General features: G+C 39.2%; 51 protein-coding genes, 1 tRNA gene and 1 pseudogene (2 of these 53 cut by a window edge). 19 read left to right on the top strand and 34 right to left on the bottom strand.

The genetic code is table 11. The features are described 5' to 3' along the window. The 3 genes from JM79_RS11445 to JM79_RS11435 form a co-directional block, all read right to left on the bottom strand. Positions 1-25 carry the start of a tetratricopeptide repeat protein gene (locus JM79_RS11445; protein WP_141878274.1) on the bottom strand. 1,373 nt of this gene lie to the left of the window's left edge, so the window shows 25 of its 1,398 coding nt (coding positions 1-25); it begins with the start codon at positions 23-25; the stop codon falls past the left edge of the window. Positions 26-113: 88 nt separating this feature from the next. Beyond that, positions 114-1,313 (bottom strand): aspartate aminotransferase family protein, encoded by a 1,200-nt coding sequence (locus tag JM79_RS11440; RefSeq protein ID WP_141878273.1) that lies wholly within the window; start codon positions 1,311-1,313, stop codon positions 114-116. Further along, positions 1,310-3,049: an OstA-like protein gene (locus JM79_RS11435; protein WP_185739533.1), complete on the bottom strand. Its 1,740-nt coding sequence runs from the start codon at positions 3,047-3,049 to the stop codon at positions 1,310-1,312. Before JM79_RS11435 ends, JM79_RS11440 begins: the two co-directional genes overlap by 4 nt. Before the next feature lie 279 nt (positions 3,050-3,328). Here JM79_RS11435 and JM79_RS11430 point away from each other — a divergent pair, with 279 nt between their 5' ends. Both JM79_RS11430 and JM79_RS11425 read left to right on the top strand, forming a co-directional pair. After that, on the top strand, positions 3,329-4,144 hold the full coding sequence (locus JM79_RS11430) for a ferritin-like domain-containing protein (protein ID WP_141878272.1): 816 nt from the start codon (positions 3,329-3,331) through the stop codon (positions 4,142-4,144). A gap of 26 nt (positions 4,145-4,170) precedes the next feature. Then, positions 4,171-5,043, top strand: coding sequence for a ferritin-like domain-containing protein (locus JM79_RS11425; protein WP_141878271.1), 873 nt, complete (start codon positions 4,171-4,173; stop codon positions 5,041-5,043). A 343-nt stretch (positions 5,044-5,386) separates the two neighbouring features. Here JM79_RS11425 and JM79_RS11420 read toward each other — a convergent pair whose 3' ends face one another. From JM79_RS11420 to JM79_RS11385, 8 genes are all read right to left on the bottom strand, one after another. After that, a complete protein-coding gene (locus tag JM79_RS11420; protein WP_141878270.1) occupies positions 5,387-6,661 on the bottom strand; it encodes an adenylosuccinate synthase in 1,275 nt (424 codons plus the stop codon). Positions 6,662-6,673: 12 nt separating this feature from the next. Continuing rightward, the gene (locus JM79_RS11415; RefSeq protein WP_141878269.1) at positions 6,674-7,129 is read right to left on the bottom strand and encodes a transcriptional repressor; all 456 of its coding nucleotides are present in this window, start codon (positions 7,127-7,129) and stop codon (positions 6,674-6,676) included. A 23-nt stretch (positions 7,130-7,152) separates the two neighbouring features. After that, positions 7,153-9,363, bottom strand: coding sequence for a RelA/SpoT family protein (locus JM79_RS11410; RefSeq protein WP_141878268.1), 2,211 nt, complete (start codon positions 9,361-9,363; stop codon positions 7,153-7,155). A 35-nt stretch (positions 9,364-9,398) separates the two neighbouring features. Further along, entirely contained in the window at positions 9,399-10,637 is a 1,239-nt protein-coding gene (locus tag JM79_RS11405) for a M48 family metallopeptidase (protein ID WP_141878267.1), read from the bottom strand. Between the two features lie 10 nt (positions 10,638-10,647). After that, a complete protein-coding gene (locus JM79_RS11400; RefSeq protein ID WP_141878266.1) occupies positions 10,648-11,460 on the bottom strand; it encodes an RNA methyltransferase in 813 nt (270 codons plus the stop codon). A 123-nt stretch (positions 11,461-11,583) separates the two neighbouring features. Then, on the bottom strand, positions 11,584-12,885 hold the full coding sequence (locus JM79_RS11395) for an amidohydrolase family protein (protein ID WP_141878265.1): 1,302 nt from the start codon (positions 12,883-12,885) through the stop codon (positions 11,584-11,586). Between the two features lie 10 nt (positions 12,886-12,895). After that, the gene (locus JM79_RS11390) at positions 12,896-15,874 is read right to left on the bottom strand and encodes an amidohydrolase family protein (RefSeq protein ID WP_141878264.1); all 2,979 of its coding nucleotides are present in this window, start codon (positions 15,872-15,874) and stop codon (positions 12,896-12,898) included. 84 nt (positions 15,875-15,958) lie between these two features. Next, positions 15,959-17,032: a DUF3810 domain-containing protein gene (locus JM79_RS11385; protein ID WP_141878263.1), complete on the bottom strand. Its 1,074-nt coding sequence runs from the start codon at positions 17,030-17,032 to the stop codon at positions 15,959-15,961. A gap of 136 nt (positions 17,033-17,168) precedes the next feature. Here JM79_RS11385 and JM79_RS11380 point away from each other — a divergent pair, with 136 nt between their 5' ends. After that, positions 17,169-18,629: an aminoacyl-histidine dipeptidase gene (locus tag JM79_RS11380; protein ID WP_141878262.1), complete on the top strand. Its 1,461-nt coding sequence runs from the start codon at positions 17,169-17,171 to the stop codon at positions 18,627-18,629. A 68-nt stretch (positions 18,630-18,697) separates the two neighbouring features. On the opposite strand, the gene JM79_RS11375 is transcribed toward JM79_RS11380, so the two are convergent. The 3 genes from JM79_RS11375 to JM79_RS11365 are packed head-to-tail and all read right to left on the bottom strand — an operon-like array spanning position 18,698 to position 21,416. Then, positions 18,698-19,831, bottom strand: coding sequence for a peptidylprolyl isomerase (locus tag JM79_RS11375; RefSeq protein WP_141878261.1), 1,134 nt, complete (start codon positions 19,829-19,831; stop codon positions 18,698-18,700). Next, positions 19,831-20,403, bottom strand: a complete 573-nt coding sequence (gldI, locus tag JM79_RS11370) for a gliding motility-associated peptidyl-prolyl isomerase GldI (protein WP_141878260.1) — start codon at positions 20,401-20,403, stop codon at positions 19,831-19,833. Before gldI ends, JM79_RS11375 begins: the two co-directional genes overlap by 1 nt. Further along, positions 20,400-21,416: a bifunctional oligoribonuclease/PAP phosphatase NrnA gene (locus JM79_RS11365; RefSeq protein ID WP_141878259.1), complete on the bottom strand. Its 1,017-nt coding sequence runs from the start codon at positions 21,414-21,416 to the stop codon at positions 20,400-20,402. The genes gldI and JM79_RS11365 overlap by 4 nt, the downstream gene beginning before the upstream one ends. A gap of 77 nt (positions 21,417-21,493) precedes the next feature. Between JM79_RS11365 and JM79_RS11360 the strand changes: the two genes are divergently transcribed. Together JM79_RS11360 and JM79_RS11355 are read left to right on the top strand one after the other, a co-directional pair. Next, positions 21,494-22,510 carry an alkaline phosphatase D family protein gene (locus JM79_RS11360; RefSeq protein WP_141878258.1) on the top strand — a complete coding sequence of 339 codons (1,017 nt, stop codon included), beginning with the start codon at positions 21,494-21,496 and terminating at the stop codon, positions 22,508-22,510. Between the two features lie 75 nt (positions 22,511-22,585). Continuing rightward, positions 22,586-23,005 carry a nucleoside-diphosphate kinase gene (locus JM79_RS11355; RefSeq protein WP_141878257.1) on the top strand — a complete coding sequence of 140 codons (420 nt, stop codon included), beginning with the start codon at positions 22,586-22,588 and terminating at the stop codon, positions 23,003-23,005. A gap of 66 nt (positions 23,006-23,071) precedes the next feature. Here JM79_RS11355 and JM79_RS11350 read toward each other — a convergent pair whose 3' ends face one another. The 4 genes from JM79_RS11350 to recF are packed head-to-tail and all read right to left on the bottom strand — an operon-like array spanning position 23,072 to position 25,102. Then, the gene (locus tag JM79_RS11350) at positions 23,072-23,296 is read right to left on the bottom strand and encodes a hypothetical protein (RefSeq protein WP_141878256.1); all 225 of its coding nucleotides are present in this window, start codon (positions 23,294-23,296) and stop codon (positions 23,072-23,074) included. Positions 23,297-23,305: 9 nt separating this feature from the next. Beyond that, entirely contained in the window at positions 23,306-23,608 is a 303-nt protein-coding gene (locus JM79_RS11345) for a DUF721 domain-containing protein (protein WP_141878255.1), read from the bottom strand. After that, positions 23,586-24,026, bottom strand: a complete 441-nt coding sequence (locus JM79_RS11340; protein WP_141878254.1) for a lipocalin family protein — start codon at positions 24,024-24,026, stop codon at positions 23,586-23,588. The genes JM79_RS11345 and JM79_RS11340 overlap by 23 nt, the downstream gene beginning before the upstream one ends. Continuing rightward, positions 24,023-25,102, bottom strand: coding sequence for a DNA replication and repair protein RecF (gene recF / locus JM79_RS11335; protein ID WP_141878253.1), 1,080 nt, complete (start codon positions 25,100-25,102; stop codon positions 24,023-24,025). The genes JM79_RS11340 and recF overlap by 4 nt, the downstream gene beginning before the upstream one ends. A gap of 147 nt (positions 25,103-25,249) precedes the next feature. Here recF and JM79_RS11330 point away from each other — a divergent pair, with 147 nt between their 5' ends. From JM79_RS11330 to JM79_RS11300, 7 genes are all read left to right on the top strand, one after another. Next, positions 25,250-26,023, top strand: a complete 774-nt coding sequence (locus tag JM79_RS11330) for a tetratricopeptide repeat protein (protein WP_141878252.1) — start codon at positions 25,250-25,252, stop codon at positions 26,021-26,023. A gap of 3 nt (positions 26,024-26,026) precedes the next feature. Continuing rightward, positions 26,027-26,533, top strand: coding sequence for a 6,7-dimethyl-8-ribityllumazine synthase (gene ribH, locus JM79_RS11325; protein WP_141878251.1), 507 nt, complete (start codon positions 26,027-26,029; stop codon positions 26,531-26,533). A gap of 106 nt (positions 26,534-26,639) precedes the next feature. After that, the gene (locus JM79_RS16240; protein WP_260443423.1) at positions 26,640-26,933 is read left to right on the top strand and encodes a hypothetical protein; all 294 of its coding nucleotides are present in this window, start codon (positions 26,640-26,642) and stop codon (positions 26,931-26,933) included. Then, positions 26,934-28,787 carry a DNA mismatch repair endonuclease MutL gene (gene mutL / locus JM79_RS11315; protein WP_141878250.1) on the top strand — a complete coding sequence of 618 codons (1,854 nt, stop codon included), beginning with the start codon at positions 26,934-26,936 and terminating at the stop codon, positions 28,785-28,787. It abuts the gene before it with no gap. Continuing rightward, positions 28,787-29,530 carry a rhomboid family intramembrane serine protease gene (locus tag JM79_RS11310; protein WP_141878249.1) on the top strand — a complete coding sequence of 248 codons (744 nt, stop codon included), beginning with the start codon at positions 28,787-28,789 and terminating at the stop codon, positions 29,528-29,530. The genes mutL and JM79_RS11310 overlap by 1 nt, the downstream gene beginning before the upstream one ends. After that, on the top strand, positions 29,530-30,438 hold the full coding sequence (locus JM79_RS11305) for a rhomboid family intramembrane serine protease (protein WP_141878248.1): 909 nt from the start codon (positions 29,530-29,532) through the stop codon (positions 30,436-30,438). Before JM79_RS11310 ends, JM79_RS11305 begins: the two co-directional genes overlap by 1 nt. Continuing rightward, positions 30,439-31,467, top strand: a complete 1,029-nt coding sequence (locus JM79_RS11300; RefSeq protein ID WP_141878247.1) for an endonuclease/exonuclease/phosphatase family protein — start codon at positions 30,439-30,441, stop codon at positions 31,465-31,467. Here the strand turns inward: JM79_RS11300 and JM79_RS11295 are convergent. The 14 genes and pseudogenes from JM79_RS11295 to JM79_RS11230 form a co-directional block, all read right to left on the bottom strand. Further along, positions 31,462-32,097 carry a WbqC family protein gene (locus JM79_RS11295; protein WP_141878246.1) on the bottom strand — a complete coding sequence of 212 codons (636 nt, stop codon included), beginning with the start codon at positions 32,095-32,097 and terminating at the stop codon, positions 31,462-31,464. The genes JM79_RS11300 and JM79_RS11295 overlap by 6 nt on opposite strands. A gap of 2 nt (positions 32,098-32,099) precedes the next feature. Continuing rightward, entirely contained in the window at positions 32,100-33,662 is a 1,563-nt protein-coding gene (gene lepB / locus JM79_RS11290; protein WP_141878245.1) for a signal peptidase I, read from the bottom strand. Between the two features lie 49 nt (positions 33,663-33,711). Then, positions 33,712-34,425 (bottom strand): 4-hydroxy-tetrahydrodipicolinate reductase, encoded by a 714-nt coding sequence (gene dapB / locus JM79_RS11285; protein ID WP_141878244.1) that lies wholly within the window; start codon positions 34,423-34,425, stop codon positions 33,712-33,714. Further along, on the bottom strand, positions 34,426-35,019 hold the full coding sequence (locus tag JM79_RS11280; RefSeq protein ID WP_141878243.1) for a DUF5683 domain-containing protein: 594 nt from the start codon (positions 35,017-35,019) through the stop codon (positions 34,426-34,428). Continuing rightward, on the bottom strand, positions 35,009-35,914 hold the full coding sequence (locus tag JM79_RS11275; protein WP_141878242.1) for a ParB/RepB/Spo0J family partition protein: 906 nt from the start codon (positions 35,912-35,914) through the stop codon (positions 35,009-35,011). The genes JM79_RS11280 and JM79_RS11275 overlap by 11 nt, the downstream gene beginning before the upstream one ends. Before the next feature lie 2 nt (positions 35,915-35,916). Continuing rightward, positions 35,917-36,681 carry an AAA family ATPase gene (locus tag JM79_RS11270; RefSeq protein ID WP_141878241.1) on the bottom strand — a complete coding sequence of 255 codons (765 nt, stop codon included), beginning with the start codon at positions 36,679-36,681 and terminating at the stop codon, positions 35,917-35,919. Positions 36,682-36,830: 149 nt separating this feature from the next. Then, positions 36,831-39,662, bottom strand: a complete 2,832-nt coding sequence (locus tag JM79_RS11265) for an insulinase family protein (RefSeq protein ID WP_141878240.1) — start codon at positions 39,660-39,662, stop codon at positions 36,831-36,833. 153 nt (positions 39,663-39,815) lie between these two features. Further along, on the bottom strand, positions 39,816-40,697 hold the full coding sequence (locus JM79_RS11260; protein ID WP_141878239.1) for an SDR family oxidoreductase: 882 nt from the start codon (positions 40,695-40,697) through the stop codon (positions 39,816-39,818). Positions 40,698-40,716: 19 nt separating this feature from the next. Beyond that, positions 40,717-42,846 (bottom strand): methylmalonyl-CoA mutase, encoded by a 2,130-nt coding sequence (scpA, locus tag JM79_RS11255; protein WP_141878238.1) that lies wholly within the window; start codon positions 42,844-42,846, stop codon positions 40,717-40,719. 5 nt (positions 42,847-42,851) lie between these two features. Then, complete coding sequence (locus tag JM79_RS11250) at positions 42,852-44,252, bottom strand: methylmalonyl-CoA mutase subunit beta (protein WP_141878237.1); 1,401 nt, start codon at positions 44,250-44,252, stop codon at positions 42,852-42,854. 25 nt (positions 44,253-44,277) lie between these two features. After that, on the bottom strand, positions 44,278-44,592 hold the full coding sequence (locus tag JM79_RS11245) for a septum formation initiator family protein (protein ID WP_141878236.1): 315 nt from the start codon (positions 44,590-44,592) through the stop codon (positions 44,278-44,280). 19 nt (positions 44,593-44,611) lie between these two features. Further along, positions 44,612-45,232 (bottom strand): annotated as a pseudogene (udk, locus tag JM79_RS11240) (uridine kinase); the annotation flags it as partial. Between the two features lie 108 nt (positions 45,233-45,340). Further along, on the bottom strand, positions 45,341-45,808 hold the full coding sequence (locus JM79_RS11235) for a cytochrome c (RefSeq protein WP_141878234.1): 468 nt from the start codon (positions 45,806-45,808) through the stop codon (positions 45,341-45,343). Positions 45,809-45,812: 4 nt separating this feature from the next. Next, on the bottom strand, positions 45,813-47,003 hold the full coding sequence (locus tag JM79_RS11230) for a PQQ-dependent sugar dehydrogenase (RefSeq protein WP_141878233.1): 1,191 nt from the start codon (positions 47,001-47,003) through the stop codon (positions 45,813-45,815). A gap of 119 nt (positions 47,004-47,122) precedes the next feature. Between JM79_RS11230 and JM79_RS11225 the strand changes: the two genes are divergently transcribed. The 3 genes from JM79_RS11225 to JM79_RS11215 all read left to right on the top strand — a co-directional run bounded on the left by JM79_RS11225 (position 47,123) and on the right by JM79_RS11215 (position 50,306). Continuing rightward, positions 47,123-47,197: transfer RNA gene (locus JM79_RS11225), tRNA-Pro, on the top strand. Positions 47,198-47,474: 277 nt separating this feature from the next. Continuing rightward, the gene (locus JM79_RS11220; protein ID WP_279343813.1) at positions 47,475-48,293 is read left to right on the top strand and encodes an alpha/beta hydrolase; all 819 of its coding nucleotides are present in this window, start codon (positions 47,475-47,477) and stop codon (positions 48,291-48,293) included. After that, entirely contained in the window at positions 48,294-50,306 is a 2,013-nt protein-coding gene (locus JM79_RS11215; protein WP_141878231.1) for a PAS domain-containing hybrid sensor histidine kinase/response regulator, read from the top strand. Positions 50,307-50,331: 25 nt separating this feature from the next. Here JM79_RS11215 and JM79_RS11210 read toward each other — a convergent pair whose 3' ends face one another. Continuing rightward, positions 50,332-51,432 carry a mechanosensitive ion channel family protein gene (locus JM79_RS11210; RefSeq protein ID WP_141878230.1) on the bottom strand — a complete coding sequence of 367 codons (1,101 nt, stop codon included), beginning with the start codon at positions 51,430-51,432 and terminating at the stop codon, positions 50,332-50,334. 175 nt (positions 51,433-51,607) lie between these two features. Between JM79_RS11210 and JM79_RS11205 the strand changes: the two genes are divergently transcribed. Next, positions 51,608-51,808 carry a type IX secretion system membrane protein PorP/SprF gene (locus JM79_RS11205; protein ID WP_260443485.1) on the top strand — a complete coding sequence of 67 codons (201 nt, stop codon included), beginning with the start codon at positions 51,608-51,610 and terminating at the stop codon, positions 51,806-51,808. Positions 51,809-51,889: 81 nt separating this feature from the next. Here the strand turns inward: JM79_RS11205 and JM79_RS11200 are convergent, their stop codons facing one another. After that, complete coding sequence (locus JM79_RS11200; protein WP_141878228.1) at positions 51,890-53,077, bottom strand: response regulator; 1,188 nt, start codon at positions 53,075-53,077, stop codon at positions 51,890-51,892. Between the two features lie 174 nt (positions 53,078-53,251). Between JM79_RS11200 and JM79_RS11195 the strand changes: the two genes are divergently transcribed. The 3 genes in view from JM79_RS11195 to JM79_RS11185 are tightly spaced (each overlapping or abutting the next) and all read left to right on the top strand, a layout consistent with a single transcriptional unit that may run on beyond the window. Continuing rightward, positions 53,252-56,338 (top strand): hypothetical protein, encoded by a 3,087-nt coding sequence (locus JM79_RS11195; RefSeq protein WP_141878227.1) that lies wholly within the window; start codon positions 53,252-53,254, stop codon positions 56,336-56,338. After that, positions 56,338-57,507 (top strand): invasin domain 3-containing protein, encoded by a 1,170-nt coding sequence (locus tag JM79_RS11190; protein WP_141878226.1) that lies wholly within the window; start codon positions 56,338-56,340, stop codon positions 57,505-57,507. Before JM79_RS11195 ends, JM79_RS11190 begins: the two co-directional genes overlap by 1 nt. Beyond that, on the top strand, positions 57,508-57,671 hold the start of the coding sequence (locus tag JM79_RS11185; protein WP_141878225.1) for a cellulase family glycosylhydrolase. Its footprint extends 1,384 nt past the window's final position; 164 of the gene's 1,548 nt are visible here — the first part of the coding sequence; its start codon is at positions 57,508-57,510; its stop codon lies beyond the right edge, outside the window.

The following is a 57,671-nucleotide window of genomic DNA, read 5'->3' as shown; positions in this document are numbered from 1 at the left end:
CTTCTTCGTTATGGCTCAATTGCATAAGAGAGTGATTATGGGATTTCTACTGTTATTAAAGTTAAAAAGGAATAAGGGCAATAGGTACGCCCGCTTGCATTGTTGTTAACAAATTAATTAACAGCTTCAATATTACTATTTAACTCTTCCAGTATGTCAACAATAATGCCACATCCTTTCAAAATTTCTTCAGAAGATATTGTCAGGGGCGGAGTGATCCTTACGGCTCGCTTTTCGAACAATAACCAGAATAAGATCAATTGTTCATCTTTAGCTCTAAGCACCAGCTGGTCTGCAATTTCGGCAGACTTTAATATAATTGCCAGCATTAAGCCTTTTCCTCTAACTTCTTCAATAAGCGGATGTTGTAAATGTTTTCTGAAGAACTTTTCTTTTTGTAGTGTTTCAGAAATAAGGTTTGTGCTAAGAAGCTCTTTTAAAGTAGCAAGTGCTGCTGAAGCAATTAAAGGATTGCCACCAAATGTTGTGATATGTCCAAGTTTTGGATTGTCCATAAGTAGATCCATGACCTCTTCTGAAGCTGTAAAAGCTCCAATTGGTAATCCGCCACCCATTCCTTTTCCCATTACCAGGATATCAGGAACAAGTCCGAAATTCTCGAAACCAAATAATTTACCGGTCCTTCCAAAACCAGGTTGTATCTCATCCAGAATAAGTAATGCGCCTACTTCTTCACAACGTTTTTTTACTTTGAGTAGATAATCATCTACCGGCTGAATAAAACCAGCACCACCCTGGATTGTCTCCAGAATTACGCACGCTGTATGTTCGTTGATATTTGATAGATCTTCCGTGGAGTTGAATTCTATAAATGAAACATCTCCTATTAAAGGTTTGAAAACCTTTACCCTTTCTTCAAAATCCATCAGACTTAAGGAGCCCATCGTATTACCATGATAGGCGTGCCTTGCAGCAATGATCCCTGTTCTTCCAGTAGCCCTTCTGGCCAGTTTCAGTGCACCTTCGATCGCCTCAGTTCCGCTATTTACGAGATAGGTTTTAGATAGCGAACCAGGTAAGTTCTCAGCAAGCAATTTACTAAGCTCTACTGCAGGAGCCTGTGCATATTCGCCATAAACCATTACATGCAGATACTTTTCAGCCTGCTCCTTGATAGCATTTACCACTGCAGGATGCGAGTGACCAAGAGTACAGGCAGATACGCCAGCAACGAAATCAAGGTATTCTTTGCTATCACTTGTCTTTATATAACTACCGGTAGCACTTTCTACTTCTAATGCCAGTGGGTGAGGAGTGGTTTGAGCCTGAAACTTTAAAAAATCTTCCTTCATTCCTGGTTGCCAGTTAGAGTGTCCTTAACAGGTTTTGCAATTGGTTCAATAGCGTCCTTAAGTGAATCCTGAACCTTTTCGTTTTTATACTTCAGAGAATCTTTAGCTCTATTCTTTAGAATTTCTGGTTTAAGTCTGGAATTTTGATCTAGTAGGAGGTCGTCTTCTTCGCGTTCTTCAAAAAATTCCTCAGGAGCTTCAGGCATTTCGATACCTTTGATCTTGGTAAGTTCTGGTACAGGTTTTCCTTCAAACAATCCTTCTTTCGAAATAATTCTTTCATCACCGCGCCAGTTAAAACCAGCTAAGGTTCTTTGGTTTTGAGGAACTTCATCTTCTGGAGGCATTTTACCCTGAACAGCATTTAAATAATCTATGAATTCGATCTGCTGATCCTGAAACAGAATGCGTATATAACTGGCAAGAGTTTTATTAATCGAAATAAGGGCGCCCTCATCGTTTCTTAAATAATTGAGAGTTTCAGTGTTCTTATCAATAATAACTTCCCTTAGTTCATTATCTTCAAAATAGCCGGTAAGAATCTTTCCTTTTAATTGGTTGTATCCTTCTATAGTATCCTTCTGAATCAAAAAAGCATTGTCAAATACCAGTAGGCTATCCAGTTGTTCAGATTCAGCATTAGATTGCAGGTGTATACTATCACCACTCATTTGATTGAGTCCGGACCATAAAACAGGTTTTTTATCACCAAAACGACCAAGATTGATCAATTTCGAAAGTCCGCTTTGTTGATCTGAATATATAGAATCACTACGCCCGCTCATTGGATTTTCACCGGTTTGATCTTCTTTCAAAATCCGAACGTCATAAAAACCACGAATAATTCTATGTTCTGGTTTCCCAGTGATCATAATGGTATCACTATGAATGAACAAGGTGTCTCGTTCCTGTAAGCTCGCGGCAAGAGCTCTTTTGGTTATAAAAACAGAATCTTTATCTCTATAAACTTCAGCATAATGACCGGTCACTTTGCTTTGATTTATAGTGTCAATGACCTGTATATTATTTGTGGCTGAAGCAAAACTGGTTTCACGATCAAAATACAGACTGTCACCCTTGAGGACTCGATTTTCATAATCTATCCTGGAGTTTTTAACGAAATAACCATTATCTGCTCTGGTATCGTAAAATCCGCGTTCGCAGTAAACCGTACTGGTTTCACTTTTGATCGTTGAAGGTCCATATAAATAAGCGTAACCACTTTCAGAATAAAAATCAAGTTGTTCAGAGTTTATAGTATATTCCGGGTTAGTGACTACTACTTCATCAACAAAACTGTATTTGTTTTGTTCCATGTAATAGCGGCCAATCCTACTGGTAAGTACACTCGCAGTATCCCGAACCTTACCACCACTTCTGTAATATGCTTCCTGTTTTAGTCTGTCGAAGAACAAACTGTCGGTTTCAAGGGTGGTTTGAGGTCTTTTCATTAATACTTTTCCGCTGGCAAAGGCAAATTCGGTATCACCATTATATTCGGCATAGTTGCTGGTCATACTTACACTGTCACCTTGCTGCATTCTAATATTACCATAAGCCTTGAAGAAATTGGCTTCTTTATAAAAAACAGCATTATCGCACCAGACTTCGATTCCATCGTGATCAAAATAAACCTGGTTGTCAATTTTACTTAAAATTAAGGCGCCTGGATATCTGGCTTCGTTTTTTAAAGTTCTATCAGATTCGTAGTTAATTTCCTGACTATTTTGTGCCATTCCTACCTGAATGAAAATCACACAAAGAAGTACGCTAAAGAAGTGTCGCAATTCAATATTTTTTTCAAAAGTACTTAAAATTAAAATGTCCTTGATTTTATACATAAACGTGATGTGCGAAAATCTGGTATGCCAATTAATCATAATAAAACTCCCTAAAAGGATCAATAATCCTTAATGAAATCAAAAAATTTTGGCATTTAAGATAATCTTAACGATTGGATTAAAACTGAATTGGCTTTCCCTTCGTAAGTTTCCATAGAAACTAAAATTTTAATCATGAAAAAACCCTTAGTGAAGGTAGATGTAGTTGATGCATCACCGAAAAATTCGAACAAGAATTCGCGTAGGAAGTTCATTAAATTAGGTGGTCTAGGTATAGCCGGTTCCAGCTTTTTACTGTACGGATGTAGCGATGATGATATGTTTAACCCAGGCGGAGATGTTGGAGGACCAGATCCAGTTGATCCAGTAGATCCAGAACCTGTTGATCCACCAGTAGACGCTGTATTTGATCTAGGAAGCGGAGATTTGGGTATTCTTAATTACGCATATGCTTTAGAGCAATTGGAAGCTGCATTTTATACTGCTGTAAGAGGTGGTGACTATTATGCAGGCGCTCCACAAGAAGAAAAAGATCTAATGGATGATCTTTACAACCATGAAGTTATACACAGAGAATTTTTTAGAACAGCTATAGCCGCAGCAACCGTTGATACTCCGGAGGCAATGTTGCCGGATTTGGAATTTGATTTAAGTTCTGTTGATTTGTCTAGTAGAGATCAGGTACTAGCAACTGCAATGGCACTTGAGGATACTGGAGTTGGAGCATACAATGGTGCTGGAGATCGTATTGCTGATCCTGCTTACCTATTATTAGCTGGTAAAATTGTATCAGTAGAGGCTAGACACGCGTCTGCTATTAGATCATTAATTAATCCAGACTCTGCAGATTTCGCAGGTGATGACGTTATTACTACAGATACAGGTTTAGATCTTGCTTACGATCCAGCAGAAGTATTTGACATTGCAGGTGGATTTATTGTAACTGATTTCACAGCTAATGAGCTGCCTGAACCAATGACTGGAGCGTAATCTATTAAAATCTAAAAAAAAACATTATGAGTATAATAAAATTATTGGATGAATTTTCATCTGAAAAACTAACGACGAAATCTTCTTCACGTAGGGAGATGTTTAGTACCCTAGGTTCTTTCGGAAAGAAGGCGGCAATGGCTGCTGTTCCTTTTGGATTGGCTAGTACAAAAGCTAATGCAATGTTTCAGGACAGTGGAAATCCAGCGGTAGATGCATTACAATTAGCATTAACCTTGGAATATCTAGAAGCCGAATTTTATTTAAAAGCATTGGAATCGGGTGTGCTACCTTCAGGTAGACCAGAAACGGTATATATGCAAATTTCTAAGCATGAGTCGGCACACGTGGATTTCCTAGTGGCAGGATTAGAAGGAGTTGGAGCAACTCCAGTGCCCAAGCCAAACTTTGACTTTACGGCTGGTGGCGCCTTTGATCCTTTTAACGATAATGGTATTGGAGAGGCTACAGCTTATGCACAATTACTTGCGTTAGCTCAGGCTTTCGAAGATACTGGAGTTAGAGCCTACAAAGGGCAGGCTGCAAATCTTATGGGAACTCCATTTTTAGAGCCAGCTCTTCAAATTCACTCCGTAGAAGCGCGTCATGCTTCTGAAATTAGAAGAATTCGTGGACTTGAAGGTTGGATTACATTAAATAACAGAGGTGAAGGTATGCCGGAAGCTACTCAGGCTGTATATGATGGTGAAGAAGTAACAACTCAGGCAGATATTGATCTTGTAGGGTACGATTACGGAGATTCCCCACTTGTTGGTGATGCAGCTGAAGCTGTTTCTCAAGCGTTTGATGAGCCAATTAATGCTGAGACCGCTACTAATATTGCAAGTTTATTTATAGTATCAGGAGATTCTGATTCAGATTCTGACTCAGATAGCTAAACTAATTCAATACTACCGAATAGAAAAAGCCCCAATTAGGGGCTTTTTTTTATGCTATTATTTTATTTAGTAATCTGAGTAAGTCTATAAATAAGCGAATATAGCAGTGATTCGAGAATAATATTATCCGCTTTGAGTAAATCCTTGAATAAATAAACCTTTAAATTTAGTAATTAAGCTTTGCTTTCAGCTACCCGTAGTTGAACAATTAGGATAGGCTTGATGAGCAAGATTATCAAATTATACTATGGTGGAATGGAGCCGTTTCAAGAAGTATCCTGTAGAAATTACTCATTAAAAAAGCCCCATAATGGGGCTTTTTGAAATATAAAATAACTTGGTTTTAGCTTCTTTGGATCGTCTGACTTCTGTCTGGACCTACCGATACAATGGTAATTGGTGTTTCCAGTTCTCGCTCAAGGTATTCAACGTAGTCGTTAAATTCTTTTGGGAGCGTGTTGGCATCTGTCATTTTAGTAAGATCTTCTTTCCAGCCTTTCATCTCGGTATAGATCGGCTCAAGATTTTCAGGTTCTATATTAAAAGGTAGATGATCAATAGTTTCACCTTTATATTTATAAGCGGTACATACCTTTAAAGTATCAAAACCACTAAGTACGTCACCTTTCATCATGATCAGCTGAGTGATCCCATTTACCTGAACTGCGTATTTCAATGCAACCAGATCCAGCCATCCACATCTTCTTTTACGTCCTGTAGTGGCTCCAAATTCATTACCTATTCGTCCCATCTTTTCTCCGGTCTCATCGAAAAGTTCTGTAGGGAATGGGCCACTACCAACTCTAGTGGTATAAGCTTTAAATATTCCAAATGCTTCCCCGATCTCGCGTGGTGCTACTCCAAGCCCGGTACAAGCACCGGCGGCAGTAGTGTTGGAAGAGGTTACAAATGGGTATGTTCCAAAATCAATATCCAGCAAAGAGCCCTGGGCGCCTTCAGCAAGGATTGCTTTCCCATTTTTCATAGACTTGTGAAGGTAATCTTCACTGTCGATAAAAGTAAGTTCTTTCAAAGTTTCAATCGCAGTACGGAATTCTTTTTCAAGTTCTTTAAGATCGTACTGTACATCCACATCATAGAATGCGATCATCTTCTCATGCTTATCTGCAAGTGCACGATAGCGATCCTGCCAGTCTGCCATTTCCAGATCTCCTACACGTAATCCATTTCTACCGGTTTTGTCCATATAGGTTGGACCAATTCCTTTTAAAGTAGATCCAATCTTAGCTTTGCCTTTTGAAGCTTCAGAAGCAGCATCAAGCAATCTATGCGTTGGAAGAATAAGATGCGCCTTTCTGGAGATTAATAGTTTAGACTTATAGTCTATTCCATGTTTGGCTAGATTGTCCAGTTCCTTTTTAAAGATTACCGGGTCTATTACTACACCGTTTCCAACAAGATTGATACTATCATCATGAAATATTCCTGAAGGTATCGTGTGTAAAACGTGTTTTTGTCCATCAAACTCCAAAGTATGTCCTGCATTTGGACCACCCTGAAATCTGGCAATGATATCGTATTTGGAGGTAAGTACATCGACAATTTTGCCTTTTCCTTCGTCACCCCATTGAAGACCTAGTAGTAAATCTACAGCCATGAATTCTTAAACTTAGTTGGTTGATTTTTTGTTTCCGTAGAAATACAGGGAGTGTTTATTGATTTCAATATCAAAAACTTCTTCGATCGTTTGCTTGATACTTTGTATCCTTGGATCGCAGAATTCGATAACTTCTCCTGTATCTGTAAGTATAATGTGATCGTGCTGCCGGTCAAAATAGGATTTCTCATATTGTGACTGATTCTGCCCAAACTGATGTTTTCTAACCAGTCCGCACTCCAGTAGGAGTTCGATCGTGTTGTATAGTGTTGCCCGGCTCACCCGATATTTCTTGTTCTTCATCATTATATATAATGACTCTATATCGAAATGATCTTCAGAATTATAGATCTCCTGAAGAATAGCGAAACGTTCCGGTGTTTTCCGATGTCCCTTGTCTTCAAGATACTTCGTGAAAACGTTTTTTACGACCGCCTGATCGTTTTTATTTACGACTTTTTTGCTCATAATTGCCTTGCAAAGGTAAAAGTTTATTCACGGCTTACCTTGTCTATGCCGTTAATTTTTTTCAGTCGCTGGATGATCGTATTCAGGTTATTATTGTTCTTCACCACCAGCGTAATTCTTCCATTGAAAATACCATCTGAGCTGTCAAAATTCAGGTTTTTCATATTCACACCCAGGTTACTTGAGATTTCTTTCGTGATCTCACTTACCAATCCAAGATTGTCAATTCCCTGTAGTTTGATAACCGACTGGAAGTCCTGTTGAGAACTATCAATCCATTTCGCCTGGATGATCCTGTAGGCGTAATTGGATTGTAGTTGCAATGCATTTGGACAATCTTTCTTATGAACCTTGATGCCGTCGTTTACAGAAATGAATCCAAAGACAGTATCTCCCGGAATAGGGTTACAGCAATTTGCTAATTTATAATCCAGTTTCTCTTCTTCCTTCCCAAACACCAGTTGGTCATACTTGGCAGTGATCTCGTCCTTATTAATATCGGCTGCTACCTGTGGCTTTTTAATTTTACTTTTGAAATAGCTTACCAGGGAATTACTACGGGAATTTGCAAAGTCCTTAAGCAACTGATTATCGATCTTTCCAATACCTACGCGATAGAAAAGATCAAGGCTCGTTTTTAGGTTAAAGAATACAACAAGTTCGTTGATAGACTTTTCGTTGAACTGTATCTTCTGTGCTTTTAGTTTTCTGGCCAGCACAGCTTTTCCTTCCTCTGCGATCTCTTTCTTCTCATCTTTCAAGGAAGATTTGATTTTTGCACGGGCTCTTGCCGTAGTAGCATAATCCAGCCAGTTCACATTAGGCTGAGCATTATCTGAAGTGATAATTTCCACCTGGTCGCCACTTTTCAATTCGTGACTCAAAGGAACCAGTTTACTATTTACACGAGCACCTCGAGTGCGTAATCCAATTTCTGTATGAATGCTGAACGCAAAGTCCAGTGGTGTTGATCCCTTCGGAAGAGATTTAAGATCTCCCTGAGGTGTAAAGACAAAAATTTCTTTTGAATACAGGTTCAGTTTGAATTGTTCTACAAAGTCAACAGCATTCACATCTGGATTCTCAAGTGCTTCCTGAAGTCTGCTTACCCACTCTTCAAAACCTCGTTCCTCTTTATTGTCATCTCCCTGTTTGTATTTATAGTGAGCAGCATATCCTTTCTCTGCGATCTCATTCATTCGTTCACTTCGAATCTGTACTTCCACCCATCTGCCTTTTGGCCCCATTACGGTAATATGCAGAGCTTCGTATCCTGTAGATTTAGGAGATGAGATCCAGTCTCTTAATCTAGTAGGATTGGGACGGAAGTGATCGGTTACTATGGAATAGATCTTCCAGGCCAGGAATTTCTCCTGTGATGGTTCACTTTTATAAATAATTCTGATGGCAAACTTGTCATAGATCTCATCAAAACTGATATTCTGAGTCTGGATCTTCCGGTTAATGGAATAAATGGACTTTGGTCTCCCTTTAATACTGTAGTCCAAGGATTCCTTGTCCAGAGAATCTTCGATCACACGGCTGAATGCCTTGATATAAATATCCTGATCTTCCTTACTTTCCTTGATCTTCGTTAAGATATCGTGGTATACTTCAGGATCTGTATACTTTAAACCAAGATCTTCAAGTTCTGTTTTTATGTTGTAAAGTCCGATCCTGTGTGCGAGAGGAGCATAAATATATAAGGTTTCCGAAGCAATTTTAATCTGCTTATCAGGACGCATGGCATCCATCGTTTGCATATTATGTAAGCGGTCTGCGATCTTGATAATGATAACGCGAACATCATCGTTGAGCGTAAGCAGCATTTTACGGAAGTTTTCTGCCTGTAGCGAAACATCCTTATCTTTTTTAAGACTGGAAATTTTGGTAAGTCCGTCGACGATCTTTGCCACGGTCTCCCCAAACATTTTTTCGATGTTGGTAAGGGTGTATTCCGTATCTTCCACCACATCATGCAAAAGTGCAGCAGCGATCGAAGTTGCGTCCAGCCCAATTTCTGAAGCTACTATTTTTGCCACCGCTATTGGATGGAAAATATAAGCTTCACCAGACTTTCTACGCTGATCTTTATGTGCATCTACCGCAGTATCAAATGCCTTTCGAATGAGTTTCTTGTCATCGTCGGAAAGGGTTTGGTAGCTTATACGCAGCAATTCCTTGTATTGCCTAGCAATTTGCTTGTTCTCTTTTTCTATCGCAGCCTCGGTCATAGGTTAAAAGTACAATTAAGATAAAAAGTAAACAACTAAATACCTGCCTTCAAATTCTGAAATCTTTGCAGTAAACTCGGGTGTGAGTAATGTACGAAAATATAGGTTTTGTGTGGAGTTAAGTTGCTCAATGTATTTCCAGATAACTTTTTCAAACTGCTTATCAGGTATTTTGCGTTGTAGGTTTTACTCGCATAATCATCAGCCTGGTATTCAAACTTTCTCGAAATGTAATTCATCATAAGACCGGTTACTTCTGAAATTGGACTATATAAAATTCCGAAGGCAATCAGGCCAATATGAAAACTTGGCTCGCTTACACTCAATGCTGAAGATAGTATGGGACTACCTACGAACAGGGATAGCAGCCACAAAGTGAATCCAGTGGTAGCTATTGAAGCAATTAAATTGAAAACAATATGTTTCTTTTTGTAATGACCAACCTCGTGTGCAAGAACTGCGACGATCTCTTCTTCATCCAGATCATTGATCAAAGTGTCATATAGAGTAATTCTTTTTTCTGAACCAAAACCGGAAAAATAAGCATTGGCTTTAGTGGAACGTTTGGAGCCGTCGATCACAAAGATATTATCCAGCTGGAATCCTACTTTTGCAGCATAAGCCTCAATTTTAGTTCTCAAGCTACCTGATTCCAGAGCAGTTTGCTTGTTAAAAAGCGGAACGATCAATTTTGCATAGAACATATTCATGAAAACCGCGAAAACAGATACAACAATCCATGCATACCACCAGAAATCTTCTCCTGCAATTTGATAGAACCAGATGATCAATGCTAAGATTCCACCACCCACGATCATGGTCATTAAAAGACCTTTTAATTTATCTATTACAAATGTTTTAACACTGGTCTTATTAAATCCATATTTTTCTTCAATTACAAAGGTGCTATACCAGGAAAAAGGGGTTGTAAGTAGGTCACTGCCAATGATGATGATCCCGAAGAATATAAGAGCTATCACAATAGGATTGCTTGAAAACTCACGTGCAATTCCATCTACCGCGGCAAAGCCTTCGAAAACCAGAAAGAGTATCGTAAGAATTACTGAAAAACCAGAGGAGAGCAGGCCAAACTTAAAACGTTCTTTTTTGTATTGCTGAGACCTTTCGTACTTCTCATCATCGTACACATCTGTCAGTTCCGCGGGTATAGGATCATCGAAATGTTTGGCATTCAACGTATCAAGGAGGGTGTCGAAAAGAAAATCAGCGATCACGACTCCAAGGATGATATAATAAAGAGTTTCAGCTTGCAAATTATAAAGTTTAAAGATTAAAGCCCCGTTGTCTTCGTGCTTCAAAAATGAGAATACCAGCTGCGACCGATACGTTCATACTATCGATAGCACCCTGCATGGGAATGATGATATTCTGAAGAGAATGTTCGCGCCATTCTTCGCTAAGCCCTGTGGCTTCGGTTCCAACGACGATTGCCGTGGGTCCTTTTAAATCAATTTCGTGGTAAGGTCTGGCGGCCTGTAAAATTGCCGCATAAATATTAATATTCTTATTCCGAAGAAATTCAATGATTTCTGAAGTTTCCCCGGTGGCTATCTTGTTGGTGAAAACACAACCTACGCTACTTCTGATGATATTAGGATTATAGAGATCTGTTTTAGGATTTGCAATAATGACCGCATCCACTCCAGCAGCATCGGCGGTTCTTAGGATTGCACCAATATTTCCTGGCTTTTCCGGTGCTTCAGCGACCAATATCAAAGGAGAAGTTGAGCTGAAGTCTAAATCTTCCAGTTTATTTTCTTGGGAACGAAAAACGGCGATGACTCCTTCGGTACTACCTCTATAAGCGATCTTTTCGTATACTTCCTGGGAAAGTTCAGTGATCTGTTCTGTATTTTGATCGCCTTTCTTAACAAGATCAAGGACCTCCTGAAATTCTATCTTTTCAGGAACATAATATAGGTGAAGCAGTTCATAGTGATGCGCTACGGCAAGACTTGTTTCCCTTAAGCCCTCAACAAGAAATGCATTTTCCTTTCTTCTGCTTCTTGACTTTTCCTGTAATTGCAGCAACCATTTTATTTCCCGGTTTTGCAGGCTGGTGATCTTTTTCAACATATTTACAAAAGTAAGTAGATATTAGGCATAAAAAAAGTTGCCCGAAGAGTAGAGTGGAAGCTTAGCAGCATTTCCATTCCAGTCCTTCGGGCAACTTTGAAATTAGTTTAGTTACTTAGATTCCTACTCGCTGTATTTTTTGGAATAGCGTTTCCAAAGTTCAGTTTGATGTGTTTCCAGACTTAGTTCCCTTCCGTCTATAAAAGCATGAGAAAGAATATTTGTACGCATGTCCAGTGCATCACCTTCAGAAATGAAAAGAGTCGCAGATTTTCCTTTTTCGAGAGTTCCGTAATCACTATCAATTCCAAGGATCTTTGCATTGTTGGCAGTAATAAGACTTAGAGCATCTTCTTTGTCCATACCAAACGCAGCTACCGTTCCAGCATAGAAAGGTAGATTTCTGGTATTCATACGTTCCATTTGTCCGCTGCTTTCCAATCCAACCATAACTCCTTCATCATGCAGTAATTTTGCCAGTTTATATGGCTGGTCGTAATCTTCATAAGCATTATCTGGAGTGCTGTGTGGTCTGTTAACCAATACCGGGATCTCTGAATTTTTTAATTCTGAAGCGATTGCAAGCGCGTCGTAACCTCCAACAATGACAACCGATGAAAGCTCATTTTCTTTTTTAAACTGAATAATATCCAGGATTTCTTTTTCTCCATCAGCGTGGATAAATACCTTTTTATCTCCACTGAAAACTTTATCCATGGCTAAAAATGGTAGGTTTTGATCACCTCTGTCACCATTCAAATAGGCTTTTGAGGAAGCGAAGAAATCTGATAACTGCTGAATTTCTTCAGTATAGTCTTTATTAGGTTTAAGTCCTGGGTCTTCACCTCTCCACCAGCGACCACGTCTAAAAGAATCGGGCCAGTTGATATGCAGACCATCATCAGCTTTTACAGCTGCGTCTTCCCAGTTCCATGCATCAAATTGTACGATGGAAGATGTTCCGGAGATCAATCCGCCTCGTGGAACCACCTGTCCCAGAAGTACACCGTTGGGTCTCATGGATTCTACGATCTTACTTTCTGTATTATAGGCGATCAGGCTTCTTACATTTGGAAGCATGTCACCCATCTCATCCTGATCTTCCGTAGCTTTTACAGAAGCGATCTCTACCAATCCAAGCGTTGTATTTGGAGCAATAATCCCAGGATACACATGTTTTCCTGTACCATCGATCTGTTTACCTGGATATTGTCTTTTCGTAAGATCTGCGGCAATGATCTCGGTGATCCTGCCATCCTCAAGAATGATCAGGCTATTCTCGATCACTTCCCCATTTCCAATGTGAGCGGTAGCACCAATAATGCTAATCGCTTCAGCCTGTTCTGGTGCTGGGGTTTGCTGTGCAAAACTATTTCCGCAGAAAAGTAAGCTCAGCAATCCTATATATAAATTTAATTTTTTCATCTTCAGTATATTATTTTACAGCTTCTAAAAGATCACAGTGCACATGCTGCTTTTCTTTCTTTTTCACTGGTTGTGTTTTAACTCCACTGTTCTTTTCCTTCAGCATCTGGCTTACAAGACTGCTTCTTTCTTTCTGAATCTCCTTACGAAGTTCCAAATCTCTATCCTTGTCAAAATAAACAACTCCTTCTACCATTGTTTTCTCCGGAACTGCATAAATAGAAAGTGGATGATGATTCCATAGGACAAGATCTGCCTGTTTTCCGGTTTTAATACTTCCAACTAAATTATCTACATGTAGTAATTTGGCAGGATTGATCGTAACCATTTTCCAGGCGTCTTCTTCGCTCATTCCACCATACTTCACACTTTTAGCAGCTTCCTGGTTTAGTCTGCGACTCATTTCGGCATCATCACTATTTATAGCTACGGTGATACCAACATCGTTCATGATTGCGGCGTTATAAGGAATTGCGTCGTTTACCTCGTATTTATAAGCCCACCAGTCTGAGAACGTTGAAGCTCCAACACCGTGTTCTTTCATTTTATCCGCCACTTTGTAACCCTCAAGGATGTGAGTGAAAGTGTTGATATTAAAATCGAACATTTCAGCAACATTCATCAACATATTGATCTCACTTTGGATATAAGAGTGGGAAGTGATAAAGCGTTCGCCATTAAGAATCTCTACAAGAGTTTCCATTTCAAGATCTTTTCTGAAATTGTCTCCTGCAGCCTGCTTCTCTTTTTCATAAGCCTTAGCTCGACTGAAGTAGTCTATAAATACCTGTTCCACACCCATTCTTGTTTGCGGAAAGCGATTTCCACTCCAGTTTGATTGTTTTACGTTTTCACCAAGTGCAAATTTTATAAACGGTGGAGCCTGTTCGAAGATCAATTCATCTGCAGGAGCTCCCCACTTTAATTTCAGGATCGCAGATCTACCTCCAATCGGGTTTGCAGAACCATGTAATAACTGAATGGTTGTTACACCACCAGCCAGATTGCGGTAAATATTGATATCTGTAGGATCAACTACATCTTCCATAGTCACTTCAGCAGAAGAATTATGGCCTGCTTCATTAATGTCTGATGCCGCGATATGTGAATGCTCATCAATAATCCCGGCAGTAAGATGTTTACCGGTTGCATCGATAACTTTTGCTCTGCCGGCGTTGAGGTCTGATCCAACTTTAACGATCTTTCCGTCTTTTACAAGTACATCAGTGTTTTCCAGAACCCCTTCATCTTCACTGGTCCATACGGTAGCATTTTTGAAAAGAACATCTTCCTGCTCTGGTCTTTCCTTGAAGCCATAAGCGACATTTGGATAGGTTACCGCGATTAACTCACGGGTATTATCCTCTTCTTTTTTCTCATCATCTTTCTTTTCATCCTCTTCTTTGGCGTCTTTCATAGTAGCCTGAAAACGGGTTTCCTTGCCATCAGGTAGAATTGCCTTACCTGAAATATTATTAGAATTTGTTGGAACGTTGGCTACCAATCTGATGAATTCAGTCTTAGTAGTATCTGGAGAAGAGATCAAAAGATTCATCCAGTTTTCTGAAATGCTCAATTTTGATCCAATTTTAGTCTCGTCTAAAGTTACTTCTACATTTGGCTTAGCCGGTTCTCCGGTGATGGCAAGTGTATAAGTTTTTCCATCCAGTTTCAGGTCGTATTTCCCGGTAATATCGGTAACATCCATACTATTTAACACTTTCTTTTCTCCCTGGATCCAGTTCTCAAATAAGGTCGTTTCCTTATCAAAAAAGTCTCCGGAAGTGATCAGGAAATTTGCCCAGGCACCTTCCTTAATCGTACCAATCTTCCCTTCCTGGCCCAGTGTTCTGGCAGGTATAGTAGTTAGAGCTGCTAAAGCTGCTTCCTTGCTTAATCCAAATTCCATCGCTTTCATCAAATTAGACTTGAAGTCTTTAGCGGGATCGATATCATGTGTAGTGATCGTGAAAGGAATCTTCTGTTCTTCTAACATAGCTAAATTTGAAGGAGCCTGATTCCATTCCCTCATTTCTTCCAAACCAAGATGCTTAGTAAGATATGGATCTTCCACATCAAAAGCTGCAGGGAATTTTAGCGGAACTATATATGTAGCATTGGAGCTTTTTACTTTGTCCAGTCGCTGGTATTCCTTACCACTTCCCAGGAGTACGTATTGAATACCAAATTCATCACCTACTTTATCTGCTCTAAATTCGTTTAGTAAATTATCTGTAGCAAAAATCTGAACCAGATTCTTATTGTTATTTAAAGCTTCCAGAGCAAGGTCTTTATTCTTCGCATTCCCTTTCGCATACCAGTCGGCATCGATATAAGTTTGTCTAATAAGTGCAGTAGCACCCATTAGAGAAGTAGGGTAGGACTGCCTTGATAGAACGCTTTTGTCAAAAGAAAGGTATTGTGCAGATCTGTCATCAAGAATTCGGTCACCCTCGCTAACTTCAGGAGTCAACGCAACCAGCATTCCAGAGCCACGTACAATTCCATCTGGAACATGAGTATTTACAGCACCAAATCCAGCTTCCAGCAATTTTTTGGCTTCATCAGCGTCATATTTGAAGTGTGCTACGGCGTTAGTTTCAGGGCGAATATGATCGTTCCAGTAGAAACCTTCGCGATTAGCGTCATATTGCGGACCGTTTCCACCTTCCAGGCGTTTTGGTTTACCTATTCCAAAACTGGAATAAAGGTCTATAAAAGAAGGATATACCTCTTTTCCTGCAAGGTCAACCACGATACTGTTTTTTGGAATAGAAATATTCTTTCCAACAGCAGTTATTTTTCCATCCTGAATGGCAAACATTCCGTTTTCAATGGTCGTCTTTGGATCCACGTGAATCCTGGCATTTTTGAAGACGGTGTAATTTGTGTTTTCTGTTTTAACACCATCGTTCTTTGGGAAATAATCCTGGGCATATGCAGAGCTAACACTCAGGACTATTCCCAAAAGCAGAAATTTTAATTTCATAAAAGTGGGTAGTTTTTGGAAATATAGATTGATTAAAATTTTAAGAGCCTTAAAGTACTAAAAATAGCAGAACTGTTAATCTTCCTACAGGTCGTTTCTTGAATCTTTATAGTAATTAACGAGTAGTGCCACTACATAACTGTAACTTTTCATGCCTCCAGCCTGATTATTGGCGATTAAATAGCGATTATAGGTCGCAGCGAAGATTGGCTCTAATGGATTCTCATGCTCAAGCCAGAATTCCTGTACTTCCCGGTAATTCTCAATGATTCCAGGGTTCATGCTCTCCAGTAACCGGTCTCCTTCGTCTTTATCTCTTCTGAAGATTTCACTCAAACAATAACTCAGTGCAAAAGTATAGCCGGAATATCTAAAATGAGGATCTGTGTGGTTCATGGTGACAAGGCAGGCAATAAAATTTGCTTCATTTTCTTTGGCGAAACCTAATTGATGTCCTATTTCATGACTGGCCGTAGTGGGTATTTTGTAAGGAACAATAATACTGTTCACCTGTGCTTCGTTGGTCAAAGGATTTAGATAACCGTTGAAACCCATGTAGCTTAGAGGAATACTATAAATCGATCTCTTCAGTGAATTACCTTTATAGTTTAATTCAGGATAATTCAGAGCTATATGATCGTAACCCTCAATGGTTCTTCGGAAGAGCTCATTCTTTGAAATTTCAAACTTTACGGAAGCCGAATCATTTTCAGCTAAATGATCATGCAGTTCATTGGATCTGCTGATGAGTATTTCTGAAAGTGTTACTAATTCTTCGGTAGTATAATCATTATCAATCTCAAGAGTTTTGTGTAATGGCTGGCGGTAATAATTAAAACCCCAGAAAAGATGAAAGCAAAAATAAATGATCGATAGGGCAGCAAGCGCATCGGGGATCCATTGTTTCGGATCTTTAAATTTCTGACTGAATCTTCTCCAGATCCATTTCAGTAGTAAGATCACCAATAATGCGTACAGAAGATCACCTAGGGAAAATGGTAGAATCCCGATGCTATATCTCAAAATACTGGAGATCACCGGGTAGATTCCGTTGGAATAATAGGTTTCGATAAAAAGAGATCCTCTATTAAGCAGGCTCAATAAAATGACCTGAACAGGTAATAGGATCGCAAGAATGAGGGTCGTTTTCTTATTCACATTTTAAAAGTACAAATAATTCATATCTGGCCTAGCTTCAGCAAAGATGAAAGCGGTTAAATTATACAGAATGTCAAGGAATTTTTGTTTCAGCAGCTTAAAAGGTATCTTTGAAAACAATTGAAGAATTATAGATATGAACGAAGAAATAAGAGCATTAGAACCAAAAATATTATGGAATAAATTCGCCGATCTTAACGCGGTGCCACGACCTTCCAAAAAAGAAGAGAGGGTTATTGAATTCATCAAAAAATTTGGTAACGATCTTAACCTAAGAACCGAAGTAGATTCCGTAGGAAATGTTGTGATCTACAAACAAGCTACTACAGGTTTGGAAAACAGGAAAAAGATCGTGCTACAGGCTCACCTGGATATGGTGCATCAGAAGAATAATGATACAGACTTCGATTTTGATACACAGGGAATCGAGATGTATGTAGATGGAGACTGGGTTCGAGCTAAGGGAACTACGTTAGGAGCAGATAATGGTCTGGGCGTGGCTACTATTATGGCGATACTGGAAAGCGATTCTATAGAACACCCTGCCATCGAAGCTTTATTTACAATAGATGAAGAAACCGGGATGACCGGTGCAAAAGGTTTAAGCCCCGATCTTCTGGAAGGTGATATTTTACTGAATCTTGATACAGAAGAGGATGACGAAATAGGTATAGGTTGTGCCGGTGGTGTAGATATCACAGCAAGCAGAACTTACAAGGTAGAAAGTACTCCAGATTCCTATCGTGCCTTTGCTATAAAGGTCAAAGGACTTATGGGTGGACATTCAGGTATGGATATCATTAAAGGACTGGCAAATGCTAATAAATTAATGAATCGCCTGCTTCTTAATACTACGGAAGAATATAATCTTAGACTCTCATCGATCAATGGTGGAGGATTAAGAAATGCAATTCCAAGGGAAAGTGAAGCGATCATTGCTTTGCCTGAAACTGAAGAAGAAAGTTTTACAAAAGAACTGGATAAAAGGATAGCTCAAATTAATGCTGAATTTTCTTCTCTGGAACCTAATATGAAGATCGAAATTCAAAAAGTTCCTTCTCAAGTTGAGGTCATGGATATCGATTCTCAGAGACAGTTGCTACTGGCAATTGCAGCGGCACATAACGGAGTTTATAGAATGAGTCCGGAGATTGAAGATCTTGTTGAAGCTTCAAATAATGTTGCGAAAGTTAGTGTTGAGGAAGGGAAGATCGAGATCAAATGTTTAACAAGAAGCTCTGTTGAATCCAGTCGTGATGATCTGGCTGATTCTCTAAAATCTGTATTCAATCTAGCAGGTTTTGATGTAAAACTGTCAGGAGAATACCCTGGATGGGCTCCGAATAGTGATTCAGATATTCTAAAGACTCTGGATGAGATTTATGAAAGAATGAATGGTGAAAAAGCTAATATCGCAGCATGTCATGCAGGTCTGGAATGTGGAATTATTGGAAGCCATTATCCTGATATGGATATGATCTCCTTTGGACCAACCATACGTGGAGCTCACTCACCAGATGAACGTGCTAGTATTAGCTCTGCTCAGAAATACTGGAAATTTTTATTAGAGGTATTAAAGAATATTCCGGAGAACTAGGAATGTTTTTCTTTAAACAAAAAATCCCCGTGCATTTGCACGGGGATTTTTTTATGACTGATCATTAACTATTCCTGATCTTCTCCTGCTATTCCAACTACAGAGATCTTAAATACAAGATCTGAGTTTGGCGGGATCGCTCTTCCATATCCTCTTTCTCCGTAACCTAAATGGCTCGGGATAAAAGCAACCACTTCGTCACCTACCTGCATTTGCTGAATAGCTTCCTTAAATCCTGGGATCATCGGGGCATCTGGTCCATAAACAACATCCATTGGCTGGTAACCCATGGCCTGGTCTCTTCTATGGTCATAAATACCAAATTCCTCGGCAAGTTCTTTTTTATTAGTGTCAAAGATCTTCCCGTCTGCGAAGTAACCTTCATAATTCACTTTAACAGTTTGTCCCTGTTTAGGCTGAGTTCCATCACCTTCAGTAACAAAATGTAATTTTAATCCGCTTTCCAGAGAATCTGCTTTGGCTTCAAGAGCAGCGAACTCTTCAACTCTTTTTGATCTTACGTCCTGTAGTTCTTTTTCTCTAGCTTCATTTTCAGCTTCAAGATCTGCAAGTTCCTGTTCAAAAACTTTAGGAGCTTCGAAATTCTTAGCAGCTTTTCCCTTTCTAATGATGTTCACCTCATTCATGGTTATATCTTTCACAGGACGGTCTCTAGGACCAGTTTCAGTCTTTCCAATCGCTTCAACAACATCCATACCTTTTACCACTTTTCCGAAGACCGTATGCTTGCCATCAAGCTGCATTACCGGTTCCAGAGTGATAAAAAACTGACTCCCATTGGTTTCAGGACCTGCATTGGCCATAGACAAAATTCCTTTTTCGTCATGACTCAAAGAATCTTTGAATTCGTCAGGGAATTTATAACCCGGTCCACCGCTACCGGTTCCCATTGGATCACCACCCTGGATCATGAATCCATCGATCACACGGTGAAATACGATACCGTCGTAATATTTTTTGCCTTTAAATGTACTGTCTACCATGGTGCTGCTTCCTTCAGAAAGCGATACGAAATTAGCAACGGTCATTGGTGTTTCCTCGTGGTAAAGCTCAGCGATTATAGGCCCCATAGAGGTGTTAAATTCAACATACATCCCGTCTTCAAGTTCCGGGTATTCTTCTTTACATGAAAATAAGCTAATCGCAACAGCGAAAAGCACAAATAAACTTTTTGTCCTCATTATTGTTCTTTGGTTTCTGTGTTTGATTGTTCTTCTTCCTTTATAGAGTGTAAGGTCACTTTAGCGCTAATAGGTTTATTGCTTCCAATACGTTCCTGATCTCCGTAATAACCAAATGCTTTGTGAGAGGGGAATAGGAATGTTACCGTTTCGCCTTCTTTCATCAATTTAAGACCCTGGCGAAGTCCGGTAAATAATTTTTCACGATCAATAGCATATTCGCGGGTAGGCTTGTCACCTTCAGCATAAATAGCTTCTCCTTCAATGGTCGAGATACTATAATCAAAGGTTACGATATCGCCAAATTCGGGAGTTTCAGTATTAAGACTGTCCAGTGACTTGTTGTTGTAGTAATACCAGAATCCATCTGCTGAGGTTATATATTCCGTACTGGTATTTTCTCCCATTACCTGTTTGATATAATCTTCTTCCTGCGCGATCATTTCCCTGTTCTTTTCTACAGATTGGTCGATATACGAGCCACTGCTTTGGGAAACCGGATAACGTGCTTCCGGGGATTTACAGGAAACTACGGCAATTGCCATTACTATTAGAAATAGAAACTTTTTCATTGGATTAATTCTTGCTCGTATTCAGGTAGGATCTTATTAAATTTTACGATCGTATCATTCATGGAAAGATCACTTTTTCCTCCGGCCGCATTTATATGTCCGCCACCTTCAAAATGTGCCCGCGCAAACTTATTCACATCGAAAGTTCCTTTAGACCTGAAACTAATTTTTATGATCTTCTCACTCTCATTCTCAATAAAAATGACTGCAAATTTAATTCCATCAAGACTTAAACCGTAATTTACAAAGCCTTCAGTGTCACCTTTCTTGAAATTATGACGGTCCAACTCTTCCTGAGTAAGGCTGATGTAAGCGGTATTAAATTCTGAAATCACTTTTAAATTCTGAAGTGCGGTTCCAAGCAATTGCAGTTTATTTCCAGAATTAGTATCGTAGATATTATTATGAATCTCAGAGTTTTTCGCTCCCTTGTCCATCAGGTCTGCGATAACACGATGTGTATCACTGGAAGTAGAGCTAAATCTGAAACTTCCGGTATCTGTCATGATTCCGGTGTATAAGCAAGTGGCAATTTCGGGAGTGATCTGTTTGCTAGCACGTAGCTTTTCTATGAATTTATGTACCATCTCACAGGTAGAACTCATAGTGGAATCACTATAAGTATAATGAGCGTAATCTGAAGGTTCCTGGTGGTGATCTATCATGACAAAAACAGCGTCTGAAGCTTTCAGCGAATCTACCATTCCGCCGCATCGTGATAGATCATTAAAGTCAAGTGTAAAAACGATCTGAGCTTCAGCGATCAATTGATCTGAAACTTCTTTTTGCTGCTCATAAATATAAACTTCCTCACTACCAGGAAGCCACTTTAAAAAATGTGGATAATCGTTGGGAGCGATAACATTCGCTTTATGACCTTTATCTCTTAAAAAATGCATTAATCCAAGCGTAGAGCCTATCGCATCACCATCGGGTCCTTTGTGCGGAACGATCACGATATTATCTGCCTTTGCCAGTTCTGCCGTGATTTCGAGTATTCTTGTGTCTATCATAATCGAGGTTAAATATACAATATAATAACACTATAGAAACAGTGGAAGCCTTAAATTTGAGCTTGCAAATTACTACCATGAAACAAAGATTTCTAATATTCCTATTTATATTCAGCCTTGTGTCCTGCGGGTCTACCGAAGATATTAAGCTGGAGAAGGAACCAGATTATATCATTGCTTTTGGAAGCTGTAATCGGGAAGATGCACCCCAGCCATTATGGAATGAAATTCTTAAAAATGAACCCGATGTCTTTTTATGGGGAGGCGATAATGTATATGCAGATACAGATGTTCCTGAAGTTTTAGGCGTAGCTTATGCTGTTCAGAAGAATAATGACGGATATCAAAAGTTACTTAATAGTGTGCCAGTTTACGGGGTTTGGGATGATCACGATTACGGCCAGAACGATGGAGGTAAGGATTATGAAATTAAAGAAGAAAGTCAGCAGTATTTCCTTGACTTCATGGATGTTGCGAAAAATGATCCAAGAAGAGACCAGGAAGGTATCTATAGTTCAGAGATGCTGGAAACGCCCAAAGGTTCAATTAAAGTGATCATGCTTGATACCCGTTATTTTCGGGATGATTTGCTTAGGAACAGTGATGCTAACAGGCGCTACGAGCCTTCCAGTGGCACCATTCTTGGCGAACAGCAGTGGAGCTGGTTACAAAATGAACTTAAAACTTCGAATGCTCAGTTCAATATTATTCTTTCCAGTATCCAGATACTTTCAGATGAACACGGATTTGAAACCTGGGGGAATTTCCCTTCGGAAGCAAAAAAACTAAAAGATCTTATTGTTACTTCGGAAGCGAAAAATGTCATTCTATTAAGTGGTGACCGTCATATTTCTGAATTTTCCGAGGAAAGAATTAATGGGCTAAACTATCCTTTGGTGGACTTTACGAGTAGCGGACTTACTCATACTTACGAAGCTTTTGACGGTGAGCCGAATGAGCATAGAGTAGGAGAGGTGGTGAGCAAAAAGAGCTTTGGCTTATTAAAATTTGACTTTGAGAATTCGAGAGTAAGCATGGAAATGCGCGGACTTAATAACCGTAAACAGCAGGATTATATCGTTGAATTCCAGTAAGTCAACATATTGCAAGAAAGCACTTGTTTATGCCCATAAATAATTTATTTTTGCACCAAATTTAAAAACCAGATAATGGCAGATAATAGAACATTCACCATGATTAAGCCAGATGCAGTTGAAAACGGGCATATTGGTGGAATATTAGATCAAATCACCGCTTCAGGATTTAGAATCGTAGCGATGAAACTTACTCACATGACCAAGAGAGATGCTGAAACTTTTTATGCTGTGCATAACGAGCGTCCATTTTTCGGAGAATTGGTTGAATTCATGACTCGCGGACCTATTGTTGCTGCGATCCTTGAGAAAGACAATGCTGTAGAAGATTTCAGAACATTGATTGGTGCTACAAATCCAGAAGATGCTGCTGAAGGAACTATCAGAAAAAAATATGCTACCAGTATTGGTGAGAACGCTGTTCACGGAAGTGATAGTGACGAGAATGCACAAATCGAAGGTGCTTTCCATTTTGCAGGTAGAGAGATGTTCTAGTTAGAGCTTATCAAAATAAGAAAAACCCGAACTGAAAAGTCCGGGTTTTTTTATTTTATCAAGTTGCTAAATTTCAATTGGTTTCGTAAACCAGGACCATTTAAAAATATAGCTATCACCCTCCTTTGCGGGGTGTAGCCGTGGAGAAATACTTACCGTAATAAGAGCTGTAATTAATGTATTCGCTATGCCATCCAGCTCAAAGAAATACCTTAGAATTTCATTGATCGCCATCATAAGTCCGGTAAAAACCAGTAAAAAAGCCAGAAAATATTTCAGTCTCTTATTCATATTTTTAAATTAACGTAAAACCAGTTTTTTCACCAATTCCTGGTTCATCTCCTCGTTAAGGTTTCTAATGATCTTTTCCTTCCCGTAACTTAATTCCTCTCTAAGTACAGAAGAACTCAATTGCACGAACAGCGTGTCATGCTTCAGTTTAAGTCCGGTAGTGTATTTTGCAATTGCAGGTCCCATCTGGTTGTTCCAAACTTCCCGTATCTGTACCTGGTTTAATCCCTTTGTGTCCAGCTTGTTCTCACCTACAAAACTTTTCAGCAGATCGCCGAGGACCATTTCCTCATTCTTTCGTCTCTTCTTCATCTGTGCTAATTAAAGGTTCGTATTTTTTATAAAAATATTTCTTATCATCGCGATTTTTGATGACCAGTTCATCTTCCGTAGCTACGAGAACCGTTTCCTGCCATTCATCGAAAGCTGTACTATAATAAAGGTTCAAAACATCATCTTCGATCTTCGCGGTAATTTTTTCTGAATCATTGGAAGCTTCTATATAACCACCATCGATCTTTGGCTGAAGTTTCTTTCGAAAACCAACACTATCCTTGATCTCTATATAATCAATATATTGGCTCAAACTATATTCTACCATAGAATCATTCTCAACTTCCACTTTCTCGATCGTCCAGTACCCGGTGAGATTTTGCAATTGTTCGTTGGGATCTGTTTTCGTACAGGAGGTGAGAACGATAGCGACTAATAAGTATAAAGCTTTTTTCAAAGTTTAAAAATTTTATAAGATTGATTACTGCCTTTCACCACCTTCTCGGTTCTATCTGCGTGAGTATCACTAAGAAAGATCTGTCCAAGTTCATTGGTAGCCACTAATGCTACAATATGAGCAACCCTGTTTTCATCAAGTTTGTCAAAGATATCATCCAGCAGGAGAATAGGGTTCACCTGGCTAATTTTTTTTATAAAATCGAACTGTGCCAGTTTTAATGCGATCAAAAAGCTCTTTTGCTGTCCCTGGGAGCCGAACTTTTTGATAGGATGACCCTCGATTTCAAAACTAAGGTCATCTTTATGGGTTCCCACAGAGGTGTATTGTAAAGCCATATCTTTCTGAAGATTTTCTTCAAGCAGTGATGATAATGACTTTTCAGATAACTGACTCTTATAATTAATATCTACGATCTCTTTATTATTAGTAATATCAGCATAACGTTTATTAAAGATCGGTATGAAATCTTTGAGAAAACTTTTTCGTTTTTCGAATAGATCCTGTCCAAGGTTACTAATTTGGTGGTTGTAAACTTCCAGGGTATCACGGTCAAAAGTAGAATTGGCAGCAAAATATTTTAATAAGGAATTTCGCTGTGAGATCTGTTTCGTATAATTTAATAAGGATTGGAGATAGGATTGATCGCTTTGAGAAATAACTCCGTCCATGAACTTTCTCCTTGTTTCTGAACCTTCAATAATAAGGTCCCGGTCTGCAGGGGAAATGATCACGGTAGGAATAAAACCTATATGATCACTCACTTTATCATAGGTTTTATTATTCCGTTTGATTACCTTTTTCTGTCCTTTCTTGGCGCTAACCAGGATCTTTTCAGCTTTATCATTTTTTTCAAATTCTCCATCCACGACGAAAAATTCAGCTTCATGATTGATATTTTGAGAAGTAATTGGGTTAAAATAGCTTTTTCCGAAGGAGAGATGATAAATACTGTCCAGAACGTTAGTTTTTCCAACGCCGTTATTACCAACCAGGCAATTGATCTTATTGTCAAAAGTAAATTCAGCCGTCTTTAGATTCTTGTAATTGAGAAGGCTAAGATTTTTTAGGTGCATAAATGGCTGTTTTTCAGCAAGAAATATGATAAATGAAGAGATATTTTGAAAGCTGCAAAAGGACTTCAAATTATTCAAAAAATACAAATATTTTCTCTTTTAATTTTCACAAAATATTATATTTTTGCCACGCATTAAAAATTTTTTATGGCATCTTATAAGAAAAGAGGATACAAGCCTTCCGGGAAAACTGAGAAGGAACAAATCGAAGAACAGGAATCAACAACTGCTGAAGTTTTTAACAGTTTAGATGAAGGGGCAAGTAGAACCGAAACCTGGGTCGCCGATAATCAAAAGTATATCTACATTATTGTGGGAGTTGCTATCGTTGCTGTACTTGGATATCTGGGATATAATCGTTTTATCCACGAACCGAAACAAAACGAAGCTGCCAATGAGATGGCAATGGCACAGAACTATATGGCTTCAGCTCTTAGAGCGAACGGAGCACAGAGTGATTCCCTTTACAATCTTGCACTTAATGGCGGGGAAGGTAAATACGGATTCCTTGATATCATAGAGAATTACGGTGGTACTGATGCGGCAAATCTTGCTCAGTATAATGCTGGTTTCGCTTACCTAAGAACTGGAAAGTATCAGGAAGCTATCGAGCAACTGGAAGGATTTAGTAGTGATGATGAGATTTTCTCTGCACTTGCAACTGGTGGAATTGGAGATGCTTTTCTGCAGCTAGACCAGCCGGAAGAAGCTTTAGGTTATTACGAGAAGGCTGCAGATATGCGTACAAACTCTTTTACAACTCCTAGATTTCTTTTAAAAGCTGCGATCATTGCAATCAATACTGGTGATGCTGAAGCTGCGGAAGAACATTTAATGAAGATCGAAGAGGAGTATGCAGATTCTCCTGAAGCAGATAAAGTGGCTGTCTATCTTGGACAGGCCCGCGCGATGAAAAAATAATATATGGCTACAAAAGGTAATAACCTTTCAGAGTACGATAAAAATACAATCCCAAACGCGAAAGATTTTCGGTTTGGGATTGTTGTTTCTGAATGGAATGAGGAAATAACACAAGGCTTATTTCAGGGTGCATTTGATGCGTGGATCGAAAACGGTGTGCAAAAGGAGAATATTGTACGCTGGAACGTTCCAGGTAGCTTTGAACTTATTTACGGCTGCAAGAAAATGCAGGAAAGATTTGAAATGCTGGATGCCATCGTTGCCGTTGGAAATGTGATACAGGGAGAGACCAAGCACTTCGATTTTGTTTGTGATGGTGTAACTCAGGGCATTAAAGATCTAAATTTACAGTCAGATATCCCGGTCATTTTTTGTGTGCTTACAGATAATAATATCGAGCAGTCTCGCGCCAGAAGTGGTGGAGAACACGGGAATAAAGGAACAGAAGCTGCTATTGCCGCGATAAAGATGGCTCAGCTTAGAAAGGATGCTAAATTCTACAAGGGATAAGCAGGATTTTCAAAACGGCATTGTCTTTGTGTTCTTATTAATCTAATAAGGCTTCGGAATTCTGAAGCATTTTGAGTAAATTTGGAACAGCAAACAATCTACAGTTTTGAAAATCAATTTAGGTAAGATCAGGAAAAATACCAGGTATAATTACACTCCTCGTTATTATAAGGGGAAGGATACTGGGAATGTCTACGATTTTGACTCAAAATTCAATAAATACAGAGAAGCTACAAATGCAATCGATTTTGGTTCTCACTGGGCGGAGGCTCGTGAATCTAGCCGCACGCGAGGTAATAGAAGTATCAACCGTCGTGTTGTTTATATTATTGTAGTACTCGTTTTTATTTGCCTGTGGATATTAGATTTTGATTTGTCCATTTTCTCAAATCCCCGTTAGATGAATAACATTATTCAACTGTTGCCCGATCATGTTGCAAACCAGATCGCTGCGGGTGAGGTGGTTCAACGACCGGCTTCAGTAATCAAAGAACTTCTCGAAAATAGTATAGACGCTCATTCAGGTCGTATACAAGTGGTTATTAAAGATGCTGGTAAGACTTTGATACAGGTCATCGATGATGGTGCTGGAATGAGTATCACCGATGCGCGCATGAGCTTTGAAAGACATGCAACTTCCAAAATTAAAATTGCAGACGATCTTTTTGCTTTGAGAACCAAAGGTTTTCGTGGTGAAGCTCTAGCATCTATTGCGGCGATCGCGCATGTGGAGTTAAAGACGAAGACAGAGAATGAAGAGATTGGCACCTGTATCAAGATCGAAGGAAGCAAGATCTCTGCCCAGGATGCCTGCGTAACTCCAAAGGGAACCTGTATTAGCGTTAAGAATCTTTTTTACAACATACCAGCCCGAAGGAATTTTTTAAAGTCTGACAATGTCGAAACACGGCATATCATTGATGAATTTCAACGTGTAGCGCTAGCGCATCCTGATATTAGTTTTTCACTTGCACATAACGGGAACGAATTATTTCAGTTACCTGCGGCCAATCATCGCCAGAGAATCACCAACATTCTTGGTGGAAAAACGAATGAAAAACTTGTTCCGGTTGAAGAGGATACTGGTATCGTAAAGATTTCCGGATTCGTGGGCAAACCTGAATTCGCTAAAAAGAGCAGGGGAGAACAGTTCTTCTTCGTGAATAATCGTTTTATTAAAAGTCCGTATTTAAATCATGCTGTTGTAGCATCTTTTGAAGGCCTACTGAAAGATAAAAGCTATCCAAGCTATTTTCTTTATCTGGATGTAGATCCAAAAACGATTGATATCAACATTCATCCAACTAAAACTGAGATCAAGTTTGATGATGAACATGCATTATATGCTATTCTGAAAAGTGCGATCAAGCATGCGCTTGGCCAGTTTAATGTAGCGCCTATTCTGGATTTTGATCGGGACTCTGAATTGGATACACCGTATAACTACCAGTCAAAACAGGCGAGTGCGCCGCAGATCGAGGTTGATCGAAATTTTAATCCATTTCAATCTGAAAACTCTGCACGCTCGTATAACCCTTCCAATTCTGGATACAGGAGAGAAAAGCCTGCGGAATGGGAAAGTTTGTACTCCGGTTTGGAATCTAAGTCAACTTCCGACGTAGATGTTCGGCAAATAGAATTTGAAAGTGAAGAAGTTACCGGTAATCTTTTTGCCGGGAAGGAGGATGAGATCGAGAAATCCACATTTCAGCTTCATAAAAAATATATTATTTCCACGTTAAAGAGCGGTATCCTCGTTATTGATCAGCACCGTGCTCATACGCGCATCCTTTACGAGGAATTATTGAAGAATATTACCGTTTCTGCAGCAGTTAGTCAGCAATTATTATTTCCTTTGAAACTTCAGTTTAATCATCAGGAAATGGAGATGCTGCAGGAAATCAAAGAATCCCTGGAACAAACCGGTTTTATTTTTTCCTCATTCGATAAGGATGAAGTGGAGATCTCTGGAATTCCAACGCTGATCTCTGAAAGTGAAGTAGAGATTTTACTGGAACAGCTTATTGCTGACTTTGAAAAAGACGTACCTGATAATGGATTTTCTCAAACCGATTTATTATCAAAATCCTTGGCAAATTCAATGGCAGTGCGTTCTGGAACCATGTTGAATTCAGCTGAGCAACAACATATTGTTAACCGACTTTTTGCCTGTAAGGAACCGGCTCTAAGTCCTTCAAATAGAACCATTTTCACTACGCTATCTATAGAGGAACTGGACAAAAAATTTGCCTGATGGGAAAAATTACGGATACGGTAAAGACGTTATTGATTATCAATGTGATATTCTTCATTGGGAGTCAGTTATTAGGTGATGTAGCCTACGAGTATTTCGCACTCTGGTTCGTCAAGAATCCGAACTTCCAGGTTTGGCAGGTCATTACCCATATGTTTATGCATGGTGGTTTTACGCATATTCTTTTTAATATGTACGCTTTGTGGGCCTTTGGTGGACCTATTGAGCAAATGCTGGGACAGAAAAGATTTTTATTTTTTTACTTCACAGCCGGGATTGGAGCCGCTTTGCTACATACACTTGTAAATTTTTATGGGTACCAGTCGGGAGTTCAGGATTTACTGGATGCGGGAATGAACATGACCCAGGTGGATAATTTCTTCCTAACCGGGGAGTATCCAAAAGCTATTCTTGACACTGTTCCTATGGATACTTTACAAAGCGCCTACGAAGCGTTCACTACGCCAGCTGTAGGAGCTTCCGGAGCAATATATGGGATTCTTGTAGCGTTTGGTATGATGTTTCCTAATGTAGAATTATTCCTTTTATTCGTGCCTGTACCTATTAAAGCCAAATATTTTATACCTGCGATCATTCTATTAGACCTGTTTTCAGGGGTTACGGGTTATTCTTTATTTGGAGGATCTATAGCACATTTTGCTCACGTTGGAGGCGCCCTGTTCGGGTTCCTGATGATGTATTACTGGAAAAAGAATCAGTTTAACGACAATCGCTGGTACTAATGAGCGCAGCAGACAAAATAAGATTTAAGTTACAGACTGCTACGGTAGTGGAGAAGCTTATTGCGGTGAACGTACTGGCGTTCCTTGTTTTCTACCTATTCAGAACCATTGCCTATTTATTCAATATACCTTCAGATTTTTTACTTGAATGGTTGGTTTTTCCGAAGGAGCCGCTTGAATATATTATGAAGCCATGGTCGATCATTACCTATGCATTTCTACATAGCGGGATCTGGCATATTGCATCCAACATGCTTATTCTTTATTTTTCGGGAATCTATTTTCTGAATTATTTTTCACCTAAAAGACTGCTGAATTACTATTTCCTGGGGATCATCATCGGAGCTTTGGTCTATATGCTCAGTTATAACTTGTTTCCAGCATTCCAGGGTACCGGCAAATCTTATTTGATAGGAGCTTCCGCAGGAGTGATGGCTGTACTTATTGGGATAGCCACACACGTCCCGAACATGAGAGTGAGATTAATGCTTATAGGCAGTGTGAAATTCTGGTATATCGCCGCATTTCTGGTTGCACTTGATGTCATACAAATTCCAATGGGTAACGCAGGTGGGCATTTCGCGCATCTTGGAGGTGCAGCTCTAGGGTATATTTATACTAAACAGCTTCAGAAAGGGAATGATATTGGAAAATGGTTCGAGAATATTATGGATAGCGTTGCGGCTTTATTCAAACCAGGCGAACGCAAGCCGAAAATGAAAACAGTTCATCGAAACAAAACGCAGGCTGCAAAAAATCGTAATACAAAAACGAAAACTACTTCCTCAAGTAAAAATGAGAAACAGCAAAAAGTAGATAACATTCTGGATAAGATCAGCAAAAGCGGATATGAAAGTTTGTCCAAGGCTGAAAAGGACTATTTATTCCAGGCCGGTAAAGAAGACTAGATGAAGAATCTAAATCTTTTTGACAAGCTTGTCTTTGTACTGAATTCGCTTGCAGCTACCGCCTTACTATTCTCATATTTACTACCTCATGTTCCTCCAAAGACCTTTCCGCTACTTTCGGTACTAAGTCTGGGAGTTCCTGTGCTAATTATATTGAATACACTTTTCCTGGTATACTGGTTGATCCGGCTCAAAAGACAGCTATTGCTATCCCTGATCGTACTCTTATTAGGCTATAATTATATCTCTGTTTTCGTAAACTTCGGAAATGATATCGATGAAGAACTGGAAGCAGATCTTACGTTAATGAGTTATAACGTAAGAATGTTCAATGCCTATAATTGGACCGAAAGGACTGATATTCCTGAAAAGATTACTGCTTTCGTAAATGAAAAAAATCCGGATATTCTTAGTGTCCAGGAGCATTACGTAGGTGCTGCCGAATTATCGAAACTCTATCCGTATAAGTATGTTAAGCTGAAGGGTAAAAATTCAGAATTTGGATCGGCTATCTTTTCTAAATATCCAATTATAAAAGAGCATTCCGTAGACTTTCCCCATGATGGGAATAACAATGCAATTTATGCTGATCTTCTTGTAAATAACGATACACTTCGGGTCTTTAATGTGCATTTCCAGTCCCTAAATATTAAACCGCGTATTACTGACCTTAAGAACGAAGATTCTAAGAAATTACTGGGTAGAATTGGATATGGCTTTTCTCTCCAACAGGAACAGGCAGAAATGATGATGAAAGAGGTAGATAGGTCACCGTATAAGACTATCATCATGGGTGATTTTAATAATACAAGCTTCTCTTATATCTATGACCTGGTGCGTCAGGATGGTCGTTTTAACGATGCATTCTTAACAGCTGGAACAGGCTTCGGAAAAAGCTTTAAACTGAATTATTTTCCACTTCGTATCGATTTTTTATTGATAGAAAAGCAGATGGAAATACTCGAATTTGAAAAATACGATGTTGATTTCTCAGATCATTTCCCCGTATCTACTTCGATTAAATTATAAGTTTTGTTCCTGCAAGTAAGCCAGTGATGCTGGCCCTTCATTAAAGATAAGGTCAAGAACACAAAGGTTATTTAAAAAACCTTGCTTCTCTTCAAAAACCTGATGATACCTCCCGTTTTTAAAGCCAAAATCTGATTTTGCATTTATAAGGTTTCTGCAATCAAGCATCCCTTCCGGCTTCAATTCAAACTCCAATGTTTGATCGAATGTCCAGTCGACCTGCAATGAATCGGCGACAAACTCCATACAGCGATAATTGAAATCCAGCAGATATTTAAAGGAGTTCTCGTAAAGCGGTCTCAATTCATCTTCGTAAAACTCGAAGAATGGAGAGGTCTGGTAAGAAGATTTAAAAGCACGCCAGTGCTGTAACTGCCACGGGAATTCATTCTCGATCTGTATATTCTGGTATTTCTGTTTGCTCCTTTTTGGAAGTCCTAATGCTGCATTGTGTTTTATAGGAATGTTTAGAGTTAACTTTCCATTGGCATCATAGATATACATGCGATTACGGTAAGTTTGTTTCTGGTAATTATCCTCAGCTTCAAATATTACCGCTTCAGCTTTAGTAAAAGCAACCCATTGACTTACTGGTCCAAAATAGGAGGGATGTAGTAAAACCAAATCCATCCTTAAGCTTCTCTGCGTTGTTTGAAAAATCTCCATCCAAAGAAAACTACCAATGCGATCAGGAAATATGGTAAGAACGAGGTTGGACTTCCGTCACCTTTAACTGTAGTAAAAACACGATCCCATCGAATTTTATCAAATCCGCTGGCATTGGAATCCCAGCTCAACCATACAAAAACAGGTTTACCTACCACATGATTTTCAGGAACATAACCCCAAGATCTGCTATCTTCAGAATTATTTCTGTTATCTCCCATCATCCAATAGTAATTCTGATGAAAAGTATATTCAGAGATAGGACTGCCATTCAATAATACCTGAGTACCATTAAGGCTCAGTTTATTATTTAAACCATATTCAGAACCTTCATAAGTTTCGATGATCTCCTTGTAAAATGGCATGCTTTCAGGAGTAATTTCTACAGTAACACCTTTCTTCGGAATGTATATTGGTCCGAAATTATCATTATTCCATCGCGCTCTGTCATTCGGAAATAACCTGCTACTCTTTGATACGGTATCGGCAGATCTTTGAATACTGGCTACATTTGGATGATTTTTTAATCTTTCAAAAGTTTCTTCAGTAATAGCGACGAAAGTAAATTTGTTGGTTGTAGGATTATACCCAAAACCATCTGTAATATCATAAACTTTGTATAGCGTTTGAGGATTGAACGGCTGCCCTTTAGTAACACCTGTATAAGTAAACTGAGGCTTGGCTCTTTCTGGCAATTGCAATTGCTCACCGTTAATAAATACCAATCCATTCTTTACAGAAAGTGAATCTCCAGGAACTCCCACCGCACGCTTCACATAATTGGATTTCTTGTCGATCGGCTTTTCGTAATACTTCCCATCACCATATTGTTGAAAAGCATTTACGGTATCTACAGGCCAGTTAAATACAACAATATCGTTACGTTCTATATCTTCAAAACCTGGAAATCTAAGGTATGGGATCTGTGGATCATTAAGATAGGACTTTGTATTAACTACCGGAATGGTGTCGTGTACCATTGGAAAGGCCACTGCAGTCTTCGGTATTCTTGCACCGTAATGGAATTTGCTTACCAACAGAAAGTCACCTACAAGCAAAGTTTTTTCCAGAGAAGAGGTTGGAATAGTAAAAGGCTGCATAAAGTAAGTATGCACGATAGTTGCGGCAATTACCGCAAATAGGATGGAACTTACCCATTCACCAACTTCAGATCGTGGCTTAAGGTCTCTATCTACTATATATTGATCGTTGGTAGCGTAATTGACATAGTAAATATAAAATCCTAATGTTAGAATTACCGCAAAGGTTTCGGCTGTAGAATTTCTACCGAAGCTTCGAATGGTTTCCACCCAGGTAACCGGTATAATGATCAGGTTTACGATGGGAATAAAGAAGAGTATAACCCACCATTTTGGTCGGTTAATGATCTGCATTAAAACAACTGCATTGTAAACCGGAATCGCAGCTTCCCATGATTTTCTACCTGCACGCTGATAAAGTTTCCAGGTCCCTAAAAAATGAACCACCTGTATGATCAGGAAAAAAATGAACCATTCGGTAAATGTCATATTGATTTCTTTTACTGGTTAGGCTGAAAACGCCTGCATTTGTTACAAATTAGTTCTTAAAAAGATCAGCTAGTACATCCTTCATGCTATAGATACCTGTTTTGTCTTGAAGATATTCTGCAGCGACCACAGCTCCAAGGGCAAATCCCTGCCTGCTCTTGGCGGTATGTTTGATCTCGATGGTATCAATTTCAGAATCGTAGCTTACCACGTGGGTTCCTGGAACATCTTCAATTCGCTTGGCATGGATCGGGATTTTATTCTCATCTGCCGAATCTAATTGCCAGCCTTTTAATTGCTTGTTTTCATAAATGATTTGTTCAGCAAGGCTAATTGCAGTCCCGCTGGGAGCATCCAATTTCTTGGTATGGTGAATTTCCTCGATCTCTACGGAATAATCTTCCAGACCTTGCATCATTCCGGCTAATTTCCGGTTTAATTCGAAAAACACGTTTACGCCGAGACTGAAATTTGAAGCGTATATAAATGCTGAATTCTCTTCGGAACAGATCTTTGTTGCCTTTTCATAATCATCCAGCCAACCGGTAGTTCCGCTTACAACGGGTACTCCAGCTTTAAAACAAGTCGTAATATTTTTAAATGCAGCATCGGGTATACTGAAATCTATAGCAACATCTGCCTTCGTGAGATCATGTTTTTCGATACCATCGCTTACTTTCAGTACAATCTCGTGACCTCTGTTTTTCGCGATTTCTACAATGGTTTTACCCATTCTTCCGTAGCCTAAAAGAGCGATTTTCATTTAAAAATTAAAGTTTAAAGTAAGTCCGTAATTAGTTTTTCCGGTAAGTGAATTGAAATCGAAATTAGGTTGAAGCGTTAGGTCCTCATCCACATTAAATTGTCGTAAATGCGCCTCTACATTGGCATCGATGATATTCAGAATATAAACGCCAACCGTTACCAGTAATGAGATCTCTTTATTTTTTTGATAGAATTCCTGCGCGCTAATAAGTCTGTCTGTACTCACTAGAACCCTGTCTCCCTTACCATTAAATTCGTCTTCCCGACCTGCAATTCTGTTCTTATAGGCATCACGAAACCTGTTATATTCTTTATCATTATCGAGATAAAAATAGATTCCAGTAGCCAGTCCGCCGTAAGCGATAGGGATTTTCCAGTAGCTGCCATTATAAGCCTGTCCTAAACCGGGAAGTATTGCCGAGTAAAAAGCAGCCTTTGCCGGGGCAAGTGCGTTATAGGGTTCGTAATCCTTCTCTACAATTTCGGTTTCAACACCTTCCTTTGCCTGAATGCTTAAAGAGTCGGTTTGCGCCTGGATTCCTAAAAAAGAGAACAGCACTAATAATATACAAAGTAGTGATCTATTCTTCACTTTTGATCAGGTTTTTGATGCGCTCAAAATCTTCTTCCGAAGAAAACGGAATAGTTAGTTTTCCACTTCCTTTTTTGGTCACCTTCACATCTACCTTGGTTCCCAGATATTCTGAAAATTCCTTAATTCCTTTTTTATAGGTTTTTGGAACACTGGTCTTAGCAGTTGTATTGGCTGAAGTTTTCCCTTTGCCATTCAGCTCACGAACTAATTGCTCGGTTTCTCGAACCGACAATGATTTTTGTAGGATCTTCTCGTAAATATCAAGCTGTTGCTGTGTGTCATCAATATTGATAAGTGCACGGCCATGTCCCATACTAAGGAAACCATCTCTCATCCCAGTCTGGATGATAGGATCCAATTTTAAAAGCCTGAGGTAATTGGCAACTGTAGACCTGTTTTTCCCAATCCTGTCACTTAATTGTTCTTGGGTTAATTGGATCTCATCGATCAATCTCTGGTAAGAAATAGCAATTTCTATAGGATCAAGATCCTGTCTTTGTATATTTTCTACTAGCGCCATTTCCAGGGATTCCTGGTCGTTCGCGATTCGAATATAAGAAGGGATGGTTTTAAGACCTACCAGTTTTGATGCTCTAAATCTTCTTTCTCCAGATACCAGCTGGTATTTGTCAAAATCAAGTTTTCTTACCGTAATTGGCTGGATCACTCCAAGCTCCCGAATGGAAGTAGCAAGTTCCTTTAGCGAGTCTTCGTTAAAGCTGGTTCTTGGTTGAAATGGGTTAACTTCAATAGAAGATAGTTCCAGTTCAACAATATGTCCAACGAGTTTATCGGCATTTTTATCTTCTGCAGATTTTATATCATTATCAGGATCTTTGAGTAAGGCTGAAAGTCCTCTTCCCAACGCCTGTTTTCTGGTAGCCTTAGCCATTTCTATTCGTTTTTCTTAATAATTTCATGTGCCAGACTAAGGTAATTGCTGGCTCCTTTACTGGAAGCGTCATAGTTGATGATACTTTCACCATAACTTGGTGCTTCACTTAAACGAACATTTCGCTGAATGATTGTTTCGAAAACCATCTCATCAAAATGTTTTTTAACCTCATCTACCACCTGGTTAGATAAACGTAACCTTGAATCATACATAGTTAATAGCAAACCTTCAATATCGAGTTTGTTATTATGAAGTTTCTGAACGCTTTTGATAGTGTTCAGTAATTTACCCAGACCTTCGAGTGCAAAATATTCACATTGGATAGGTATGATCACAGAATCTGAAGCAGTAAGCGCATTTAGGGTAAGCAGTCCAAGAGATGGAGCACAATCTATCAGGATATAATCATACAATTCCTTCAAAGGGGTGATAGCACGTTTCAACATGCTTTCCCTGTTCTCCTGGTCTACCAATTCAATTTCTATAGCTACAAGGTCTATATGCGCCGGGATGATATCCAGGTTTGGAGAATTGGTTTTTTGAATGGCATCTTCTGCTTTTACCGAGTGCTCCAATAGTTGATAAGTTCCATTTTCCACTTCCTCAACATCTATCCCCAATCCCGATGTGGCATTGGCCTGTGGATCGGCATCAATCAATAAGATCTTTTTCTCTAAAACCCCAAGTGAAGCTGCAAGGTTTACAGATGTTGTGGTTTTACCCACTCCTCCCTTTTGGTTGGCAATAGCAATGATTTTACCCATTAATTCAGTCTGATTTTTGAAAGGTAAAAATACAATTTATTATAGGTTTAGAAAATGTATTTGTTAACAGCTTCTGAAGAATTCTTAAAATAAAAAACCGCCGTCAGGTTAATTCTGGCGGCGGTCAATTAAACAAAATTTTTCTCTATTTATTCTGCTGAAGCTTCCTCAGTTTCTGGCATTAGAACTCCCAGTAAATAATTTGAACCTAAGAATTCTTCCGCTAGTTCCTGAAGCTCTTCTGCTTCAAGATCATCAACCATTTCATTGAATTTGCTGATCTCGCTCAATTTGAAGCCTTCTTCTTCGGCTTTTCTAAGCTGTTGCATCCAGAATTGGTTTTCCTGTAATTGTTCCTTGCGCTGTACCTTAAAAGTCTCTTTCACTTTTGCAAGATCTTCTTCCGTAGGACCTTCTGTTCTTAGCTTTTCAACTTCAGCAAGAGCAGCTTTCGTAAGCTTGTCTACGTTCTCAGGTCCACATGGAAATGAAATCGAAAAGTTGTAGCTGTCATAAGGAATTTCAGACATGTTTCCACGAGCTCCAACTCCATAAACACCACCTTCTTCTTCACGTAGTTGTTCTACCAGTTTAATGGTAAGAACTTCTCCAAGTGCAGACAATGCAAGATCATCTTCTTTGTCATATTCAGTTTCACCGTTCCAGATGATGCTTACCTGACTTTTTGGATCGGAACCTTTATAGATAGTTTTAGTACGCTGCTCATCGGTTTTCTCTCTAAATACCGGCGTTTTGTATTCTTCATCAGAATTGGAAGCAGGAAGACTAGCGATATATGTGCTGGCGTATTCCTTTAATTGAGCTTCATCTACATTTCCTACGAAGAAAAATGTAAAGTCTGAAGCATCAGCAAAACGTTCCTGGTATTTCTGGTAAGCAAGATCGTAATCCATTTCGTCATACTTTTCTGGAGTAGGGAAACCTACATATCTCGTATTACCTTCATTTCTGAATTTACTCAACTCATTTTGAAAATAGAAGTTAGGATTGGACATCAGGTTACCAAGGAAATTTTTCTGCTTGGTTACAAAGGACTGGTAAGCGTCTTCATCTTTATTAAGATCTGTAAAATACAAATGGATCATTTGCATCAGGGTCTCGAAATCCTTAGGAGTAGAAGATCCATTTAAACCTTCAGAATAAGTAGATATCTGCGGATTCACATTCACGATCTTACCGCTCATCATTTTATTCATGTCATTCTTATCTAAACCTCCTACACCAGCTTCGTTAAGACCAGCATTGGCATAAACTGTAGACATATATTCGTCGTCTGAGTACAAAGAGTTTCCTCCTTCACTATATGCTGAAAACAGGATCTCGTCATTTTTGAAATCAGTTTTCTTCAGCATTATTTTAGCACCGTTGCTAAGGATCATAGTCGTAATTCCTAATTCTTCATTGACGGTTGATTCTTTTACAGAACCTTTTTCTGGCATTTCAGTAATTAGATTTTCACGAACTTCCTCATCTGCATACTTCTCGATCTCTGAGTTTTTAACGTCAGCAAGAACGGCAAGTACTTGTTCTTCAGAAATCTTTTTAACCGATTCTTTTTCTGGTCCGGTGAAAACGATGACTCTATTTTCATCGTGCAGGAAGTTGTTAATCAAACCATTGATGTTCTCCAGTTTAACGGCATCAAGATTATTCTTAGCAAATTCGTAGGTCCATTCTGTTCCAGGTATTGGTGAATCTTCCAGAAAATGACTTACGTATTGACCAATAATTCTATTGCTTTCCTGCTTGTCACGGTCTTTATAAGCTTTCTCAAGCTGGGCAAGATATTCTTTCTTAGCTCTTTCAAATTCAGCTTCGCTAAAACCATATCTTTTTACTCGCTCATTTTCTGTCACCAATGCTTTTAGAGCTTCCACTTGTGAATTCTCTCCGGCCATAGCAAAAGACTGGTAAGCGTTTTTCTTTGGGGAATAAGTTCCGCCGTAATAAGAAAAACCATAAGTAAATGGAGGAGTAGAGGAGTTGGCAAGTTCCTGCAGCCTGTTATTGATCATAGAAGAAAACATGTTTTTCTCCAGCTGTTTCTTGTAATCTGCAATTGTTACTACATCTTCCGCTTCTTCCATATCCTTATAATAGATACTAACCTGGCTAAAGTTAGCTTCAGGGTCTGATGCGATAGCTACAAAAGTTGAATCATGGTTAGGTACACCATATTCTTTACGTTCTACCGGATTTTCTCTGGCTTCAAGATTTGAGAAGTGAGATTTGATCTTTTGTTCGATAGTTTCCACATCAAGATCACCAACGGCAATTACGGCCATAAGTCCCGGACGGTACCAGTCTTTATAGTAGTTACGAATAGTTTCGTAATCTGCATTCTCGATCACATCTTTCTTTCCTATTGGAAGTCTTTCAGCGTATCTCGAATTGTACATTACCTTCGGAAGGTATTCCTGCATCATTCTCTTATCTGGACCCAGTCCAAGTCTGTATTCTTCCAATACAACTCCACGTTCGCCGTCGATAGCTTCTTCAGTAAGTAGAGCGTTATGCGCCCAGTCTTCAAGAATGGTGAATCCTTTTTCAAGTTTTTCAGCATCATCACTTGGAATAGGCAGAATATATACCGTTTCATCAAAGCTGGTGTAGGCATTAAGATCTGCTCCAAATTTAACTCCAATACTTTGCAGGTAATCTACCAGTTCATTTTTTTCAAAATTCTTGGTACCGTTAAAGTTCATGTGTTCGATAAAATGAGCAAGGCCTTGCTGATCATCGGTTTCCAGAATAGAGCCTGCTTTAAGTGCTAGGCGTAATTCTAATTTGTCTTCCGGTTTCCCATTGTTTCGGATGTAATAGGTTAGACCATTGTCAAGTTTCCCGATCTTCACATTTGGATCCATTGGGATCTTATCGGTATCACTCGTTTGAGCGAAACCAATACCAGTAAATACCAGGAACAGCATCCATAGGTTGCCTGTTAGGTTTTTTTTCATAATAATTTGAAATAGGTGTTAATTAATTGCGCACAAGATAATATTTCAAATCAATTATCACATATTAATAATACGGTAATGTCTAAAAAATAACATTGAGCTTTATAAAAAAACCGGGCTTACAAGGCCCGGTTTAAATTAAGAAGTGTACAACTACTTTCCTTTTTTAGATTTGATCATTTGTTCCAGCATGTCCCACATTTCTTCAGGAACATCTTCCAGTAAATTAAACTGTCCGGCACCTTTTAACCATTCTCCACCATCTATGGTGATCACTTCACCATTTACATATGCAGAGAAATCTGAAACAAGGTATGCGGCGAGATTGGCCAGTTCCTGGTGATCACCAACTCTCTTTAGGGGTACTTTTTTGGCCAAATCGAACTTTTCCTTCAAGTCTCCTGGCAGCAATCTGTCCCATGCGCCTTTAGTTGGAAAAGGTCCGGGGGCAATGGCGTTGGATCTAATCCCGTATTTCGCCCATTCTACTGCAAGAGATCTGGTCATGGCAAGTACACCAGCTTTTGCGGTAGCACTTGGAACTACATAAGCAGATCCAGTCCATGCATAGGTGGTAACGATATTAAGAATATTCTTGTTTTCCTGTTTTTCATCGATCCAGTGTTTTCCAAAGGCAAGCGTACAGTTCTTGCTACCTTTTAATACAATATCAATAATGGTATCAAAGGCATTGGCGCTCAAACGTTCTGTTGGTGATATAAAATTTCCAGCAGCGTTGTTCAGTAGAATATCTACAGATCCAAATTCGGCTACCGCTTTATCGCGCATAGCTTCCACCTGATCATAATGCCTCACATCACACTGCAAAGGAAGACATCTTCCGCCGGTTTGTTCTTCCAGTTCTTTTGCTACTTTCTCCAGCTTTTCCATATTTCTGGAAGTGATCGCAACGTTTGCTCCCAGTTCCAGAAAATAAGTAGTCATCGATTTTCCAAGACCACTACCACCACCGGTTACAACAATTGTTTTTCCGGCTAAAGCATCATCACGAAGCATTTTTTTCTTTAAATCCATATTTTGGTTGGTTATATGATTATTCGTCGATTAATATTTCAAGTAATTGTATCGCAGCGTCACTGATTTTGGTTCCCGGGCCAAATACTGCCACTGCTCCAGAATCGAACAGGAACTGGTAATCCTGAGATGGGATCACACCTCCAACGATGACCATAATATCATCACGTCCTAACTTCTGAAGTTCTTCGATAACCTGCGGAACAAGGGTTTTATGTCCTGCAGCCAGTGAAGATACCCCAAGAATATGAACGTCATTTTCCACGGCCTGTTGTGCTGCCTCGGCAGGAGTCTGGAACAAAGGTCCAATATCTACGTCAAATCCAAGATCAGCATATCCGGTAGCAACCACCTTCGCTCCACGATCGTGTCCATCCTGTCCCATTTTTGCAACCATGATCCTTGGTCGGCGACCGTCCATTTCAGCGAACTTATCGGCCATTTCACGAGCCTTTTTAAATGAGCTGTTGTCTTTCATTTCTTTTGAATAAACTCCGCTGAATGACTGAATCTTAGCTTTATATCTACCATAGACGCTTTCCAGCGCATCACTTATTTCACCCAAAGTAGCACGGTCACGCGCTGCTTGAACGGCAAGTTCCAGTAAGTTAGCATTTTCTTCTTTAGCGGCCCTGGTCAGCTTTTCAAGACTGTTTTTTACTTTATCTGAATCTCTCTCCGATCTTATTTTTTTTAACCTGGCGACCTGTTGTTTTCGTACGGTTTGATTGTCTACTTCCAGAGTAACCATATCATCTTCCTTATCAAGGCGATATTTGTTCACACCTATGATTACATCTGTTTCGCTGTCTATTCTCGCCTGTTTTCTGGCAGCAGCTTCTTCTATCCTCATTTTTGGAATCCCGGCTTCAATAGCTTTGGTCATCCCTCCAAGTTCTTCAACTTCTTCAATCAGTTTCCAGGCCTTGGCAGCAATCTCTTCGGTAAGCTTTTCAACATAATAACTTCCTGCCCATGGATCGACTGTCTTGGTAATATTCGTCTCCTGCTGAAGATAAAGTTGCGTATTTCGAGCTATTCTGGCGGAAAAGTCGGTTGGAAGTGCGATCGCTTCATCGAGAGCATTGGTATGTAAACTCTGGGTTCCACCAAAGGCTGCTGCCGCTGCTTCAATACAGGTTCTCGCCACGTTGTTAAACGGATCCTGCTCGGTCAAGCTCCATCCACTGGTCTGTGAATGCGTTCTTAGACTTAGCGATTTAGGATTCGTAGGATTAAATTGCTTTACAAGCTTTGCCCATAACATTCTTCCGGCGCGCATTTTGGAGATCTCCATAAAATGGTTCATTCCAATAGCCCAGAAAAATGAAAGTCTTGGCGCAAAACTGTCAATTTTCATTCCTGCATCAAGTCCTTTACGAATATATTCCAGTCCATCGGCCAGCGTATAGGCAAGCTCGATATCACAGGTAGCACCGGCTTCCTGCATATGATAACCGGAAATACTAATGCTATTGAATTTTGGCATATTTTGAGATGAATACTCAAAAATGTCTGAAATAATCTTCATGGAAGGAGTAGGAGGATAGATATAGGTATTCCTTACCATAAACTCCTTAAGTATATCATTCTGGATCGTACCAGATAATAATTCTGGTTTTACGCCCTGTTCTTCCGCAGCAACTATATAAAATGCCATGATTGGAAGAACCGCTCCGTTCATGGTCATGGAAACCGACATTTTATCCAGCGGAATCTGGTCGAAAAGGATCTTCATGTCATCGACCGAATCTATCGCAACCCCTGCTTTACCTACATCTCCAACTACACGTTCGTGATCACTGTCATAACCTCGATGCGTTGGTAAGTCAAATGCCACTGATAGTCCTTTTTGTCCTGCAGCAAGATTTCGTCTGTAAAAGGCATTGCTTTCTTCAGCGGTGGAAAAGCCGGCATATTGTCTAATCGTCCATGGCCGGCTGACATACATTGTACTATATGGTCCGCGTAAATATGGTGGAATTCCAGCAGCGAACTCGAGATGTTCTGCTTCTGAAAGGTCTTCTTTCGAGTAAGATGTTTTGATCTCAATTTCTTCGGGAGTCTCAAAGGTCTCCGCGCTTATTTTCTTTGCTGAAGATAGATCTTTATCGTTTAAGCTTATATGTTGAAGGTCTTTACGTGACATCGTTCCTAATTTTGAGAGTTTTCTGCAGAAGTTTCCTTTTCCAGTCGTTTTTGCTCCATCGCTTCACTTAATCTTCTTTCCAGGACTGGCTGTAAAAGCGTTTTTCTTGGATTCTGCTTTAAAAAAGGGAACAACTCAAGATCGTCTTTCATCCTGTCTTCAGGGTTTTCGAACTTGTTGGTTCCAATAAGGATTAATTCTCCAGAATCAAATTTATTTTGTTCTTCTTTTGCACTTTCCCTGATCTTTTTTTGAATAATTCCTTCTTTTAGTTCCTTTAGAAAACCGCCGCCTTTTTCGATATCCTTAAATATCTGTAAAGCTTTTTCAGCAATCTGGCGGGTGATAGTTTCTATATAATAAGTCCCTTCAGCAACATTTCCTACTTTTCCAAAATAGCTTTCATGTCTCATTACCAGCAATTGATTGCGGGCAATGCGGTCACCAAACTCGTTATTCTTATGGTAAATTGCATCGTAAGGCATATTGCAAATGCTGTCTGCACCGCCAAGGATCGCACTCATACTTTCAGTGGTGGTTCGAAGTAGGTTGACATTAAAGTCGTATAATGTTTTAGTGCGTTTTGTTGGTTCAGCAACAATATGACAATCTTTATGGAACCCGAACTCTGGCGCAATGGTGGCGAAAAGCCAGCGTAATGCTCTTATTTTCGAAATTTCGAAGAAATAATCTGATCCTACCGAAACGTAAAACTGAATTTTAAAACTCGCCTTCTTTTCCGAATCCAGTCCTTCAAAATGATGTAGATATTCTGAAACCTGGGCAAGTGAATACGCAAGTTGCTGCGGAATATTTGCCCCTGCATTTTGATATAATCCCAGGTCTATGCTCAAAACTGAAGCAAAGCCTGAACTTTTCTGTATAATTTTTTTTAATTCTGAATGATCAGATTTCAGGTTATCAAACCAGTTTCCAGATCGGGCCAGGTTGCCTATAATATCATTACGCAGGTAAACCTTTCGATTAGTCTTACTAATTTCCGTATCCAGCTTCAGTATGAATTCTGAATTCAAGAATTCGCATTGCAGGTAAACCTGAACTTCTACTGGTATCGACTTCAGAATTTCTACGAAATCGATTTCTTCAGAAGCTAAAATGAACCATAAAGATTCAGTTCCCTTCTGTATTTTTTCCTGGGCTTTATTTACTGCGGAAGCTTCAGAAGTGATATAGATCTTTTCACAGATATTCCAGTGAGCCGGATTAGGGATCGAAAGACTTTCTGAAATATCTTCCGAAGAATAGAAGGGTTTTATATCAATGCCGTGGAGAGTCTTGGTAACCAGTTTCTCATTATAATCGGCACCTTTAAGATCTGCCTGGATCTTTTGTTTCCATTGCTTTGCAGAAACATTTTCAAATTCCTGAAATAACAATTGCTTCATGATTTTAAATTTTTGGCGGGCGAGATCAATCTATAGTATCGTACTCGATAATATAAATATCTTCATTGGGTCTTTTCATATAGTACTTCTGGCGTGCAAAACGTTCGAGTTGCACCGAATCCTGAAGATCTTCAATGATTGCCTTGTCTTTCGCGATCTCTTCCTGATAATAGCTCTTATTACTTTGTAGTTCTTCTATTTCCACATCCAGTTCGTGATGTATGAACCAGGAATTGGTATCCAGAAAGAACATCCAGCCTATGAAAATAATGCTTATCAGTACATATTTGTTACTGATAAACCGGAACCATCGTTTTTTACGCAGGTCTTTTAATTTCATAGTTTTTAAAGATACAAAATTAGCTTAAGCGATCTTTGATAATAGTCTGAACGATGTCAACAGCCACCGTATTGTAGCGATTCGTAGGAATGATGATATCGGCAAATTCTTTAGTAGGTTCTATAAACTGCTGATGCATTGGTTTTAAAGTCGTCTGGTATCTCCAGAGCACTTCTTCAAGATCACGACCGCGATCTGCAATGTCACGTTTTAAACGCCGAATCAACCGCTCATCACTATCTGCATGAACGTAGATCTTAATGTCAAAAAGATCACGAATTTCAGGATGAGTAAGGATAAGAATACCTTCAACGATTACTACTTTGCGAGGGTGTATCTCTACAAACTCTCCGGTTCTGTTGTGTTCCTTAAAAGAATAAACTGGTTGCTGAATGTTATGACCAGCGCGTAACTGTCTTAAATGCTCTGCCAGAAGATCGAAATCAATGGATTTGGGATGGTCAAAATTTATCTTTTTACGCTCTTCAAAAGTAAGATGAGTCGTATCCTGGTAGTAAGAATCCTGGGAGATCACATCTACCTCTTCATGTTTTAACTCATCGATGATTTGATTTACAACCGTAGTCTTACCACTCCCGGTACCACCGGCGATCCCAATAATTAGCATGTTTCTAGAATTTTTGCAAAGGTAATATTACTTTTTAAAAATCTTCGGAAAGTGCAGCCTGGCTTTCGAAATAAAAAAAACCGACTTGTAAAAGTCGGTTTTGAAATTAGTGATGGTTTCTTATTCAGCGCTTTCCTTGACAGCAGCTACTTCTTCAACCGTCACCATATCGTCTATATTGTTGCTCCAGGAGTTCATGACGTAGTTCATTGCATCTGCAACTTCCTGGTCGCTTAAGCCCATTGGAGTCATCACATTGTCATATTTCTCGCCATTCACTTCAATAGGACCTTTCATTCCATATTTAACACCGCGAATGCTTTCTTCACGCTTTTCTGTAAGCCAGTTGGAGCCATCGAGTGGAGGGTAAGTTCCGGCGATTCCTTTCCCGTTTGGTAAGTGACAAGTCACACAAAGATCTGAATAAATACCTTTTCCTCTTTTGATACTTGCAGTTAGCGGCGTTTGTTCGCTGGACTTTTCCGAAGAAGGAATTACGTAAGATTCATCTTCGGTTTCATTTTCTTTTTTATCAGATTTACAAGCCACCATCGCGGCCAATCCAAATACGAAAAGTAGTTTCTTCATGTGATTATTTGTTGGTTAATTTTGCAATTCCTTTTCCTTCAATGGCAACATAAATATCTCCATCTGGTCCCTGTCTTACGTCGCGCATACGTCCCGCACCATCAATAAGTTTGGTTCTTTTAGTGATCTTTTTACCATCAAGTTCAAGTAGTTCAAGATATTGAAATTTTAGAGATCCTACTAAAAGGTTGCCTTTCAATTCTGGAAATTTTTCTGAAGTTACATAAGCGAATCCGCTAGGAGCAATAGAAGGTAACCAGTAGAAAATAGGATCTTTCATTCCCGGTTTGCTGCGTTCGTCAGTAATTGGTGTCCCGCTATAATTTTCACCATAAGTCACTACAGGCCAACCATAATTAGCGCCTTTCTCTACCACGTTGATCTCGTCTCCACCTTTTGGTCCATGCTCATGTACCCAGATCTCTCCGGTTTCAGGATTAAGGATCATTCCCTGCGGATTCCTATGTCCGTAAGAATAGATCGCTTCAACTGCATTCTCTTCACCAACGAAAGGATTGTCTGATGGAATTGAACCATCGTCATTTAATCTATAAACTTTCCCGTTATCACGAGAGATATCCTGTGGGTTTACATCTCGCTCACCTCTTTCACCAGCACTAAAGAACAGGTAACCGTTTTTATCAAAAGCTATCCTGGAACCGAAATGCTGACCTTTGGTAGTATTCGGAGTGGCCTTATAAAGCACCTCTTTAGAAGTTAGTTTGTTACCATTAAGTTTCGCCCGCATAATGGCAGTATTCCCTCCATCTGCACTTCCTTCCGGGGAAGCATAGGATAAATAGATCCAGCCATTGGATTCATATTCTGGGTGAAGCACCACATCAAGCAAACCTCCCTGACCGCGATCATAAACTTCTGGACCTCCGGAAATCTTAATCTTTTCACCATTTTTAAAATGAATGATATCACCATTTTTTTCAGTGATCAGCATGCTCTTATCTGGCATAAATGTAAAACCCCATGGAATATCCAGCCCTTCAACTACCATTTCAAATCCATATGCATTTGAAACTCCAGCTTCAATAGGATCTGGAACTTGTTGGTTTTCTTCGGAAGTATCTCCGGGTACCGCAACAGGATCTTCAGTATTTTCTGAAAGATCGTTTCCAGAATTCGAATCAGCACAGGCATAAACTGAAAGTAAAATACCAATGGATGCAATATACTTTTTCATATTTCTTCTCTTTTTTAAAGCAATGTTTGAACTAAGATATAAAAAAATGAAACTTTCCATGGTAGGATATGATTTATTCTTATATTTGCCGCCCAATTAATGCTAAACAAAGCATTTTTCGGGGTGTAGCGTAGCCCGGTTATCGCGCCTGCTTTGGGAGCAGGAGGCCGCAGGTTCGAATCCTGCCACCCCGACTTAATAGTAAAGATTAAAAAGGTAATTTCATGGAGATCATGTAATTACCTTTTTTTATGTCCAAAGGTATACGATTTTTCACTTTTTAGATTGTTGAATATAGACAGGTCTGTTTCAGCGCGAAGATTGTAATGGAAATTGATATAGCTTCCACCCATCGAGTAGGCTATTGTTCTATAATCTAGAATTTAAAATAATCCTATCATTTTAAGTTTCGAATGTCAGATCTAATTCCACAATTCTTAAAATATATCATAATTTAGCAAGCTAATTCCTATGGCTATGATCGATCAAAGTGACGTTTTAAAACGTAATAATGTTACTGTAAAGGGGAGTGGTAGTCAGTCTATAGTCTTTGCGCATGGATATGGTTGTGATCAATTCATGTGGAGATTCGTTTATCCTGCATTTCTTGAAGATTATAAAGTCATTCTATTTGATCATGTAGGTTCTGGAAATTCTGATGAATCTTTTTACAACGTACAGAAATACAATAGCCTTGAAGGTTATGCAGACGATATTCTGGAAATATGTCATGCCCTGGAACTGGAAAACGTTATCCTGGTTGGGCATTCCGTTAGTTCAATGATCTCTTTACTGGCGGCGAATAAAGAGCCTTCATTATTTTCTAATATAATCATGATTGGACCATCGCCTTGTTATATCGATAAAGAAGAGTATAAGGGCGGATTTAGTCAGCAGGATATCGATGAATTGTTAGAAACACTGGAAAGTAATTATCTGGGCTGGGCATCTACAATGGCGCCAGTCATTATGGGAAATCCTGAGAAACCGGAGTTAGGGGATGAGTTAACTAATAGTTTTTGCAGAACAAACCCGGAAATAGCAAAGCATTTCGCAAAAGTCACATTTCTTTCAGATAATCGGGAGGATCTAGATGATCTTAAAATCCCTACTTTGATCATTCAGTGTGAAGAGGATGCTATTGCACCGCTTGCAGTTGCCAAATATGTAAACAGTAAAATTACGAGTAGTACTTTAGAATTGATCGATGCTACCGGGCACTGTCCAAACTTAAGTGCTCCGGAAGAAACGATAAGTGCTATAAAGAATTACCTGGAAAAAAAGGACTAGATGGAAGATGGCAGTGAAAATAAACCTGAAATATTTGAATCTGCTGAAGATTTGTACCATGATGCACCTTGTGGTTATGTTTCATTCAGAAATGATGGTACGATATACAACATAAATAAGACCTTACTTGGATGGCTGGATTTTGACAAAAATGAGATCCTGGGAACGAAGAAGATATATGAGCTCTTTAAAATGGGTGGAAGAATGTATTTCGAAACTCATTTTTTTCCATTGATAAGAATTCAGGGGTTTGCTAATGAAATCAATTTCGAAATTCGAAAAAATGATGGATCTACCTTTCCAGCATTGATCAACGTAAAGGAATTAAAAGGTCCTACCATTCGTGAGAATCGCTACAGAGCTTCGGTTTATGATATTTCTGATAGAAAAAAGTACGAGCAGGAACTAATGAATGCTAAGCTGAAGGCTGAGAAACAGGCCCAGGTAAAAGCAGAATTTCTTGCAACCATCAGTCATGAGATAAGAACGCCCTTGAACGCTATAGTTGGGATAGGTGATCTTTTAACGAAAACATCTTTAAACCCGAAACAAAAAGAATACGCAGATATACTCAGGTTATCGTCGGGAAATCTTCTGGGTCTTGTAAACAACATTCTGGACTTAAGTAAACTGGAAGCCAAGGCAGTACAATTAGAAAAGAAGCCTTTTGCCATTCGCACTCTTACCAATAGTTTGATCCATACATTTAAGCTGAAATGCAATGAAAAAGGGGTAGAACTAATTTCTGAAATAGATGAGGAGATCCCAAATTATATCGTTGGTGATCCAATTAAGCTCAGTCAGGTACTTACAAATCTTTTAGGTAACGCGATTAAATTTACCTGCGACGGTCATGTCAAATTGGTTGTAAAACTTAATGCGTCATCTTCAGAAAAGCTAGATCTTAACTTTAGCGTATTAGATACAGGTACTGGGATTCCAGCGGACAAATTGCAAAGTGTTTTTGAAGAGTTCTCACAGGCCAGTTATGAGGTAAATCTTGAGTATGGTGGCACAGGTCTAGGTCTAACAATTTCGCAGCAACTTTTAAAACTTCATGGAAGTGAGATTAAAGTAGCAAGTGTATTAGGAGAAGGATCTGAATTTAGTTTCGATATCACGTATGAGAAGTACACGAACTCGTTTATGGAGATCGATGGCGATGACAGCTTTCAGAGAAAAAAATTAGATCAAGCTAAATTATTGATTGTTGAAGATAATCCTGTGAATATTTTTGTGATTTCAGAGTATCTGAAAGAATGGAAGATCAACTTTGACGTTGCCAAAAATGGAAAAAAAGCTATCGAAGCGGCCAAGAAAAAGAACTATGATGTTATTCTAATGGATCTTCATATGCCTGTGATCAATGGTTTCGAAGCGACTTCCACTATTAGAAATCTCAGTCTTGAAAAACAACCGGTTATTCTGGCGTTGTCAGCTACAAGTAGAGAGGCAATACAGTCTGAGCTTGATCGTGCTGGTATAGATGATTTTATCTCCAAACCTTTTGGTCCAGCGGATCTACATAAGCTAATCTCGAATTATATAGTTACCACTTCAGAAAATGAAAAAGTAAGCGAACCCTTTAAGGATAAGCTAGGAATTATTACTTCGGAAGAACATAAAGAAGCCTCCCAGAAATCTATTGACCTAAGCCGTTTCGTAAAAATGGCAAATAATAAACCAGAATTTCTACAGAAGTTTATAGCCAATACGCTAATAGCATTTCAGGACTACTTAGAAGATTTTCAGAAGGCTGCAGATCTACGGGATGCCACGCAAATCTCAGAGCTTATTCATAAAAGTACTATGTCGGTATACTACATTCAGTCTGATAAACTGGTACAGCTACTAAGAGACTGCCAAAGTTTTTTTGAAGAGAAAAACGCAAATTCTGAAGAAATTGAAGCCGTTATAGATCACGCCACTGCTGAGTTTCATCAGGTTATAATCTCCTTAAAGAATTCGGATGAAGCGGCTTTGATGACCGAATCGCAGAGTGTAGTGAATTAATATTCACTACAACATCAGATTAAAATTAATCAACCTTCAATTCATCCTTATCCTTTTTAAATACCAGTGTTCTATGAGGAAATGGAATTTCCACAGCTTCCGCGTCAAATCTTTTTTTGATACTCTCATATAGTTCACATTTCATCACAAAGGCTGAAGCGTAATCCCACGCCCAGGCCCAGGCTCTGATAGTTATAGAGGAATCTCCAAGGTTGGTCACTCTTACTATCACTAGAGGAACTCCGTTTCTAAGGTCTTGATTGGATCTGTTGTCAAAGAGATTGGGATGAGCTTCACATTCTTCTTTCATAATTTTCTTTGCAAGATCAATATCACTGTCGTAGGAAATTCCAATTTCAATCCACTGGCAGATCTTCTTTTCATCCAGATCGTAGTTGGTCACTTTTTCTTTATTAATAATAGCATTAGGAATCACGATCATCTTATTCTGATAATTTCTTATGATCGTATGCCGAAGCGTTATATCGGTTACGGTACCCACGAGATCATCTGTGATTTTGATTACATCACCAACTCTAAAGGGTTTAAATGCAATTATAAAGACCCCGCCAATCAGGTTTGCAAGTGCTTCCTGAGAGGCCACACCTATCACCAGGGCCAGTATACCGGCACCACCAAGGGCAGTTTGAGCAATACCTCTTAGGGCAGGAAAAGCAAGGGTTGCCAGAATAGCACCTATAAAATAAACGCCGAATACACTTAAATATCGTAAAAACTTATAGCTGGTTGGATCGCCGCCAGAAGCAGTTGTTTTCTTGATCGTTCTTGCAAATAAAGCTTCAACGATACTGGCTCCAATGATTGTGAAAATAAGTACGAAACCTACGTAGAGAATGATTTCGAAATTTTTGGTAGCAATGTCATATTTATCTTTGGAAATAAAGACAATACTGAAAGCGATCAAGCCCAATACAACCCATAGAATCTTTAAGATTCGACCTACTAGGCTTATCCTATGGTGCTCATCATTGGGGTATTTCTTTTTCGCTTTTCCAATCAACCAACGAATAAGATATTTTGTTGCAACGAGCAATAGTAGAACCGATCCCACAACTATAAGGCCGTAAATAATATTTTCGCGATACGTATTCCAGAAATTGATCATTATTATTTTAATTACAGGGTATTAGTTAATCTCTTGCAATTTAGTAAAGACTAAATTGATAAGATGTTTAATTGCTAGAGAGAATCACCAGGCTCTTTTGGCTTGGCTGTATTATCAATTTAGTGAAAAGAAGAGTTTTGACACAACAGATTAATTTTTAGTCAAAAACCTAAGCATTGGTTTCGTAAACGGGTATGATAAAGCCATGACCGGAATGCTAGGTTTTCAAATATTTGATAACCTTTTTGCTGGCTATTCTTATGATTATGCAACCAATGATTTTGGAGAATATCACAACGGTTCACATGAAATCGTATTAAAATTTAAGTTCAACAAATCTGGGTATCAATCCAGCCGTGCATTAAACTCCTATTAATATCAAAGTTTACAGTAGGGAAATAGCCGTCCAAAATGCTACACATCTGGGCGGCTATTTATATTTTATTCAAAAAGCGATCTAAGCGACCTGGTGATTTACATCATTTTTTTTACTCGCTTTGTGGCTACTTCCAAAGTTATAGCTCCAGTAAATACTCATTAATTGAAACCCTATTTTTAATGAGTCTTTCATAGATAATTTGGATCCATCTTCATGTACCCATCTTTTCAAGGGTTGCTCGCAAATGATTTCCTGGGCTTTATTTTTTCCGAAGTGTTTCTTCATTCTCATAAAGATCTCTACATCAAATAACCATTTGGTAAGAAAAGGCTTTTCGAAGGCGATCGGGATCAATTCCTTTCGCATGATCTTAGCTCCACACTGTGTATCTTTAAAAGGCATTCCCAGGATAGATACAATGATGAAATTAATGGTCATACTAATGATCTGTCTTGCGCTTTCTTTAGCGATATTAGCACCCATTCTACTAATTCTTGAACCGTTTACAATCTGGAAATCTGTAGTTTCAATGGTTTTTACCAAATCGTCGAAATCCTTAAAATCCGTAGAAAGATCGGCATCCAGAAAACCTACATAATCCAGATCTTCAAATTTAGAAAGATGAAGTAAACCAGCTCTAACAGCTTCAGCTTTTCCTCCATTCTTCGGGCAATTATAGATACTAATATAATCTTCTCTCCCTTTTTGTAGTTCCTGTAGTACCAGCATGGTCTTGTCTGTACTTCCGTCGTTCACAAAACACAAATGATAACCTGAAGTTTTTTCCAGGAACGAGATAAATTCCGCAGATTTCAGCCTGTTTTCTTCGTTATAACATGGGATCACCACCCCAACACATCGATTCTGAATGATACTATTTCCTACCGTTTTTGGATTTGCAGATTCAGTGTGACCAATAAGTCTTTTAACACGAGCGCAAACTTCGACAAGACTTAAAGGTTTTTTCATGAAATCCTGAATCCCAAGCTCAAATCCCTGCACGATCAAATTCTCATCTGTATTCCCGGAAAGAACCATAATTGGCGTTTCAACCTTCATTTCATTTCTAAGAATTCTTACGATGTCCAATCCATTTGAATTAGGCATATTGATATCGATAATTAAAAGGTCTGGTTGAAAACTCTCAAAGATTTCAATAGCCTTTTCAGCTTGAGTGGTCGTTCTTACTTCATATCCTTCATCTTTCAATCTTTTCTCAAGCGGCATTAGAACTAACTGCTGATCGTCTACGGCTAAAATTTTCATGGTTGGTGGTTTTATATTATGGTTCAAATTTACAGGTTGAATGCCATCATTTTCAGCATTTTAGATAAGTCGGTTTAATGGCGTAGACGAATGGTAAAAATCTATCGATGAATGAGTTTGACACTCTTTAAAGCTACAGTAATTTTATTTTGAATAAATTACCATACTATTCGCATGAAAGAAACTACGAACAAATACCTGATCGCAGCTCTTATTATAGGAGTCGTATTTCATTCTTCCACCATATTTTTCACTTTGGAGAACACATATGATGCGCTCATTCATTTGTTTTTCGCAGAGCATTATTCCAACAACTGGTTTGAACCATGGAACTATAAATGGTATACTGGCTTTACCGTGATGGGCTATCCACCGCTGGTTCACCAGGCAATTGGTTTGTTTTCCTATGTTGGCGGATTAAAATTTGGAATGTTCCTGGTGGCGATCATAGGGGTGATTTTATTTATTACGGGGATCTACCGATTCGCCTTATTGATGACCGGGAATAGAAAAGTAGCCGGTTACGCAGCTTTGCTGGCAGTGTTCTCTTCCTCATTCGTTGAAACATTGCATATTTTCGGTCAGCTTCCAAGCATTGTGGGTGTTTCTATATTAATGCATTCCTTACCAGAGATCTATCTCTATATTAAAACCGGGAAACGTAAATATTTTCTAAGAGCGCTGTCCTTACTGGCAGTTACCGTTACATCCCACCATGTAACTCCTATTTTCGGGATGGTGTTTTTTATATTTCCATTAATAGGTATGGTTATTATGGATGTTTCCAAAGAAAGAGTGGGGGCATTTAAAGAGATCACCTTCAAAGTTTTCTTAGATACATTTCTGAAACTCTTCTGGAGGATCGTGGCATTTGGAATGTCTTCCTTAGCAGCTATCATCATTTGCATCCTGCCTTACTGGATAAATACTAAAAAGAACCCGATCACCCAGGTGCCTATTCCGCATGGGAGCAGGGACAGTTTTATAGAGGTAACTTCCAGCGGACTCGTATTTTTCGTAATTCCATGGGGAATTATCTTTTTTCTATTTCCCTATATTCTTTACCGTTACTACTCTAAGCGCTATCTTTTCTTCGGATTATCCTTTACCATTTTGTTTATACTCGGAACCGGTGGAACAACACCTATCCCGAGAATGGTATTAGGTGATACTGCGTTCAATATCCTTACGCTGGACAGATTTACGCTATGGGGGTCTATTATGGCGTTACCAATATTCGGGGAATTTGCTTACAGGTTTTCTGAAGGAGATCTAAAGCAACTCATCCAGCGAAAATTTGGAGCGGTTTATCACCGGGTTATCGGAGCTTTTCTAGTCGGGTTATTTCTATTCATTTCTGTATTTACGCTAAGTCTGGGATATTTCAGACCCATGCAGCCACAGAGTATCAAAATGCTTCCCATAGTAAACTTTCTAAATCAGGATCAACATGACCACTGGAGATTTCTTACCCTGGGCTTCGGAGATCAAATGGCATGGCTCTCTGCCCAAACCAGAGCACTTACTGTGGACGGTAATTATCATTCTGCCCGCAGATTACCTGAACTTACAACTCGGGCCGTAGAACGCCTTGAAAACTCAAAATTCCGGGGGGTGGAAGGGATAGGATCTTTACAGCAGTTTCTGGCTGTTCCAGAAAAGTACAATCTAAAGTATATTTTCTCCAATGATAAATTCTATGATCCGCTACTATACTTTAGTGGCTGGCAACGTTTGCAGCAACTGGAAAATGGAATTATGGTATGGGAAAAACTGAATATTCCGCCACTTTCCAAGATCATTGGTTACGAAGATGTACCCATGTTTTTAAAGCTAATGTGGGGAATCATCCCATTGCTGACCGTACTTATTGCCGTTTTTATAAACCTTCAATTGATCTGGTATCATGCGATTAAAACCGGCAATCCCGATAAACCTGATTTCTTGAACTACAAGATAGAATATAAGCGTTTTCGAACCGGACTTTTACATGTCAACCAGGTATATGCACTTGTACTGAGCGTGGTCATTCTGATTTCACTGTACTATATCTACCGGGACAACCAGGATCAACTTTCAGAAAAGAATGTGGTAGAAGCTTACTACGACGCGATCGATTTTAAAGAATTTGAACGAGCTCATTCTTATTTCGATCCCGCCGGGAATAAGACGATCGCCCAGTTCATGCTGGAGGTAGCAGTAAGTGACGGGATTCTGAGTAGCTATGCAAAACTTGATAGCATTCGGGTTGAGGTGACCAACATTAATGATTCTACAGCCGTCGCAAATGCCTACACCAGCTGGGTGACGCCTATAGATATCATAGAACAAACCGAGATCCATCAGCTCAGGAAGATTGATGATCGCTGGTTTATAGCACCCAAGGAACAGGATACAGATCTGCCACCAGACCAGCTATTTTCTGAAAATCAAACGAAGTTTTATAACCACGGAAGGCGAAAGATAAGTACCCAGCAAACCTATCACGAAGATGTTCTGAAACAACCGGTGCTCGAGGTGCTATCCGCAAAACTGGTGCAGTTTGAAGACAGGTATGCTATTGTGGGTGAGATACAGAATGTTGATCATGTTCCTGCAGATGTGGTGATCAAGGGGACTTTATACGACAAAAATAATCGTGAACTGGCTAGTTACAACGCCCGGCAGGTCTTAAAGCATAAATTGATGCCGAAGGAAATTAGCAGTTTTCGTGTAGATTTTGAAGGTGTTGCCTGGCTGGCACAGGATTCTAAAATTCCTGAAACTTTCGACCCAGACCAGTTTACACCACTTGAGCTGGACGATATTCCGACTACCTTCAACCTCCAATGTGCGGGTAATGTAGCAATCACCGACCTCTATAAAAGTACCAGTATCAATGATCTGCAGTTCGAAAATAATGTGCTGGATGGGACGATTTTTAATTATGGAGTACAGGAAGTGACTATTCCTCAATTGCTGGTTTCTTATTATGATGACGGAAATTTGATTTGGGTAGAACATGATTATCTCGTAAACGGGATCAGGGTGCAGCGAAAGCAGGACTTTGAATATGAAGTTAAGAATTTATCTGGTTTAAAACTTATAGACGACTCCATGGACAATATATTCGTGAATGGACTGCCAAACCTTGATATCTCGCGAAAAGTAGTTCCAGAAAGAGTGAGATCACAGCAAGAACTTTCAAATTTAGAGATGGAAGGATCCGGGTTTAATTCAATTAAACTGGAAATGAATAATTACGTAGGAAATCCAAAATAATGAACCTGAAGCAAATTTTCATTTTGATCTTCTTCTTCGGAATAACTTCGGAAGATACTCCGGTGATCTCTTCGGAATCTATTCCTGAAGTAAGTATGGCCGGGAAGGAATTACTGTTCACTTTCGATGCTACTTCGGCTGAATCGTTACTCATTCTTAATAATGCCTACGGAAGTACAGCGATCAAAGCTGAAGAATCCAGCAATTCAGTCTTTAAAGTGCCGCAGTTTATCTCTGATAAAAGTGGGATCCTGATATGGAAATACGTAAATAAGAAAAGTTCCAGGTCTGGTGAGATCACTATTCTACCGCAAACCTCTCCAAAGCTGATCGAAACTTATTTTGGTCCGCGCAGTATACAGGCTGGTTATGATGACTTTTCCATGCTGGTTAGTATCCCGACAGACTCTCTGGATAATCCACTGGCAGATGGAACTCCAGTAAATATTTCAGAATTCTTCCAGGGTAATTTAGTGGAGCAGGATTTTGAAATGGAACATATGTTTGCCTGGAAAAATATTTATACCCGGGAAAAAGCTGGTAAGATTACTGTAGCCACTTCCGCAGAAGGCGTGGCTGGTAAAGAGATGATTAGTAACGTATATCCTTCATTGGCTTCAGACTTCAGCATTACTACAAATTCAGAACATTTGTACGCTGATGGAAACCAGGTCACCCAGCTAATAACATCTACGATAACCGATGACTATGGTAATGTTGTAAGTGATGGAACTTCCGTAGAATTTGTAGTGCAGACAGAGCAGGGGATGAAATTGAAAACCAGCGCTAACACAATAAACGGAATAGCTACGGCACAATTACTTCATCCTGAAAAGGCTGGAAGCTGGAGTATACAGGCAAATGTCACCGGAATGGCCGTTTCTAGTTCGGTAAACATCGTATTTGAACCAGTTTTAACCGAAATTCCGTACGAGATAAGCGATCGAAGTATATCAGTAGGACCTTTGAAAAGTTTTATGAACCAGTTACTGCCAGATGGAGCAGATGTTCATTTACAACTCAGGCTTAAAAATGATAACATTTACAGGGAGAAAGCACCAACTCAGGACGGAATTGCCAACTTTAGGATCCCTAAGACCATAGCAATGGAATATATTAGAGAGATCACCGTGGAATCGATGGGAGTTCGTAAAAAATTAGATCTGTAAATGCGCAAAAAGCTCAATAAAAATCTATACCGTGCCATCCTGATCCTAACATTTCTGGCGGTTAATGCGATGATCATTTTTGGTCTTAGCAGTGTCTGGGGATTTCTGAATACTGGTGCAAGTAGATCGACCATGTTGCATACAGAGATTAAAAGCAGGCGTAT

Source organism: Gramella sp. Hel_I_59 (genome assembly GCF_006714895.1).
In the GTDB taxonomy this organism is placed as follows: Bacteria; Bacteroidota; Bacteroidia; order Flavobacteriales; family Flavobacteriaceae; genus Christiangramia.
This window is presented reverse-complemented; position numbering and strand designations above follow the sequence as displayed.

What these genes read in the sequence shown, in the direction of transcription:
- JM79_RS11440 (WP_141878273.1), bottom strand. Translation starts at nt 1,313, where the DNA reads ATGAAGGAAGATTTTTTAAAGTTTCAGGCTCAAACCACTCCTCACCCA.
- JM79_RS11435 (WP_185739533.1), bottom strand. Translation starts at nt 3,049, where the DNA reads ATGGCACAAAATAGTCAGGAAATTAACTACGAATCTGATAGAACTTTA.
- JM79_RS11430 (WP_141878272.1), top strand. Translation starts at nt 3,329, where the DNA reads ATGAAAAAACCCTTAGTGAAGGTAGATGTAGTTGATGCATCACCGAAA.
- JM79_RS11425 (WP_141878271.1), top strand. Translation starts at nt 4,171, where the DNA reads ATGAGTATAATAAAATTATTGGATGAATTTTCATCTGAAAAACTAACG.
- JM79_RS11420 (WP_141878270.1), bottom strand. Translation starts at nt 6,661, where the DNA reads ATGGCTGTAGATTTACTACTAGGTCTTCAATGGGGTGACGAAGGAAAA.
- JM79_RS11415 (WP_141878269.1), bottom strand. Translation starts at nt 7,129, where the DNA reads ATGAGCAAAAAAGTCGTAAATAAAAACGATCAGGCGGTCGTAAAAAAC.
- JM79_RS11410 (WP_141878268.1), bottom strand. Translation starts at nt 9,363, where the DNA reads ATGACCGAGGCTGCGATAGAAAAAGAGAACAAGCAAATTGCTAGGCAA.
- JM79_RS11400 (WP_141878266.1), bottom strand. Translation starts at nt 11,460, where the DNA reads ATGTTGAAAAAGATCACCAGCCTGCAAAACCGGGAAATAAAATGGTTG.
- JM79_RS11395 (WP_141878265.1), bottom strand. Translation starts at nt 12,885, where the DNA reads ATGAAAAAATTAAATTTATATATAGGATTGCTGAGCTTACTTTTCTGC.
- JM79_RS11390 (WP_141878264.1), bottom strand. Translation starts at nt 15,874, where the DNA reads ATGAAATTAAAATTTCTGCTTTTGGGAATAGTCCTGAGTGTTAGCTCT.
- JM79_RS11380 (WP_141878262.1), top strand. Translation starts at nt 17,169, where the DNA reads ATGAACGAAGAAATAAGAGCATTAGAACCAAAAATATTATGGAATAAA.
- JM79_RS11375 (WP_141878261.1), bottom strand. Translation starts at nt 19,831, where the DNA reads ATGAGGACAAAAAGTTTATTTGTGCTTTTCGCTGTTGCGATTAGCTTA.
- gldI (WP_141878260.1), bottom strand. Translation starts at nt 20,403, where the DNA reads ATGAAAAAGTTTCTATTTCTAATAGTAATGGCAATTGCCGTAGTTTCC.
- JM79_RS11365 (WP_141878259.1), bottom strand. Translation starts at nt 21,416, where the DNA reads ATGATAGACACAAGAATACTCGAAATCACGGCAGAACTGGCAAAGGCA.
- JM79_RS11360 (WP_141878258.1), top strand. Translation starts at nt 21,494, where the DNA reads ATGAAACAAAGATTTCTAATATTCCTATTTATATTCAGCCTTGTGTCC.
- JM79_RS11355 (WP_141878257.1), top strand. Translation starts at nt 22,586, where the DNA reads ATGGCAGATAATAGAACATTCACCATGATTAAGCCAGATGCAGTTGAA.
- JM79_RS11350 (WP_141878256.1), bottom strand. Translation starts at nt 23,296, where the DNA reads ATGAATAAGAGACTGAAATATTTTCTGGCTTTTTTACTGGTTTTTACC.
- JM79_RS11345 (WP_141878255.1), bottom strand. Translation starts at nt 23,608, where the DNA reads ATGAAGAAGAGACGAAAGAATGAGGAAATGGTCCTCGGCGATCTGCTG.
- recF (WP_141878253.1), bottom strand. Translation starts at nt 25,102, where the DNA reads ATGCACCTAAAAAATCTTAGCCTTCTCAATTACAAGAATCTAAAGACG.
- JM79_RS11330 (WP_141878252.1), top strand. Translation starts at nt 25,250, where the DNA reads ATGGCATCTTATAAGAAAAGAGGATACAAGCCTTCCGGGAAAACTGAG.
- ribH (WP_141878251.1), top strand. Translation starts at nt 26,027, where the DNA reads ATGGCTACAAAAGGTAATAACCTTTCAGAGTACGATAAAAATACAATC.
- mutL (WP_141878250.1), top strand. Translation starts at nt 26,934, where the DNA reads ATGAATAACATTATTCAACTGTTGCCCGATCATGTTGCAAACCAGATC.
- JM79_RS11310 (WP_141878249.1), top strand. Translation starts at nt 28,787, where the DNA reads ATGGGAAAAATTACGGATACGGTAAAGACGTTATTGATTATCAATGTG.
- JM79_RS11305 (WP_141878248.1), top strand. Translation starts at nt 29,530, where the DNA reads ATGAGCGCAGCAGACAAAATAAGATTTAAGTTACAGACTGCTACGGTA.
- JM79_RS11300 (WP_141878247.1), top strand. Translation starts at nt 30,439, where the DNA reads ATGAAGAATCTAAATCTTTTTGACAAGCTTGTCTTTGTACTGAATTCG.
- JM79_RS11295 (WP_141878246.1), bottom strand. Translation starts at nt 32,097, where the DNA reads ATGGATTTGGTTTTACTACATCCCTCCTATTTTGGACCAGTAAGTCAA.
- lepB (WP_141878245.1), bottom strand. Translation starts at nt 33,662, where the DNA reads ATGACATTTACCGAATGGTTCATTTTTTTCCTGATCATACAGGTGGTT.
- dapB (WP_141878244.1), bottom strand. Translation starts at nt 34,425, where the DNA reads ATGAAAATCGCTCTTTTAGGCTACGGAAGAATGGGTAAAACCATTGTA.
- JM79_RS11275 (WP_141878242.1), bottom strand. Translation starts at nt 35,914, where the DNA reads ATGGCTAAGGCTACCAGAAAACAGGCGTTGGGAAGAGGACTTTCAGCC.
- JM79_RS11270 (WP_141878241.1), bottom strand. Translation starts at nt 36,681, where the DNA reads ATGGGTAAAATCATTGCTATTGCCAACCAAAAGGGAGGAGTGGGTAAA.
- JM79_RS11265 (WP_141878240.1), bottom strand. Translation starts at nt 39,662, where the DNA reads ATGAAAAAAAACCTAACAGGCAACCTATGGATGCTGTTCCTGGTATTT.
- JM79_RS11260 (WP_141878239.1), bottom strand. Translation starts at nt 40,697, where the DNA reads ATGGATTTAAAGAAAAAAATGCTTCGTGATGATGCTTTAGCCGGAAAA.
- scpA (WP_141878238.1), bottom strand. Translation starts at nt 42,846, where the DNA reads ATGTCACGTAAAGACCTTCAACATATAAGCTTAAACGATAAAGATCTA.
- JM79_RS11250 (WP_141878237.1), bottom strand. Translation starts at nt 44,252, where the DNA reads ATGAAGCAATTGTTATTTCAGGAATTTGAAAATGTTTCTGCAAAGCAA.
- JM79_RS11245 (WP_141878236.1), bottom strand. Translation starts at nt 44,592, where the DNA reads ATGAAATTAAAAGACCTGCGTAAAAAACGATGGTTCCGGTTTATCAGT.
- JM79_RS11235 (WP_141878234.1), bottom strand. Translation starts at nt 45,808, where the DNA reads ATGAAGAAACTACTTTTCGTATTTGGATTGGCCGCGATGGTGGCTTGT.
- JM79_RS11230 (WP_141878233.1), bottom strand. Translation starts at nt 47,003, where the DNA reads ATGAAAAAGTATATTGCATCCATTGGTATTTTACTTTCAGTTTATGCC.
- JM79_RS11220 (WP_279343813.1), top strand. Translation starts at nt 47,475, where the DNA reads ATGGCTATGATCGATCAAAGTGACGTTTTAAAACGTAATAATGTTACT.
- JM79_RS11215 (WP_141878231.1), top strand. Translation starts at nt 48,294, where the DNA reads ATGGAAGATGGCAGTGAAAATAAACCTGAAATATTTGAATCTGCTGAA.
- JM79_RS11210 (WP_141878230.1), bottom strand. Translation starts at nt 51,432, where the DNA reads ATGATCAATTTCTGGAATACGTATCGCGAAAATATTATTTACGGCCTT.
- JM79_RS11200 (WP_141878228.1), bottom strand. Translation starts at nt 53,077, where the DNA reads ATGAAAATTTTAGCCGTAGACGATCAGCAGTTAGTTCTAATGCCGCTT.
- JM79_RS11195 (WP_141878227.1), top strand. Translation starts at nt 53,252, where the DNA reads ATGAAAGAAACTACGAACAAATACCTGATCGCAGCTCTTATTATAGGA.
- JM79_RS11190 (WP_141878226.1), top strand. Translation starts at nt 56,338, where the DNA reads ATGAACCTGAAGCAAATTTTCATTTTGATCTTCTTCTTCGGAATAACT.